The 57671-nt window shown below is 49.8% G+C and carries 49 protein-coding genes (2 of these 49 running past the window's edge); 27 read left to right on the top strand and 22 right to left on the bottom strand.

Translation table 11 applies throughout. The annotated features are described in order from the left end of the window. Window positions 1–21: the 3' end of a hypothetical protein gene (locus DESTI_RS19400; protein WP_157212212.1), read on the top strand. The gene continues 240 nt to the left of window position 1, outside the view; 21 of the gene's 261 nt are visible here — the last part of the coding sequence; its start codon lies beyond the left edge, outside the window; its stop codon occupies window positions 19–21. A 9-nt stretch (window positions 22–30) separates the two neighbouring features. Here the strand turns inward: DESTI_RS19400 and DESTI_RS19405 are convergent, their stop codons facing one another. Together DESTI_RS19405 and DESTI_RS19410 are read right to left on the bottom strand one after the other, a co-directional pair. Beyond that, window positions 31–525 carry a DUF4411 family protein gene (locus DESTI_RS19405; protein ID WP_014811673.1) on the bottom strand — a complete coding sequence of 165 codons (495 nt, stop codon included), beginning with the start codon at window positions 523–525 and terminating at the stop codon, window positions 31–33. A gap of 2 nt (window positions 526–527) precedes the next feature. Then, window positions 528–1679, bottom strand: a complete 1152-nt coding sequence (locus tag DESTI_RS19410) for a DUF8813 domain-containing protein (RefSeq protein ID WP_014811674.1) — start codon at window positions 1677–1679, stop codon at window positions 528–530. 187 nt (window positions 1680–1866) lie between these two features. Here DESTI_RS19410 and DESTI_RS31815 point away from each other — a divergent pair, with 187 nt between their 5' ends. The 4 genes from DESTI_RS31815 to DESTI_RS19430 all read left to right on the top strand — a co-directional run bounded on the left by DESTI_RS31815 (window position 1867) and on the right by DESTI_RS19430 (window position 5596). Continuing rightward, entirely contained in the window at window positions 1867–1992 is a 126-nt protein-coding gene (locus DESTI_RS31815) for a transposase (RefSeq protein WP_157212213.1), read from the top strand. Between the two features lie 419 nt (window positions 1993–2411). Beyond that, window positions 2412–3143, top strand: a complete 732-nt coding sequence (locus DESTI_RS29155; protein WP_014811675.1) for a methyltransferase domain-containing protein — start codon at window positions 2412–2414, stop codon at window positions 3141–3143. Window positions 3144–3562: 419 nt separating this feature from the next. Further along, window positions 3563–4585: a carbohydrate kinase family protein gene (locus DESTI_RS19425; protein ID WP_014811677.1), complete on the top strand. Its 1023-nt coding sequence runs from the start codon at window positions 3563–3565 to the stop codon at window positions 4583–4585. Window positions 4586–4597: 12 nt separating this feature from the next. Then, on the top strand, window positions 4598–5596 hold the full coding sequence (locus DESTI_RS19430; protein ID WP_014811678.1) for a hypothetical protein: 999 nt from the start codon (window positions 4598–4600) through the stop codon (window positions 5594–5596). A 9-nt stretch (window positions 5597–5605) separates the two neighbouring features. Here DESTI_RS19430 and DESTI_RS29160 read toward each other — a convergent pair whose 3' ends face one another. The 3 genes from DESTI_RS29160 to DESTI_RS19445 all read right to left on the bottom strand — a co-directional run bounded on the left by DESTI_RS29160 (window position 5606) and on the right by DESTI_RS19445 (window position 8507). Continuing rightward, window positions 5606–6853, bottom strand: coding sequence for a methyltransferase (locus DESTI_RS29160; RefSeq protein WP_014811679.1), 1248 nt, complete (start codon window positions 6851–6853; stop codon window positions 5606–5608). Window positions 6854–7044: 191 nt separating this feature from the next. Then, window positions 7045–7245, bottom strand: a complete 201-nt coding sequence (gene rpsU, locus DESTI_RS19440; RefSeq protein ID WP_014811680.1) for a 30S ribosomal protein S21 — start codon at window positions 7243–7245, stop codon at window positions 7045–7047. Window positions 7246–7865: 620 nt separating this feature from the next. Then, the gene (locus tag DESTI_RS19445) at window positions 7866–8507 is read right to left on the bottom strand and encodes a radical SAM protein (protein ID WP_014811681.1); all 642 of its coding nucleotides are present in this window, start codon (window positions 8505–8507) and stop codon (window positions 7866–7868) included. Between the two features lie 103 nt (window positions 8508–8610). On the opposite strand from DESTI_RS19445, the gene DESTI_RS19450 reads away from it, so the two are divergent. The 3 genes from DESTI_RS19450 to DESTI_RS19460 all read left to right on the top strand — a co-directional run bounded on the left by DESTI_RS19450 (window position 8611) and on the right by DESTI_RS19460 (window position 11751). Beyond that, on the top strand, window positions 8611–10542 hold the full coding sequence (locus tag DESTI_RS19450; protein WP_014811682.1) for an ASKHA domain-containing protein: 1932 nt from the start codon (window positions 8611–8613) through the stop codon (window positions 10540–10542). 230 nt (window positions 10543–10772) lie between these two features. Then, on the top strand, window positions 10773–10979 hold the full coding sequence (locus DESTI_RS19455; RefSeq protein ID WP_014811683.1) for a hypothetical protein: 207 nt from the start codon (window positions 10773–10775) through the stop codon (window positions 10977–10979). Window positions 10980–11415: 436 nt separating this feature from the next. Further along, a complete protein-coding gene (locus DESTI_RS19460) occupies window positions 11416–11751 on the top strand; it encodes a YkvA family protein (RefSeq protein ID WP_014811684.1) in 336 nt (111 codons plus the stop codon). A 13-nt stretch (window positions 11752–11764) separates the two neighbouring features. On the opposite strand, the gene DESTI_RS19465 is transcribed toward DESTI_RS19460, so the two are convergent. From DESTI_RS19465 to corA, 4 genes are all read right to left on the bottom strand, one after another. Continuing rightward, a complete protein-coding gene (locus DESTI_RS19465; protein ID WP_014811685.1) occupies window positions 11765–12637 on the bottom strand; it encodes a diacylglycerol/lipid kinase family protein in 873 nt (290 codons plus the stop codon). A gap of 86 nt (window positions 12638–12723) precedes the next feature. Then, window positions 12724–13170, bottom strand: a complete 447-nt coding sequence (locus tag DESTI_RS19470) for a PaaI family thioesterase (protein WP_014811686.1) — start codon at window positions 13168–13170, stop codon at window positions 12724–12726. Window positions 13171–13258: 88 nt separating this feature from the next. Continuing rightward, window positions 13259–14068 (bottom strand): MBL fold metallo-hydrolase, encoded by an 810-nt coding sequence (locus tag DESTI_RS19475; RefSeq protein ID WP_014811687.1) that lies wholly within the window; start codon window positions 14066–14068, stop codon window positions 13259–13261. A 303-nt stretch (window positions 14069–14371) separates the two neighbouring features. Further along, window positions 14372–15472 carry a magnesium/cobalt transporter CorA gene (corA, locus tag DESTI_RS19480; RefSeq protein ID WP_014811688.1) on the bottom strand — a complete coding sequence of 367 codons (1101 nt, stop codon included), beginning with the start codon at window positions 15470–15472 and terminating at the stop codon, window positions 14372–14374. A gap of 367 nt (window positions 15473–15839) precedes the next feature. Here corA and DESTI_RS19485 point away from each other — a divergent pair, with 367 nt between their 5' ends. From DESTI_RS19485 to DESTI_RS19495, 3 genes are read left to right on the top strand one after another with little or no spacing between them, the layout of a single operon-like run. Beyond that, window positions 15840–16466, top strand: coding sequence for a (2Fe-2S)-binding protein (locus DESTI_RS19485; protein WP_014811689.1), 627 nt, complete (start codon window positions 15840–15842; stop codon window positions 16464–16466). A 1-nt stretch (window position 16467) separates the two neighbouring features. Then, entirely contained in the window at window positions 16468–18795 is a 2328-nt protein-coding gene (locus DESTI_RS19490; protein WP_014811690.1) for a xanthine dehydrogenase family protein molybdopterin-binding subunit, read from the top strand. Window positions 18796–18798: 3 nt separating this feature from the next. After that, entirely contained in the window at window positions 18799–19779 is a 981-nt protein-coding gene (locus DESTI_RS19495) for an FAD binding domain-containing protein (protein WP_014811691.1), read from the top strand. A 462-nt stretch (window positions 19780–20241) separates the two neighbouring features. Here the strand turns inward: DESTI_RS19495 and DESTI_RS19500 are convergent, their stop codons facing one another. Next, a complete protein-coding gene (locus DESTI_RS19500; RefSeq protein WP_014811692.1) occupies window positions 20242–20922 on the bottom strand; it encodes a CBS and ACT domain-containing protein in 681 nt (226 codons plus the stop codon). Between the two features lie 84 nt (window positions 20923–21006). After that, window positions 21007–21438: a response regulator gene (locus DESTI_RS19505; protein ID WP_014811693.1), complete on the bottom strand. Its 432-nt coding sequence runs from the start codon at window positions 21436–21438 to the stop codon at window positions 21007–21009. 466 nt (window positions 21439–21904) lie between these two features. Between DESTI_RS19505 and DESTI_RS19510 the strand changes: the two genes are divergently transcribed. Beyond that, complete coding sequence (locus DESTI_RS19510) at window positions 21905–23038, top strand: hypothetical protein (protein ID WP_014811694.1); 1134 nt, start codon at window positions 21905–21907, stop codon at window positions 23036–23038. A gap of 192 nt (window positions 23039–23230) precedes the next feature. Here DESTI_RS19510 and DESTI_RS19515 read toward each other — a convergent pair whose 3' ends face one another. The 7 genes from DESTI_RS19515 to DESTI_RS19540 all read right to left on the bottom strand — a co-directional run bounded on the left by DESTI_RS19515 (window position 23231) and on the right by DESTI_RS19540 (window position 35620). Beyond that, entirely contained in the window at window positions 23231–24055 is an 825-nt protein-coding gene (locus tag DESTI_RS19515; protein ID WP_157212214.1) for an SPOR domain-containing protein, read from the bottom strand. Between the two features lie 38 nt (window positions 24056–24093). After that, window positions 24094–25764, bottom strand: a complete 1671-nt coding sequence (argS, locus tag DESTI_RS19520; protein WP_014811696.1) for an arginine--tRNA ligase — start codon at window positions 25762–25764, stop codon at window positions 24094–24096. A gap of 142 nt (window positions 25765–25906) precedes the next feature. Continuing rightward, window positions 25907–26065 carry a hypothetical protein gene (locus tag DESTI_RS31110; RefSeq protein WP_014811697.1) on the bottom strand — a complete coding sequence of 53 codons (159 nt, stop codon included), beginning with the start codon at window positions 26063–26065 and terminating at the stop codon, window positions 25907–25909. Between the two features lie 401 nt (window positions 26066–26466). Continuing rightward, complete coding sequence (locus tag DESTI_RS19525; RefSeq protein WP_014811698.1) at window positions 26467–31554, bottom strand: pilus assembly protein; 5088 nt, start codon at window positions 31552–31554, stop codon at window positions 26467–26469. Further along, on the bottom strand, window positions 31547–32002 hold the full coding sequence (locus DESTI_RS19530) for a hypothetical protein (protein WP_014811699.1): 456 nt from the start codon (window positions 32000–32002) through the stop codon (window positions 31547–31549). The genes DESTI_RS19525 and DESTI_RS19530 overlap by 8 nt, the downstream gene beginning before the upstream one ends. A gap of 772 nt (window positions 32003–32774) precedes the next feature. After that, window positions 32775–34448 (bottom strand): PAS domain S-box protein, encoded by a 1674-nt coding sequence (locus tag DESTI_RS29165; protein ID WP_014811700.1) that lies wholly within the window; start codon window positions 34446–34448, stop codon window positions 32775–32777. 377 nt (window positions 34449–34825) lie between these two features. Next, window positions 34826–35620, bottom strand: a complete 795-nt coding sequence (locus tag DESTI_RS19540) for an SH3 domain-containing protein (protein WP_014811701.1) — start codon at window positions 35618–35620, stop codon at window positions 34826–34828. A gap of 326 nt (window positions 35621–35946) precedes the next feature. Between DESTI_RS19540 and rpmH the strand changes: the two genes are divergently transcribed. The 6 genes from rpmH (at window position 35947) to mnmE (ending at window position 41207) form a co-directional block, all read left to right on the top strand. Next, window positions 35947–36081 carry a 50S ribosomal protein L34 gene (gene rpmH, locus DESTI_RS30180; protein WP_014811702.1) on the top strand — a complete coding sequence of 45 codons (135 nt, stop codon included), beginning with the start codon at window positions 35947–35949 and terminating at the stop codon, window positions 36079–36081. Beyond that, complete coding sequence (gene rnpA, locus DESTI_RS31820; RefSeq protein WP_014811703.1) at window positions 36023–36424, top strand: ribonuclease P protein component; 402 nt, start codon at window positions 36023–36025, stop codon at window positions 36422–36424. Before rpmH ends, rnpA begins: the two co-directional genes overlap by 59 nt. A 14-nt stretch (window positions 36425–36438) precedes the next feature. Then, the gene (yidD, locus tag DESTI_RS30185) at window positions 36439–36639 is read left to right on the top strand and encodes a membrane protein insertion efficiency factor YidD (RefSeq protein WP_157212215.1); all 201 of its coding nucleotides are present in this window, start codon (window positions 36439–36441) and stop codon (window positions 36637–36639) included. A gap of 81 nt (window positions 36640–36720) precedes the next feature. Continuing rightward, complete coding sequence (yidC, locus tag DESTI_RS19550; protein WP_014811705.1) at window positions 36721–38412, top strand: membrane protein insertase YidC; 1692 nt, start codon at window positions 36721–36723, stop codon at window positions 38410–38412. 13 nt (window positions 38413–38425) lie between these two features. Beyond that, a complete protein-coding gene (jag, locus tag DESTI_RS30890; RefSeq protein ID WP_014811706.1) occupies window positions 38426–39241 on the top strand; it encodes an RNA-binding cell elongation regulator Jag/EloR in 816 nt (271 codons plus the stop codon). A 604-nt stretch (window positions 39242–39845) separates the two neighbouring features. Next, a complete protein-coding gene (gene mnmE / locus DESTI_RS19560; protein WP_014811707.1) occupies window positions 39846–41207 on the top strand; it encodes a tRNA uridine-5-carboxymethylaminomethyl(34) synthesis GTPase MnmE in 1362 nt (453 codons plus the stop codon). A gap of 396 nt (window positions 41208–41603) precedes the next feature. Here the strand turns inward: mnmE and DESTI_RS19565 are convergent, their stop codons facing one another. Together DESTI_RS19565 and DESTI_RS19570 are read right to left on the bottom strand one after the other, a co-directional pair. Then, the gene (locus DESTI_RS19565; RefSeq protein ID WP_014811708.1) at window positions 41604–43649 is read right to left on the bottom strand and encodes an acetyl-CoA carboxylase biotin carboxylase subunit; all 2046 of its coding nucleotides are present in this window, start codon (window positions 43647–43649) and stop codon (window positions 41604–41606) included. Window positions 43650–43657: 8 nt separating this feature from the next. Next, entirely contained in the window at window positions 43658–45169 is a 1512-nt protein-coding gene (locus DESTI_RS19570) for an acyl-CoA carboxylase subunit beta (protein ID WP_041287358.1), read from the bottom strand. A 941-nt stretch (window positions 45170–46110) separates the two neighbouring features. On the opposite strand from DESTI_RS19570, the gene DESTI_RS19575 reads away from it, so the two are divergent. The 4 genes from DESTI_RS19575 (at window position 46111) to DESTI_RS19590 (ending at window position 49737) form a co-directional block, all read left to right on the top strand. Beyond that, complete coding sequence (locus DESTI_RS19575) at window positions 46111–47082, top strand: hypothetical protein (RefSeq protein ID WP_157212217.1); 972 nt, start codon at window positions 46111–46113, stop codon at window positions 47080–47082. A gap of 135 nt (window positions 47083–47217) precedes the next feature. Continuing rightward, entirely contained in the window at window positions 47218–48264 is a 1047-nt protein-coding gene (locus DESTI_RS19580) for an XRE family transcriptional regulator (RefSeq protein ID WP_014811711.1), read from the top strand. A gap of 9 nt (window positions 48265–48273) precedes the next feature. After that, window positions 48274–49404: a lytic transglycosylase domain-containing protein gene (locus DESTI_RS19585; RefSeq protein WP_014811712.1), complete on the top strand. Its 1131-nt coding sequence runs from the start codon at window positions 48274–48276 to the stop codon at window positions 49402–49404. Between the two features lie 12 nt (window positions 49405–49416). Continuing rightward, window positions 49417–49737: an SdpI family protein gene (locus DESTI_RS19590; RefSeq protein ID WP_237671500.1), complete on the top strand. Its 321-nt coding sequence runs from the start codon at window positions 49417–49419 to the stop codon at window positions 49735–49737. Between the two features lie 528 nt (window positions 49738–50265). Here the strand turns inward: DESTI_RS19590 and DESTI_RS19595 are convergent. Next, the gene (locus DESTI_RS19595; RefSeq protein WP_157212218.1) at window positions 50266–50811 is read right to left on the bottom strand and encodes an XRE family transcriptional regulator; all 546 of its coding nucleotides are present in this window, start codon (window positions 50809–50811) and stop codon (window positions 50266–50268) included. Window positions 50812–51031: 220 nt separating this feature from the next. Here DESTI_RS19595 and DESTI_RS19600 point away from each other — a divergent pair, with 220 nt between their 5' ends. Together DESTI_RS19600 and DESTI_RS19605 are read left to right on the top strand one after the other, a co-directional pair. Continuing rightward, complete coding sequence (locus tag DESTI_RS19600; RefSeq protein WP_014811715.1) at window positions 51032–52300, top strand: O-antigen ligase family protein; 1269 nt, start codon at window positions 51032–51034, stop codon at window positions 52298–52300. Further along, window positions 52300–53121, top strand: a complete 822-nt coding sequence (locus tag DESTI_RS19605; protein ID WP_014811716.1) for a nitroreductase family protein — start codon at window positions 52300–52302, stop codon at window positions 53119–53121. Before DESTI_RS19600 ends, DESTI_RS19605 begins: the two co-directional genes overlap by 1 nt. A 43-nt stretch (window positions 53122–53164) precedes the next feature. Here DESTI_RS19605 and DESTI_RS19610 read toward each other — a convergent pair whose 3' ends face one another. Then, entirely contained in the window at window positions 53165–55249 is a 2085-nt protein-coding gene (locus DESTI_RS19610; RefSeq protein WP_014811717.1) for an Eco57I restriction-modification methylase domain-containing protein, read from the bottom strand. A 281-nt stretch (window positions 55250–55530) separates the two neighbouring features. Between DESTI_RS19610 and DESTI_RS19615 the strand changes: the two genes are divergently transcribed. The 3 genes from DESTI_RS19615 to DESTI_RS19625 all read left to right on the top strand — a co-directional run. Beyond that, window positions 55531–56499 (top strand): formylglycine-generating enzyme family protein, encoded by a 969-nt coding sequence (locus tag DESTI_RS19615; protein WP_157212219.1) that lies wholly within the window; start codon window positions 55531–55533, stop codon window positions 56497–56499. A 228-nt stretch (window positions 56500–56727) separates the two neighbouring features. Then, window positions 56728–57609 (top strand): peptide chain release factor N(5)-glutamine methyltransferase, encoded by an 882-nt coding sequence (gene prmC / locus DESTI_RS19620; protein WP_014811719.1) that lies wholly within the window; start codon window positions 56728–56730, stop codon window positions 57607–57609. Next, window positions 57606–57671 carry the start of a hypothetical protein gene (locus DESTI_RS19625; RefSeq protein ID WP_014811720.1) on the top strand. It continues 549 nt past the right edge of the window, so the window shows 66 of its 615 coding nt (coding positions 1–66); it begins with the start codon at window positions 57606–57608; the stop codon falls past the right edge of the window. Before prmC ends, DESTI_RS19625 begins: the two co-directional genes overlap by 4 nt.

Here is a 57671-nt window from a genome sequence, read left to right on the forward strand (position 1 = left end):
TCCGCAGTCTTGCTTATGTGAAAATTCTTCCTAGAATCTGATATTCAGTTCTCGCAGCATCCCAAAGGTGTTGACAGACTTCACCCCGAACTTCTGACAAACGTTTGGGATGGGCACTCTGTTTTTTCTTTGCAGGTCCAACACTTCTTGCGTCACTATTGTGTGTCCATTGTGCTTAGCATAAGCTATTAGCCATCCATCGGCACCAGCGGCGAATTCTCTTTTGGCAAGATCATGGTACTGGTTCTCACTCTGGACCCAAGCCATAATGTCGCTATAGTTTCCGATTACCGAGGCATCGTCTGTTGATGAAAAAGCACTTGCGAAATCGTTCCTTACCCAGGCAGCTAAGTCATCATTGCCCCGCAACAATTCATCTTGAACGCGATCAATACTTTCAATTTGTCTATTATTGGCAAGACTAATGAGCATGTTCCAGAAAGCAGGGACCAAATCAAAAGCGTAGTAACGCCGAGCTGCTTCTATAAAGACGTTGGCGTCAAGCAAATATCTAGCCCCTTTCATAACTAAACCCCGATGAAGCCAAGAGACTCAGCGTAACGGTCAAAAGTTTTGCCATAAAGCCCGGTTAGATGATATGCTTCATCGTAAAGTAGTCTATCCGATTTCACAGCCAGTATCACATTCGTGGCAAATGTGCGACCTACGCGCATATTCTGAGTAGCATAGAAATCGCCTCCAGGCCGCCTGTCAGCTTTCTTTAGATACACACGTTTTCGATACCCCTCATAAAAACTCAGGAAGCTCTCTTTTGATATTAGGTCGAGATCGAGCGCCCGCCGTGCTACTACGATTTCGCTTGCCTTGAACAAACGAGCAAGATACCTAAATGGTTCGTCTTCATCTTTAGCCGTTTGCCACTCTCTGGCCATCAGTTCAGATGGCACCAAGAATTCTGCTGCTGCTTGATCGCACTTCTTTTCTATAGGATCATCTGCTACATGAATTTGTCTTAGATCAAAAGCTGCGCTGCTGCCAAAGCAAATATGAGCTAGTTCGTGAGCCAGAGTAAACATCTGGGCAGCCTTTACGTCTGCTCCATTAATGAAAGCCAATGGAGCGTATTCATCTACTAGGACGAATCCCCTAAATTCTGTAACGTCCAAAGGTCGATGTGTGTTGTTTCCAACAACCCCATTGACTATTACGATGATTCCTGCCCGCTCCATTGTCTCTTGCAGGAATTGCAGCGCTTCTGCCCATGTTTTCAAATCCGATGCCCAATTCTGGTCTACCCGAAGTATTTCTCTCATACATTGGACAACCGATTGGACAGGCTTATCTACTTTGACAGATTGCACGAATGACAGTGAATCATGGCCTTGCTGGATGAGATACTCCCTCATCCAAACCTGTCTTTTTTGCATTTCGTAAATTGTGTCAAGCAACTCGGGACTGATGCGTGTCGGGGGTGCTTTTTCAAAAGTCCTAAAATATGGGATAGGCAATTCTTCAGTTGGTGGTTTTTCGAGAAACAAATAACCGAATGGGGTTGCAGTCTGTTTTGCCAACTCTTCTAACTGCCGTAGCGTAGGCTGTTGTTGCCCGGTAAGCCATTGCATTAGTTTAGGAAATTTAGCTTCTAGTTCAGGTATAGATTTCCTAGAGCGCGACAAAGCCCACTTAAGAACGTTTAGGTTAGCTGCTACCTTTGTCATCGCCATCTCCACGGCACCTTTTGATTCTTCCCTGAGTCCTGTCTATCAGAATGCTTGTCCCTTTTTTTAGTTCCTTGATATCCCATCCGATCTGTACATCAACCGCTCCCCTTCCGTTCCTTTGATAGCCGCAATCATTCTCCCACCATCAGAAACTTTTCTCAATTTCCAGCGGAAAGCAAACTCATTGCTAGAATATGTGAACAGGGATCGAGAGCACGTCAATACGGCTGAGAGCTTCTTTGCTCTCTTGAAGCGTTGTCACTATGGGATCTTCCACAGCCTATCCAAACTGCACCTTTTTCGATACTAATCAGCAATATTTGGGTGAGTCAAGTATAATATTCCGAAACCTTTCACCATAGGGTTCCCAAAGCAGGTGACTTCCACGTATGGATTTGCCCCACGGCTTTCTGCCCGCCACTCGCCAATAAACTTGTAAGCGGACGAAATAGTCGTGGCGACTTTTTCGGGAGGTATGATCACCCTTCCAAATTCCGCATTCATCGAGCCTATTGGGTAGGGGAATACGAGGCACCTGTACATCGGGCTAAAATACCGAAGAGCATATTGGACCGCAACGTTTTCCCGCCGTAACAAGCTCTTAACATATTTCACGCTTTAGCCGGCTCTTTTCCTTGAGTTAACGGAGATCCCCTTCCCTCTTCCTTGCCTCTAGCTGCGCTGCATGTTAGGAATGTCTGATTCTCGTTCAGACTGGAAAGCAGGTTTATGGAAGCCCGTTTCAATCGGATCTGGCTGCGCCTCAATGCGGAGACCGTCGGACGCGACGATCACTGGTGGATTGCATTGCAAAACAGGGCATTCTTTGAGGATATGGCACCGGTGATTCGGAAATGGGTGCGAGGGAGAGTGCTCGATCTGGGAGCCGGGCGTCTCGCCTGGGAAAGCCTGATACGAGAACAAACTGATGACTGCTTGAGCGTGGATTTGACGCTCCATCATCCTGACCTCGATGCCCTGGTGGATGCCACTGCAGTGCTTCCATTTCGGGATGCCAGCTTCGATGTGGTTTTCTGTTGCTCGGTCCTGGAGCACGCTCCGGAACCCTGGAACGCGTTTTCGGAAATCTTTCGAGTGCTTAAACCCGGTGGCACTGCCATAATATCTTTGCCTTTCGTGCTACATTTGCATGACGCTCCTCTGGATTTTTACAGATTTACCAGGTTCGGCATTGAGCGGCTGGCTCTAGCTTCGGGATTTCGCGTCGAGGAAATCGTGGTGAACGGAGGTCTCTTCCATCTGTTCCTGAACGTGCCTTCTGTTGTAATGTCTGTCTCGTTAGAGGCCGTGGGGTTGCGATCTCTCATGCGGACATCGACGCGCGTGTGGTTGCAGGCCGCTCGTTTCTTCGATCGAGTCTTTCGGCTCCATGAACCATTCGCCTCCAATCACATAGCCGTGCTTCGGAAGGCGGACAATGTAGGCGAAAAATCCGGATGAAGCCCGTTACGGATTGAGAGTAAAACTTGTTCAGATATGGATTGTTCCTTTAAGCTCAGTTATTACCGCCAGTATGGCTGAGACGTGTCATCGGAGCCCCAGCGGGGCGATCCAAATGGTAGCCATGGGTGCAACCCATGGAAAGATTTATAGCAAAAGAGGAAAGCGAGGTCCCTGGCGGGGTCCACCATCAACTCAGATGGACCGATTGTGGACCCTTTCAGGGTCCAAGCCTCTATAATGTGGGCGCCTCTTCCCACGGGTTTGCACCCGTGGCTACTCATGGTTCGTCCCTCCAGGACGTCAGAGCTCTGAGGCCCAGTAGCGCCCAAACGAAAGGCCAGGAAATCACCTGAGCCAAGAGCATGATCCATTGCGTTCGCATGTCATTTCAGATGCAATAGAAGGAGAATCCATTCTTGAAGCTTGACGTAATCGGCTTCGGATCGCTGAATCTTGACGAAATATGGGAAGTGCCCAGGGAATTCTTACGAGTTCACGATCTCCCCCTCGGTGAGGAATACGTGCGCGACGTGAACTGGTTCGCACGGTTCTATCCCGAGTTGCGCAAACACGGAATCATGATGGACACGACACCTGGAGGTTCCGCTGCAAACACCATAGCGGCATTACGAAAACTGGGGTTTTCCACGGGATTCTATGGCTGTGCCGGTGAGTCCGATCTGACTGCGTTGAAGCTGGAAGACCTTGGAAGGCCGAAGGATCTGAGAATTCATACAGTTCCGGTTGCAGCGGGAAGATGCCTGGCTCTCATAGACGCTGAAGACTCCCTAAAAGACAGGGTGCTGCTTATTTTGCCGAACGCCAACGATATGGCAGGGTCCGAAGATCTGGACACGGCATACTTCCTGAATGCGTCATGGCTCCATTTAACGTCCTTTGTCGCACGAGATCCTCTGGATGCCCAGATGAATCTTGCTGCAAGCGTGCACGGGAACACCCAAATCAGCTTCGATCCCGGAGCGATCTACAGTTGCCTCGGCATGAGCACACTCGAGCCTCTTCTCAGAAGAACCGATGTACTCTTCTCAAGCGTAGAGGAATTGGAGCAACTGACTTCAGTGAACGGAGTTGAAAATGCCGTCGACACGCTTATGAAATTGGGGATTGAAATTATTGTCGTAAAAATGGGTGAAAAAGGACTGAAAGCTTTTTCACGAGATCGTGCAGTATCTCAGCCCCCAATTCCGGCACGTACGATCAAAGACCGGACAGGGGCAGGAGATGTCGCTGCTGCGGGTTTCTTGGCGGGGATGTTGCTGTCTCTCAATATTGAGGAATGTGCTGAATTGGCTGCGATTACAGCATCCAGGAGTATTGAAGGATTTGGCCGCAACGCGTATCCTGATCGATCCGTTCTCGAAACAATGTTGTCCCGGGGGCAAGCAGCCGGGAGCAAGCACGTACAGCAAGATGCTTAGTGGAGGAATGCAGTGGAGCCAGCCCGAAAAGTTTTCATAAGCGATTGCGAAGGTCCCATTACCAAAAACGACAATGCGGCCGAACTCTCTGATGCCTTCATTCCCAAAGGAGACCGGTTTTTCAGCAAAATCAGTTTGTACGACGATTATCTCGCGGAGATCGTGCACCGGCCGAACTATAAAGCGGGAGACACTCTCAGACTCATACTGCCGTTCTTCAAGGCTTTCGGCCTCGATAATCGCAGCATGGTGAAGTTTTCCCGAAGAAATATCCAGATCATTCCTCAAGCCGACGACATGCTCCGGGACATTTCTGAAAGGCTGCCCTCTTACATTATCAGTACCAGCTATTCGCAATATATTGTGGCAGTATGTGAAGTGCTGGGATTTCCGTTTCAAAACACCTATTCTACTGCAGTAAATCTCGATGATTATTCCATCACGGAAGGGGAAAAAAAGATCCTGAAAGATCTTCACGCGCGAATCCTTGCCCTTCCGGATTTCGTGATTCCAAAGGGAGCGCTTTCCCTTGCAGATTTTACCGATGAAGGTCAGCAAACCCTTGCAGAACTGGATGAAATCTTCTGGAGCATTTTGCCCGAGATGAAAGTTTACCGGCTCATAGATGAGGTTTGCCCGATTGGAGGCAGAGAAAAAGCGGCTGCAGTACGGAAAATTGTTGAATTAGAAGAAACCGACTTAGACCACGTCTTTTATGTAGGTGACAGCATCACCGATATCGACGCGTTTCGCACGGTCAGAGATGCAGGAGGATTCGCGCTTTCTTTCAATGGCAACGACTGGGCGGTTCGAGAAGCGACGTTTGCTGTGACTGCTCAGACTGCCCTGCCCATCGGGTGGCTCGCATCGGCATTCGCTAATCTTGGCATGGAAGGGCTGAGGGACCTCACCATGAGCCGAGTTACTCCTGAGAACAGGGAATCCATAACAGAGCTGAGTTGCAGGGTGAGAAAAACGGTGCGTACAGAGAAGATAGGCAGCCTTGGCTAGAGAGAGACTTCAAAGCACGTACGGTATGAACATCCAGGTGCGTTTCCGGTATTCCTCGTACTCCGGATAATGAGCCTGCAACAGTTGCTCTTCCTTAAATCCTTTGATCAGGTAGAGCAACGCACAACCGAACCAAAACGGCGCAGCATAGATGCTCCCGAACGCGAGCACGTATCCGCCCAAAGCTGTCACCACTGCAGTGTACATGGGATGCCGTACTCTCTTGTAAATCCCCGTGGTAATCAGTTTCCCGCTTCTTCGAGGAGCAGCAAAGACACGAAAATTCCTTCCCAACGCCTGATAGCTGAGAATCCCGATTCCCAATCCCAGTAAGCCGATAATACCGCCCGCAATCTGCAGGGCCACTATGGCATGTGAAGACGAGGGCGTGCTGTACAAAGGAGCAACAATGAGAGTCAGTACCGCGAAGGTGATATATCCGATAGATATTCCGCGGAAATCTTTCCCCCGCATGTTTGCTTCACGTTTCGACCTGGTCAGACTGAAAGGACCCTCTGCCTTGCGGCCTCGTTCGATAAGCGCCAGGTAGAGTATTCCCCAGTTCAGATTGTACACTGTCGTGAATCCCATACGACGCAGCATGATAGTGAAAGGCGGAGATCGATGACCGGACAAGCACGTCACGAGAACCGGCCGGTCTTTCGGTCGTGATGCGGCAGCTTCCATCAATCCCGCTCCCCAGGGATAATTCTCTGCGCATTGAATGCGATTCCATTTGAATTCCGGCTTGGTGCGTATGTCTACGACCCAGGTATCACTCGGGAGTGTGTTCAACCGCCAAGGAGGTAACGGCTTTGAGCCTGCAGCCATTGTCAGCAACTCGCCTCCCAGGACAAGACCGAGCAATAACAAGAACGTGTTTGAGTTCCCCGTGAGCCCATTATTGGCCAACTCTGCTCGGAGTCGTGCCATCATAAAACCGGTCTGCACCACATATACTACCAGGAGCACGATCCATACACACAGTCCCGGCAAACTTCCGGTATGTATGCACAACCCGAGGAGCCCAACAAGCAGCGCTGTCGTGAGCGGATGGAGAAGTTGCCCGCCGTGAACCTGTGCAAAAATGTGAGCATTGCGCGATAGAGACGGTATAAAGATGAAATATGAGGCGAGACCGATGACTGAAAAGAAAAAGAGGAATCCTGCAGGAATCAAAAACAGGAGAGATAGGATGAGTTGCCCCATTCCGGGGTCTTCAGAAAATCCGGTTGTCAGCCCGATGGTCAGGACCACAGCCGCTGCCGCAGCGTACGATACTATCGTAAGAATACGGCTGTCAGCTATTCGGTCCTGCCATCGGATAGAGTTGAGAGATGACGCAGAAATTGAGCCCGTCCTCCACTACCATTCTGAAGAACAACGGATACCGCGAATACGGTCGTTTTTCAACAATGACTCAAAAGAGCAACGGACCAATCAACAGATTATCTGGATTTCATCCGTCTCAATTTTTTCAAGAGTCTTTTGCGAGCGGCCATAGCTTTTCTCTTGCGCTTTACACTCGGTTTTTCATAGGCACGTCGCTTTTTTGTCTCGGTAAGAACTCCTGATTTTTGCACCTGTTTCTTAAAACGTCGCAATGCATTTTCAAACGGTTCGTCTTCTTTTACATAAACTCCCGGCATACAGATGAATCTCCTTTCGCGTACTTCTTTTTATAGAAATGGATCGGAGTACCTCGGCGCTGCCCATGATTTTTGGTTTCATGCGCGGAGCACCCGTAAGTACCCCAAAACTTGTCTACGATTTGTATTTATGTGTTTTTCGGAATTTTTCCGCACCTCACCCTTGGGTGAAATGGGAACACAAAGACCGGATTTTAACGATAGGAGGTATCAAATCCCTTCTACTGGACGTCTCGGACATGTCAGTCGCTAGATGAAACGCCCATCAGAATAAAGGGAGGATGGTCCGAGTCAAACTTACCCGGCTCCAACCCATCAAATAAATATACGTGACCAACAGGAATTCGTCAAGAAATTCTGAGACAAAAAACGATCGGAAGAAAAAATAAAAAAGAATTGTTCCGTGTCACCAAGCAGTAGGAAAGGAATACCATTTCGCAATTATGCATATAAGATGGCGCAGGCTGAGGTGTTCTGAGCGGAGTGATTAGACGGCTTTGCGTCGTCCGGAGCGAAGGATACCTCCAGCCTGCCAGATTATAAAAAGAAAAGCGAATCGGTATAAGGACTGGAAATCAAGCTACAGGAATACCCCGGGTGAATGCAGTTCCGGAAAACAATTATACGCCTCGTGTTTCATGGGGCCAAATGTACTTATGTATCTGTAGTTGAAACCTCACTGGCAGTTTGTCTTCCAGCAACCACGCGACCACATTACGGCTGGGAATTTCCCCGAAAACCGTTGAAATGAGCACTTTCACCTTTTTATTTCCGAAATTTTCCCGAATGATGCCTCTGGCCCATTCATAATCATGTCTGTCCGAGATAACGAACTTCACCTCGTCCGTAGGTTTTAATTTCCAGATATTTTCCCATCTGGTGTTGTGGCTTTCTCCGCTGGAAGGACATTTTATGTCCATGATTGTGACTACTTTTTCGGGCAGCACCGAGATATCTTGAGTTCCATTCGTCTCCACGAGCACCTGATGACCGCGTTCGATAAGTGCATTCGCTAATATCGGGGTCTCTTGCTGCAGTAACGGCTCGCCTCCGGTGATCTCGACCAGATTGGTGCCGTAATTTTGGATACGCTCCAAAATTGACTCGAGGGACATATTTTCACCTGCTGTTTGCGCGTAACTGGTGTCGCAATATCGGCATCGCAAATTACACCCTGCGAGTCTCACGAAAGCGCAGGGATATCCCACAAAGGAAGACTCTCCTTGTATGCTCCTGAACAGCTCGGAAACGTTTAAGATCATGGGTACCCCTTTTCAGGATTGAAAAACTCGTTCCCAGTGATAAGATATCATGTCTTAATCATTGAGGCCAGCGGGCCCTGTACCGAGATTGTTGGAGGCTACGTTGAAGACAGTACTAGTCCGATTCCTCCCGGACGATGTAACAATCGAAGCTGAAATAGGAAAACTGCTGCTTGACGTTGCTCTGGAGGCGGGTGTTTTCATTCCTGCGGGTTGCGGTGGATCGGGGACCTGCGGTCAGTGCAAAGTTCGTGTCGTGAACGGCTCGGTAGATGCGCAAAAGCTCGAAAAAGTCCACGCGGCCGCCCGAGCTGCCGGATACGTTTTGGCGTGTCAGTCTCGCATTACGGAAGAAGTCACGATCGATGTCCCGAAAGCGAAACTTGGAAGAAAGGTAATTCCTCGGGATGAAGCCGACCGGATGCGCCAGACTGCGACTCCTATGGAATCCCCGATCGTTCCTGAAATCAGGCCGATGACCCTGCGGGTATTCATGGAGCCTCCTTCCCCTTCTATAGACGACAACCTCAGCGACTACGAACGACTGACAAGGATACTCAAGGTCGATCACGATCTCCATCCTGTGAAATGCAGCCTGGACGTTTTGAGGGAAATGCCTCAGCAGTTGAGAAAAGACCAGTGGAAGATCACTGCGTGTTTCAAAATTGACGACTGCGGAGAGGGCTCGGCCGCAGCTCGCACATACTCCTTGAGCAGAATTGTCCCGGGGCATCTAAAGACTGGACCCATGGCAGTCGCTATCGATATTGGAACCACGTCTCTGTGGGGCGAGTTGATCGACCTGGATTCCGGAAAAGTATTGGCGAGGTCTTCCCGATACAATCCCCAAATCTCCATGGGAGATGACGTTATCAGCCGAATAGTTTTCGGACTCAAGAAGGACGGTCTTGAAAAGCTTCAACAGCACGTTTCAAGAGGACTCAACGAAATTGTAGCGGAACTCGTCGAGAAGAGCGGAACCTCCATTGACGAAATTGACTACATGGTTGCTGCCGGAAACACGGTAATGACCCACTTGTTCCTCGGTCTCTTTCCGAAATACCTTCGTGAAGCTCCGTATGTGCCGGCAGCTCAGAATATTGACACAGTCCCTGCTCAGGAGCTGGGATTAATGCTCAGTCGTCATGCATTTGTGAACGTAATTCCCGGTGTGGCTTCATATGTAGGGGGGGATATTGTCAGCGGAGTCCTGGCAAATGGTATGTGGGATTCCGAATTGATGACCCTGTTCATAGATATAGGGACAAATGGAGAAATCGTTGCCGGTAACAAAGATCTCCTCATGACGGCTTCCTGCTCCGCAGGGCCGGCTTTCGAAGGAGGCGGGCTGGAATACGGCATGCGAGCCGCTCCGGGCGCCATTGAAGGCGTGCTCATAGATCCTGAAACGTACGAACCCATGATCAAAACGATTGATGCAAAGCCTGCTGTAGGAATTTGCGGTTCAGGGATCATCAACATTATCTCTCAAATGCTCAAAATAGGAATTCTCAACCAGAACGGGAAATATGCCGATAATCTGGACACTCCGAGAATTCGGGTAGGAAGAAGCGGAAGAGAATATGTTGTCTGCCGTGCCGCTGAAAGCGGACTTGAAGAAGACATCATCCTCACTGAAGTGGATCTCGATAACATACTCAGGGCAAAAGGCGCGATGTTTTCAGGTTACACCTGCCTCCTTGACAAGATCGGCTTGACGGTGGACGCTCTGGATCGAGTCATCATTGCGGGGGCTTTCGGCAGTTTCATCAATCTCGATCATGCCATCACCATCGGGCTTTTGCCTGATATTCCCAGAGAAAAATTCTCATTTATCGGTAATTCATCGTTGAAGGGTGCTCGACTGGCGGCTCTGGACCGGAACCTTTTCGCGAAATCCCGGGAGATTGCCAGAGCAATGACGAATGTCGAGCTTTCTGAAGATCCTTCATACATGGACAATTTTATGGCTGCACTCTTTCTCCCTCACACGAGAGGCGAATTGTTTCCATCAGTACGCTTCTACAAAACGTGAGCTCCATCCTTCCCCGCGGAAGAGCCGATATCTATTCGCTTTCAAAGAAGTGAAGCTTGAGGGACCTTTTTGTAGAAAGGTTCCTCAAACTCCCATATGCGCTTACTCGTGTTTTTGGAAATCGGCATTCTCAGATTCTGCATTTGCTTCATGGATTACAGTGGTTACACTCATAAGTACGATAGATCGTAGAAGTCACCAGATTTGGCGAAAATGTTCTGGAGGTCACCATGGACGAGAGAGACTTGAATGTAAGGAAATTGGCCGAGGAAAATTTCGTAGAAGCTCCGGCCAATCTTGGAGACTGCGTATGTGACGACGAACGCAAATTACGTATGGCATTGTCAGAGCTGAGATTCCGTCCGGAAATATTCTCAACTGACCATATCGGCATAAAAGGCGCTTACTGTGCAACACATGATCGGTGCAAGCATTAATCTTCCATAAAAATAACGACACCAGGAGCTTCTTGACAAAGAAGACTCCTGGTTTTTTTTATTGGTGAATTGGGAAACACGGAGTTTGTTCATCAAAGCGATTATAGCAGATAAGGTGATTTCTGACCTTTTGAACACATTGTGCTTTAAATTGAACGGTAGGGGGCGGCGTCTCTGCCGGCCCGAGCCGGTTGATTTGCATTTGAAAAATGTGCCGGCGCGGAGGCACGGCACCTACCAATTGCCGAGAAGTGCTTTTCGCAATTGGACACTGTTTTATACACTTGCTATAGAACCTTCTCCATACTAGGTGTCGAAATACTGGAATTAAAGCCGGAAGTTGATCACAAAACAGAAAGGATTCTCACCCGTGACACCATTGCAGAAGAAGTGATGGCGTCTTTGTAGCGATCAGTGAACAAACAAGGACAAGCACATGAAAGTTCTCACCTTTATTTTCGCGAGGCTGATTCAGAAAGGTCGATACGCTCGGGCTTTGGCCCTGCTGCCGCTCCTGTGGAAGACGAGCCTGAGAGAACTGGGCTCCGGAATTCTCAGGGTGCTGCAATTCCTGGTTTCGGGAAGAGCCGGACTCAAAGAATTTGCCGCATTGTTTGCAGGAATTCTTTACATATTTCTTCCGACAGATTTCCTTCCCGATTTTATTCCGGGAGTCGGCTGGTTAGACGATGCTGCAATATTCACGCTTCTGACAGGGTATCTTTACAAAAAAGCGAACGACTTCAGAGAGAAGCAGAAATCGGCGGCATAGATTCCGGCTGAAATCAGCCGGAGGTGATCAACGGCACTACTGATGGTTCCAGTCGAACAGTAACGGGCGTGGTTCCATAATGATCCCCATCAGCTTCCACGGGAACGCAATTATCCGATTCGATGCGCACGCTTCGCGCCCTGAACCGCATAATGTCTGTATGATAGGAAGATGTTCGTGTTAAGCCGGCAAGGGCATAGGAGACAATACGGCTCACAGATCCTTCCCGAAAGACGCACACGTGAAAACAGCCTGAATTGAGGCGTGCGTCCTCTGCAAAGACCAGGAATCCACCATAAAGTCTTACTTTCAGGAGCATTACCGTTGCTCCGGTTACCTCAGTGTGTTCGTCAAGGATTACCTTCAGCCGCACGGGTTTGTGGTACGCAATCGTCTTTACAATAGGAATGACGTACCCGATGTATCCCAAGCCTCCATTGCGGTGTCTCTTCACTTCTTCGGTGACTGCTGCATCGAAACCTGCAGTCAAGAGCATCAGAAATCGTCGATCTCCTGCCAACCCCAGATCTGCCTTTAAAATTTTGCCTTTTTCCAGAGCATTGGCCAGCAATTCCATCTCCGATGGAAGCCCAAGGGACAGAGCAAGCTGATTGGCGGTCCCGACAGGGAAATGAAACAAGGGAACACGTGAAGGATCCGGAATCCCGTTCAGCACTTCGTTTACCGTACCATCTCCCCCTGCTATGACTAGTCTATCCAGAGAAGAATCGATAGTACGAGCACGTTCCGCTGCGCTTCCTGCTCCAGAAGTCAGAAAGATTTCTGTCCGGTGGCCTCTGCGTTCCAGTACCTGCGCAAATTCTTCAATGCGTGAAATCGCTTTCCCCGTTCCAGCTATGGGATTTCCAATAATGAGTACTCTCATGCGAACGGTTTCACTCTGCGATGAATTTCGGTTGCGGCTTGCATGACTGGGCAGCCCGCACTTAGATCAATCAAAATCTTCGCTAGTCAACCAGATTTGATCAGCTTATCGAATTTCCCCTTTTCCATAAGCAAATACGAACCTGTAGCACTGGTACATACGTTTCCATCCTGAACGATCTCTGCTTCGAGGAAAACTCGGCTGCCATTGCGGGACGCGATCCTGCATCGTGCTTCAATATCCTGATCGACATATACCGGTCTGAGGAACTTCACCTGAAGATCGATAGTTACTCCTACCTGTTGCATGAAGTGGATCGTGGCCCATCCCATGATTTCGTCAAAAATGCCGCTTTGTATGCCGCCGTGGAGAATATTTCCAAAACCCCGGAATTTGGATGATGCATGCCAGTTGAGAACAACTTCACGCGGCTCGGTTTCTGACTCGAAAAAATCCAGTTTAAGCCCGATGGGATTGTTCAGTCCGCAAAAAAAGCATTCACCTGTTCTATATGGATTCGGAATCGGTTTCATTCGTACTCCTGGTATTGGGATGATTTCTCTTGTCCGAAGTACATTTACAACGGAAGACATGCTTGTCAATTCCTGTCGGCAGCTCGGTTTATTTCGAGCTGTCCTCGATATACGATCTCACGAGGTTTTTTCCACTAAAGTTCCCCAATGTGTAATAGGCAATGGACATTTCCGGACCGAAAAGCTTTCTTCGTATGCGATGGCGACTCCAACCGCGACTGTGCAACTCTTTGATTTTCCGTCCTGTTTCTTCAAGGTAATGCACCTTTTTCAGGAGTTCTTCTCTGGGATTGTCCCGCGTCGTTCCACTGCCGGGGAACAGGAGAGTGGAATCCACAGAAGCGAGATTTCTTAAAGATTCAATGATTTGCCAGATATTGTAATCCGCTCGTAATGCCTTATCCTTGCCGCCGACATACGTGTCTCCGGAAAAGATCCATCCTCTATCCGGTTCATACAGAGTAATATGGTCCGGGCTGTGTCCGGGAGTATGGATAACGCGGAATTTGTGATGCTCTGTTTCCAGTTCTTCTCCGATGACAGTTGCTGTGGATGACTGCGGATAGCCCCACATGACTATCTGATACGGCCGAAGTCTCTTGGTAGATGGATCTGCAAGAATAGGAACTGCTTCGGAATGTGCGAGTATTTGTGCTCCGAACTTCGTTTGAACTGCTTTGTTCGCGCCAATATGATCTTCATGGGAATGGGTATTCACGATGAAGCGTACGTACCTGCTTCCGAGCGTGTTCATGAATTCCGAAACCGTGTGAGCGCAACCGGTGTCGATCAACAGTCCGTCCACAAAATATGCAGCAGTAAAATACAAACCACGTCCCATGAAGGTTCGGGCCATGCGAAATTTTGTCACCTCTCCGACTTGTTCCACGTAAATCATGATGTCTCCGTCTTATATGGCAGTTGACATAATTTCTGACTTTTGAACATCCTACCCTTTGTGAGGAACGGTAGGGGCCGGCGTCCCTGCCGGACCGAACTGGTTGATTTGTTTTGAAAAATGTGCCGGCACGGAGGCCGGCACCCACCAATTTTTAGGAAGCGCTTTTCGCAATCTGACAAAAATTCTGTCATCTGCTTCAATCCTATAACAAGATTCAAATGCGGTTTAGTACGATTTGACAATCTACAAGGAAAATCTGGGGAACCTTCTTCACAAGGATGATTCTTCAAATTACCTTTGTTAGATCCATTCGTTACGCCTGAACAGGTAGAGTAAGAGGCTGACTATGGTGAGGGCTACGACGATCACCATGGGATAGCCCCATTTCCAGCTCAGTTCGGGCATGTATTTGAAATTCATGCCGTACCATCCGGATAAAAAAGTCAGGGGAATGAAAATGGTGGAGATAATCGTCAACACCTTCATGATTTGATTTAATCGGTTACTGATACTGGATAAATAGATGTCCAACATCCCCGACACAATATCCCGGTAGGTCTCCATGGTTTCTATGACATGGATCGTGTGGTCGTACACATCCATCAAGTAAGGGATCGTTTCTTTTTGAACGAGAGGGGCATCCCCCTTTGAAAGCCTATTGAGTACTTCCCGCAGCGGCCACACGGACCGGCGTAATACGATCATATCCACCTTCAGTTTGTGAATTTCCCTCAGCATTTGCGGATCCGCCCTGGTCGCCAGATCTTCTTCCAGAACTTCAATGCCCTCGGCAAGTTTCTCCAGTACGGAAAAATAATCGTCCACCACAGCATCTATCAGAGCATATGCCAGGTAGTCCGGCCCTGAGGTTCTGAGACGGCCTACACTGGAACGGATTCGATTCCTGACCAGATCGAATGGATCTCCCGCGGTTTCTTGAAACGTTATGAGGCAGTGCTCTCCAAGGACAAGGCTGACGTGTTCCGAAACGATTTCAGAAGTAGTCTCGTCGAAAGTCAGAGTCTTGAATACGATAAATGTATAATCATCTGTGACCTCAATTTTCGGCCTTTGGGTGGTGTCCACGATATCTTCGAGCACAAGTGGATGAATATTCAACTGCTTGCCGATTGTTTCAACCGCGTGGATATTCTGTAATCCGTCTACATTTATCCATGTTATTAGATGATCTTTCGGGATTTGTCCTACCTTTTCGGGATCCAATACCGGGAATTCGGTCACGCCTGAACGATCGTATGTCATGGCCGTTATGTGCACCGGTCCTTCCCGTTCAGGACCAATATAAACCAGTGTACCGGGCGGGAGTCCGGACGTCCGAGACCGCTTGCGGCTCTTCGGTTTTCCCTGAGATTTTTCTGGCTTCGGACGGCGAGTTGTCATACATGTACTCCGTAATAATCCGAATTACATGACATTGTTTCAGGCTAACAGATGCTATGTTGCCATAACTCAACACGTACACCAAATACATTCATAATCGGTCAGGTATTGGAGCTTGCTTGACCGTTATCTGTTCCGCATGGTAACTTTTGAGGAATGGATTTTAGAGAATATTTGGCCACACTTAGTATTGCAGAGTCTATGTATAGAGTTGAGACATACGAATTCCATAGAATTTTTGTATAAAAAAGGAACGTCGATTTTGCAGAGTCAAACATCGATCCGGTGAAATTTAGATAAGTGAAGAGAATAATTCAACTAAATTCCTGATCCGACGGACCCTTCGATAGCTTGCTGGGAGGAAGACATGGACGACACGTTGGAGAAAAAGACATGCACGTGCAAAACTGGTCTTTCCCGACGGAGCTTTTTCACTTCGGTTGGAATGGGCGCAGTTGCATTGGCTGCGGCCAAGCCCGTACATTCTCAAGAAAAACCCCAGGTAATGGAACCGGATTCCACGGAGAAGATCCGACTTATAGTGAACGGGCGGGAGCATCGCATACTTGTGGAACCTCGATGGACACTGCTCTTCGTGCTCAGGGAAAAGCTCGGGTTGACAGGTACGAAGATGGGTTGTGAACGCGGGGAATGCGGGGCGTGCACGGTGCTCATCAATGACATTCCGCAATATTCATGCCTCAAGCTTGCAGTGGAAGCTGAAGGGTACGAGATTACCACCCTCGAAGGTCTGATGAACGGGGAGAATCTCGGGCCTGTTCAACAGGCTTTCCTGGAAAAGGACGCGTATCAGTGCGGATACTGCACTCCCGGCCAAATAATGGCTGTGGAAGGCCTATTGCGGCAGAATGCCAGTCCAACCATGGATCAAATCAAACGGGGCGTCAGTGGGAATCTGTGCAGATGCGGCGCGTATAAGAACATTTTCGATGCTGCCAATCTCGCTGCCAAACTCAAGGCCGGAGGGGGCTGATATGAAACCTACGGACGACAAGCCATACTTCCTGAAAGGGGTTCCAGTTCCTGAAACGCCTCTGCCCGGCGAAGATCCCAAACCCTGGAAACAGACTTCGGTAGTGGGAAAGCCTCTCCCGAGAACCGACGGATACGAACGAGTCAGCGGAGCTGCGGTATATCCCTCCGATGTGCTGTTGCCCGACATGTTGTACGGTGCGATTCTTCGCTGCCCCTATCCCAATGCTCGCGTAAAAAGCATCGACATTTCCGTTGCGGAAAGATTGCCCGGAGTGCGTGCCGTCATTACAGGATCGACTCCCGGTGCCGATCTCAAATGGTCCTACGGAGACGGGGTCAGTGCGAAACTTTTCGATCCACATTGTCGTTTCGAGGGCGAAGCCGTGGCCGCGGTTGCCGCCGAGACTCCTTACCAGGCGAGTGATGCGTTGCAGGCAATAGAAGTCAAGTACGACGTCCTCCCGTTTGTCGTCGATGAACGAAAAGCAGCAGAATCCGGTGCTCCAGCAGTACATCAAAAGGGAAATCGTGTTGCCGCCCCGACAAAATACGAACGCGGCGATGTGGAGAAGGGGTTTGCCGAAGCCGATGTTGTCCTGGAGGAAGAGTACAGGACCGAATGCGAATTGCATACGCCCCTGGAACTCCATGGGTGTGTTGCAAAATGGGACCATAATCAGCTTACCATCTGGGAGTCCACTCAAGGTGTGTACGCGGTTCAAAGCAAAGTTGCGGAGGTTCTCGGGCTCCCACTCGCCAAAGTTCGCGTGATCGGGCATTACGTGGGCGGGGGATTCGGTTCTAAGCTTCGGGCCGGCAAGTACACCGTGATAGCAGCATTGCTGGCAGCAAAAGCAGCGCGACCTGTGAAGCTGTTTTTGTCCAGAGAAGAAACCTTTGTCACGTGCGGAAACAGACCTCCGACTAATATGAAGCTCAAAGCCGGGGTGAAAAAAGACGGCACGCTCACTGCTTTACAACTGACGGTTACGGGCACTGGCGGAGCTTTCCCTGCCGGAGGAGTCAGTCTTGTAGATTGGCAGGTGCGGGATCTGTACACCTGTCCCAACGTTCGTACGGAAGCTACGGACTTTTACACCCATACAGGGCCTGCTCGACCGTTCCGTGCTCCGGGGCATCCTCAGGGATCCTGGGCATTGGAGCAAATGCTCGATGCATTGGCCGAGAAGATTGACATGGACCCTGTGGAGTTGCGGCTCAAGAATATCCCTCTGTTTAGTCAGGCACGGGACGGGAAGCCCAAGTATTCGTCTACAGGCCTCAAGGAGTGTCTCGAGACCGGAGCAAAGGCTTTTGGGTGGGCGGATGCCCGAAAGAACCGAAGCGCAAGTCAGCCCGGCCATTTGAGACGCGGAGTGGGAATGGCTGCCTGTCTCTGGTTTGTGGGAGGAGGAGGTCCGCCTTCTACCATCGTGCTGAAGCTGTTTGCAGATGGCAGTGCCAATCTCAACATGGGAGCCAGCGATATAGGTACCGGCACTAAAACCATTATGGCCATGGTAGTCTCCGAAGAATTGGGAGTCGATCCGAGCAAGATCTTCATAGAAAACGCGGACACCGGAACCACTCAATTTGCGACCCCCAGCGGTGGAAGTAAGACAATCCCCACGGAATCGCCCGCAGTGAGAGCAGCAGCGATAGAAGTCAAGAGGCAACTTCTCGCGATGGCTGCACAGGATTTGAAAGTCGATGCCTCACGACTCGCGATGAAAGAAGGATCGATTTATATTTCCAACGAACCCTCCCGCACTGTCAAAATTTCAGACGTCGCGGGTTTGAAAAAACGCGGGGTTATCGTTGGGGTAGGTTATCGGGGACCTAACCCTGCGAATCTGGTCGTGAATCCTTTTGGAGCACAATTCTGTGAAGTTCAAGTCGATGTGAGAACCGGCGAAATCGAAATCTTGCGATTCGTTGCAGCTCACGAGAGCGGGAGAGTAATGAATCGGCTCACCTTCGACAGTCAGGTCATTGGTGGTATCACCATGGGCATAGGACTGGCATCAACGGAATTTCGGGTACTCGACGCCAACGAAACCGGAAAACTCTGCAACAGGAACTGGCATGATTACAAGTTGCCTACATCACTGGACATTACGGAAAACATCACCAGCGTTCCTGTCGAGATCCTCGATAATGAGGCAAACTCTACCGGCGCAAAAGGACTCGGGGAACCGGTAACCATACCGACAGCCGCTGCCATTGCCAATGCAGTTTACAATGCCACGGGTATTCGAATTACGCACACACCTATCAACCCTGTTCAGCTCAGCCTTCTTTTTTCAGAAAAACCGGTCAAGGGGTGAACCATGCTCCCGAATTTTGCATACGTACGTCCAGTTTCTGTCGAAGGCGCAGTGGATCATCTGCATTCCGAGAATTCCCGGGTTCATGCAGGCGGGACCGATCTCCTGGGGTGTCTGAGGGACAATATCTTTCCGGCTGACAAGCTGGTGAGTCTCAGTGCACTCAGCGACCTGCGCGGAATCCGTCGTGCTGCAGATGGTGGACTCCGAATAGGAGCGATGAACACCATCACCGAAATTGCCACAAACGAGTCGATCCAAGATCGGTACCGGGCATTAGCGATGGGCGCATCGGAAGTTGCCAGCCCTCAACTGCGGAATCAGGGAACCATTGGAGGCAATATCTGCCAAAAACCGCGCTGCTGGTACTATCGCGGTGAGTTTCACTGCCTGAGAAAAGGGGGGACAATCTGTTACGCGTTTGGCGGAGAAAACCAATTCCACTGTATTTTCGGCTCAGACGATCGTTGTGCGATCGTACATCCGTCGGATACCGCACCGGCGCTTGTAGCCTTTAATGCCCAGGTGCGCATCGCCGGACCTAAAGGGGACAGGTTGGTTCCTGCAGAGCAATTCTTTGTGCGACCTGCTGAAAACGTCGAGAAAGAAACTATACTGCAGCCCGATGAACTCGTTACGGAGATAATGCTTCCTCCGATCCCTCAGGGCACACGTAGCTCATACAGAAAAGTGCGAACGAGACGCTCCTGGGATTTCGCACTCGCCGGAGTCGCGCTCGCCATTGTCTTCAAAGGGGATACGGTGGAGTCCGCTCGAGTCGTGCTCAGTGGGGCGGCTCCTGTCCCATGGCGCTCGATGGAGGTTGAGAAAGCGATAATCGGCAAGAAACTGGATGCCGCTGTCGTAAGCAGTGCTGCAGAAGCAGCCGTGAAGCAGGCGCAACCGCTCTCGAAAAACAGGTACAAAATTCCTCTTTTCAAGGCGGTAATTCAGCAGGAACTCGAGAAGATTGCGCAGGTTTGATTCACAGCGAACGTGGGATGGTGGTGAGCAGACCTAACCGAGACTGTCCCAAAATTCTCGAATGCACAACAAATCGTGCCACGATTCTCATCCGAGTAGGGGCAGACCTGTGTGTCTGCCCTCATTTGGGCGGACTCGCAGATCCGCCCCTACAATAAGGCCGGAAAGCTGATGAGAACATCGTGCCACGATCTGGAATGAATTTCGACTTTTGAGACAGTTTCGAACCGCATCGTTCGCGAACCGCCGTGAATAATGCGGTTCCTGCTTGTCTCCGCATCCTACTCCGGTCCGTGGCAAGCCTTAATTTGCGGTGTCGCTGACCTGGTTTCGGGTCAGTGCCCGTATAAGGAATCCTCCGGTTTGGACGGAGGGATCAGGAGAAGAACCGGGAATATCATCAGAACAAACTATAATGTCCTGCGGAGAACACTCAGGTAAAATGGTACGGAAAATTTTGTCCTATTCGTATATCTTCCTCGTGTTCTCGCGGTGATCGACCATGTAGAGCATTTTTGCCTTGGATTTCAGTTCAGCTTCCAGCTCGGCCACTTTCTCCCGCTCCACATCAAATGCTCTTATATAAACGTTCCTGAATCCTTGGGGCGCTTTCTCGTACGAACTGAGAATGCTGCAGAGACGCGCACCGTACTTTCGTATGATATCAGTGACAACCTTGATGGAACCGGGGTGGTCCTCCAGAAGAAATCCGAATTGAAAGCCCCGATGACTCAAACCGCTCAATGCTATGAGGGCTTTGAATAGATCGCTTTTTGTGATGAGTCCCCGTATCTCGCCTTTTTCATCTATCACGGGACATCCTGAGATTTTGTTCGTCATCAGGATTTCCGCAGCTTCTTCAACAGTCCAGTTTAAAGGAACCGTTATGGGGTAGCGGCTCATAATTGCGCCGACTTCAACCCTGGATACATGATAGATGATCTGCTGAATGTCGAGGCGAGCCATATCCGAAGGAGATGCACGTTTCAGATCCCTATCGGTAACGATTCCCACCAGCTTGCCTTCTTCCAAAACGGGAAACATGCTGACGTGGTCTTCCATCATCAGATTGATAGCATGCTGAAGAGAATCTGTGACTTCAAGCGTGACAACTTTCTTAGTCATCCAGTCTTTGACCAGCATGGTAACTTCTCCTTGGCAGGAACTTCTTTGGACTATACTCCAAAAATTGCCCTACTAAACGAAAATTGTAGTGCCAGGCTAGAATTATCTGGTCTCCTCGAAATACTGCTGCTCCAATACCGGAGAGAGGCAGCCGGGAGGACGTCTTCTGCGAGCGGCTGCTTGGAGAACTTTCGTAACAAGCTCTTCGAAATCGCAGGGTTTTATGAGATAAGCGAATGCACCCAGATTAGTAACTTCAAGTGCTGCTTCGAAAGAGGGATGAGCGGTCAAGACTATAACCTGCGTTTGAGGCGAGATCTTCTTTATCTCTTTCAACACCTGTATTCCATCGAGTCCGGGCATTCGCACGTCCAGAATCACCACATCGAAATCCCGTGTTTCGGTTATTTCTGTAATGGCTTCCTCTCCTGATTTTGCAAGAGAAACGTCGATTCCTCTTCTCGAGAGACGCTTTTGCATAACGGAAAGAAATGCCTGCTCATCGTCCACAACGAGTAGCTTTGAATAACCCATGTAGATAATCCAATCCGTTATTGACACTTCACCCCGGAAACAGAATAAGCAAAGCATGTGCCAATGTTCATGATTTGGCAGCCCCTCAAAAAACCATGACTTTACGTTAGCTTATCTCGGCTTCATGTCAGGAGCTAATGTTTCTCTATGGTTCTTCGTCTGATAGTCTATTGTCGTTAACCCATACCGAAAATGGGCAAACGTACGCATTCGTCTAACACCAATTTGCATTCAAAATCCCCCCATTCCACCCCTTTGATAAAGTGGGGTTATAGGGGATTCTCGTCTAGCTTTGAACGCAAATCGGTATAAAATCCGCATTTCCGCATGTCATCGGTTGCTTTACAGGATGTAAAGGTTGCCGACAGTGTTCCGACTCAATGCGTTCGGGCCGAATCGTTTTGTGGTAAACTCTTCTGCACTGAATGAACGTTCAACTGTAAATCACATATAATCAGGAGCTTACATGTCGGGAATAGAGGTTCGCAAAGTGTCCGACAAAACTGATATGGATCAATTCATCAATCTTCCCTGGAGATTGTATGCCGGCGACACTGTCTGGGCACCGCCCCTCAAGAAGCAGGTCCGGCGGCTTTTGGACACCGCGATCCATCCATTTTGGCAGTTTTCGGAGCGTGAGCTGTTTGTGGCATTTCGAGGTGATAGGCCGGTAGGGCGAATCGCAGCAATCGTTGACTCCAATTACAATCGTTTTCACGAGGAAAAAATGGGGGCCTGGGGTTTTTTCGAATGCGAAAACGATGTGGAGGCTGCAAGCGCATTGTTCCGGGCCGTTGAAAGCTGGACATCCGAGAAGGGTATGACATTCGTACGAGGGCCTTTGAATCCTTCCACAAACTATGAAGTGGGGCTGCTCATAGAAGGATTCGAAACCACCCCTTCCATCATGATGCCGTACAATCCGCCTTACTATTTGCCCTTGATTGAATCATGCGGGTATCAAAAAGAAAAAGATCTCGTGGCAATACTGGTGGTTCCATCTGACAGAGCACGGGATCGAGTGGAGAGGCTCGCTGCCCGAGTAATGCGGAATCAAAATCTCAGAGTCCGTACAGCGGAGAAGAAGAATTTCAACTCAGAAATGGAAATTGTCAAAGAAATCTACAACGAGGCATGGAGCCGAAATTGGGGTTTCGTTCCCATGACTGAAGATGAAATGACCTTTATGGGCAAGGAACTTCTGAGTGTCATGGACCCGGATTTCATATTCTTTATTTACTATGAAGACCGACCGGCCGGCGTGTGCTTCATCTTGCCGGATATAACTCCTCTTCTGAAGCGGCTGAACGGAAAGATCGGCCTGAGCGGACTCCTGAAAATCCTGTTTTACAAACGTGAAATCACAGGATTGCGGGGTCTGGTCCTGGGATTCAAGAAGCAATATCAGAGACTCGGGCTACCACTGGTTGCCTTCAATCATATCAATCATGTTGCCAGAGCAAAAGGATACCAGTACCTGGAGCTAGGTTGGAATCTCGAAGACAATCACGACATCAATAAATTCGAAATAGAGGTCGGCGGAAGAATTCACCGGAAGTATCGAATGTTCAGGAAAGACCTTCCCACTCCGTCACGGTAAAAGTGATTAGAGCAAGTGAATAAGACAGCGTCCAATTGCGAAAAGCACTTCTCGGCAATTGGTAGGTGCCGTGCCTCCGTGCCGGCACATTTTTCTAATTACATATCAACGAGTTCGGGCCGGCAGAGACGCCAGCCCCTACCGGTCATTTAAGGCACAATGTGTTCAAAAGGTTAGATTATGTCATCGGTTCTAGTTACGGACCATTAACCGGAGTGCGCTGATTCCTTCTTTGGCTTTGAGATGCTTTACCAGATCGTCTGCCTGTTTTTCCGATGGGAAATTACCCAGGTATAAGCGGTAGATTATTCCCGTATTCGGTCTTGCCACCGGCCTGAGGATAACCTCATAGCCTCGAGTCTTCCACTTGTTTGCCCATTCCTGAGCAATTGATGGATGTGTGAACGCTCCAACTTGCACGGTGTACCGGCCTGGTGTCGAAACCAGCGGTAGCAGAGGCCGAAGATCCTCCGAACTGTTCAGCTTGGCTTGGGCCTTGTTTTTGGGATCTTCCCTTTTCTGAGGCATAACAGCGGAATCTCCGGTCTTGTGTCCTTGGAGTTCGGTCTCCTGGATTGTCGGAGAATCTTGAGCTGCCTTCTGTTCGTCCTGGGCCGTGAGCTGCTGATAAAAGGTGACCTCAGGAGGTTTGTGAGGGCCGTTGTTTGCCACAATTCCTTCTCCCGGCACACATCCTTGAATCGCACCGTGCTCATCCACCTGGAGAGATTCTTTGGGTTGAAAAGCTTTTCCGGAAATCGAGGGATCCGAAATCAAACGGTAATTGATGATTGCCAAAACTACGAGAGCCAAACCTGAAGCCAGAACCGCGACAGCAAGCCACCCGTTCTTGGGGCCTGAACGTTCATCCGAACGATGGATTTGAGCAGTGATGCCGGAACGTCTGAACTTCAGTTTGAACGAAGACCACCACCCGGAAAAGGAGATCTTTTTCCGGGCAGGTTTGGGATTGGCCAGCTTGATAGCCGCATTCCGCGCGGCCGCACTTATTTTCACCGACCCGGATCTTCGAGAAAATATTCTTGATAACAGTTTCACATGCGCTCCGGAGCAGTCACGCCAAGGATATCGAGCCCATTGGCAACCACCTGGCGAACCGCTTCCGCAAGGAACAGTCTTGCTTTCTTGAGATCCGAATCTTCGGTCAAGACTCGATTATCGTGATAGTAAGCGTGAAACATGTCTGCCAGTTCCATCAAATAGAACGTCACCCGGTGAGGTTCCAAAGCTTCTGCGGCTTCTCGCAACATATCCGGGAAGTCAGCCAGATGCTTCATCAACCTCTGTTCTTCAGGCAGTGCAAGCACGCTCAGATCCGGATCGGTCATATCCGTATCGATATTACGCTCCTGGCCGATTCTAAAGATGCTCGCGATACGTGCATGCATGTACTGCACGTAGTAAACCGGATTCTCCCGGGACTGCTTTTTTGCAAGATCGAGATCGAAATCCAGATGACTGTCAGAGCGTTTGGTCAGAAAGAAGAATCGCGCTGCGTCCGGCCCGACTTCATCCAGTACGTCACGTAACGTGATGAATTCGCCCGATCGGGTAGACATGGAGATCTTCTGCCCCTCTCTCACCAGATTCACAAACTGGACGAGCATAACCTTCAGTGAGTCCGGCGAATAACCGAGGGCTTCAACTGCAGCGCGTACCCGAGGCACGTATCCATGATGATCCGAGCCCCAGATGTCCACAAGCAACCCGTAGCCGCGTTGCAGTTTGTTCAGGTGATACGCTGCATCAGCCGCAAAATATGTCGGCTCGCCTGTGGCTCGTACCAGGACCCTGTCCTTCTCGTCCTGCTGCTCGTTCATGGCGAACCACACTGCTCCATCGTGCTCTTCTGCTTTGCCCTTTTCCTGGAGCTCACGAACGGTGGCAGTCACCATTCCGCTTTCGTGAAGTGTTCGTTCACTGAAATAGCCGTCGTATTCCACTCCGAAATAACGCAGGTCTTCTTGAATTCCGTCCAGAATGCGGCTGCAGGCATAACGGGAAGCTTTTTCCACTGCTTCATCTTCGGGCAATTCCAGTAATTCTGCCCCAAGCTGAGTGCCTTTCAGTTCTTTGGCCAATTCCAGAATATAATCTCCGCGATAATGATTCTCGGGAAATTCGATCTGTTCCCCCATCATTTGTTTGTACCGTACGTACAAAGACCGTCCGAGAATCCTCATCTGATTCCCGGCATCGTTCACATAGTATTCAGTGTGCAGATTGTATCCGTTCTTCCTGAGAAGTCGCGCCAGCGTATCACCCACTGCAGCGCCTCTGCCGTGACCCACATGTAAAGGACCGGTAGGGTTTGCACTGACGAATTCAAGGAGGACGCGTGGAGAATCAGGCTTCTCGGAAGCGCCGTAAACCTCCTTCTCCTCATGAATTGTTGCGAGTACTTTGTGCCACACTTCCGTAGCAAGGAAAAAATTGATGAACCCCGGTCCGGCGATTTCAGCTTTGGCCAACACGGAAGGGTCCATGTTCAGGTTTTGCACAACGATTTCCGCGAGCTGCCGAGGTTTGAGCTTCGCGGGTCCGGAAAGAACGAGCGCTATATTGGTAGCGTAATCACCAAAACGAGGATCTTTGGATCGTGAAACTTCTACAAGCACGGATTCAGGTTCCCGAATGTCCACCTGCCCTTCTGTGACGGCCTTTTTCAGAGCATCCAGGACCAGACTTCTTACCACTTCTTTCATAAAACGTTTACCTCTGGGGGGCTGTCAGCTTGAGAGCGATTCTGCAAACGGGGGAGAAATTGCACGTGCCCTTTTTACCCCCCTTTTATAAAGGGGGGTTGGGGGGATTTTTCCCATGAATAACTGATGGATACGCTCTCGCTTATTTTTCCTCTTCTTTTCGATCGGGCGGAACCTCAGGCAAGGTCACATCCCTGGTATATTCCGGACATCGCGTAGATGTTGCTCCATCCATGGAGAACTTTTTATTACAGGTTTGTCTCCAGGCGCATAGGACGCAAATGGTTCGTCCGTCTTCCATGGTGCCTCCATAAGCTGCAGAATGCATTAGCATTTCTGGTGCTTATAATCAAGTGCTTTCATATTGGTTGAGAAATGATTTCCGAGATTTGAGTTGTCTGCGTGAGATCACCTGTTGTCCCATCATAGGAATTATATCAAATGTGAGAATTTTTGTCCGATTGAGAAAAGCGCTTCTCGAAAATCGGCAGGCGCCGTGCCTCCGTGCCGGCACCCACCAATACTCTTTTTTCTGAGTCAGACATTAGCTTTGGCACTTACTATTTACTATAGAAGATCAGAAAAACGTACTTCCCGTCCTTGGCCCCATGGTGGGAACAAAGGCAAAAAAAAGGGGAGACACTCTGAGAGTGCTCCCCAGTCGAAAGGAATAGGAGAGTTCGGGTCAGATGACCGGTCTGGTTACCTCGAGCGCCAGCCTCTGAACTGGAGCGGTTTCTTATCACCCAGATCTATTTTGGTTCTTTTCAATGTGCCGTCACTCATCTGTACGATAACGTTCTCACCTCTGGAATCGATAACTGCCCTACTGGGGACACCCGGAGTAGGAGCTCCAGAAACGTACCCTGCCGGATTACTCGTACCTCCGGGCCCAGGTACGATCATCGTATCCTCCGTATCGAACGGATTGCTCTGCATTACTTCACACATGTAGTTGAAGGCGTAGAGTATACCCTGTCCGCCGGTACCGCACATGTCGAAAGGTGGAGTATACGTCGTAACGAATACGATTCCTCCTGCTATCAACGGTTTTCCAAGGACTCGTTCCCCCGGTTTATCGGAAGCAGGCAACCACTGCGTCTCGGTTATGGGGAAAATGCATCCATTATCGCCACTTTCGCATGGATGTCTGAAATCGTAAATACATTTGTAACACGATGTAGCACAGTCAGACTGACAGCAATCCGCATCTGTAGCATTCTTCATCCAGTTGCATGACGTGTTGAATGAGTCGATGCTATTTGGCAGTCCGCACTTGGGAGTAAATTTAACTCTGAAATTTGTCGAGTGCGTGGAGTCGTACACCATGTAAGAGCTTCCCGGATCGATTATAGGCAAACCATAGGTTAGTCCTCCGATTTCTTTCACGACGGGATCGCGTAGGTTATACAAAGCCATTCTCGTCGTATCCGCTTTATCGTCATCGGAACCTACGAGATCGTCATACTTGCCCGTACCGAAAATGACTCTCAAAGCCGGCATAGTACTGGATCCATCATATTCTTCGAAGCTCGCAGCAGGCGACACGGTGATCGGCTGCAAACCGGATCGGAAATAGTTTGTGTCCCGATCGTCTCTTGAAATCGGTTTTGTGGGCCAGACTTCCACTTCCACACCGAAATTGGAGTTCGCAGTTGCGGCATTCGGGAAAAACTCGTCGAGATTGAACTTCAATCCGTAGAAATATCCATTCATGTCTCCGACGTATACCCGGTCAATGTAGCCGTCATCTCCTATGGCATCGTTCTCCTGGTCCCAGACGTCCAGACAGAGAGGATCGGACATTGCGTAGGGAATCGTGTTTGTGCCGGCCGTTTTCACCGGAAACGTAGTCAAATTTTTGTTGTGGACAATGGGCCACACATATTCAAAAAGATTCTGTCCTGTTTCTATGTCCATCATCAGAAGGAACGGCCAGAAAAGCGCTAACTTGAATCGGGTATCTATAGCTGGATTCGTATCGAAAGTCTTGTCATAGATGTGAATTCCTCCACCCATGAAGACTACCGATCTCTTGTTGTTATCGGGATCGGAGGCCGTACTGAATTGAACAAAGCTGTTCGGCTGGCCGCCTCCCACCAAGGGATTAGGATCGCCAACGTAGAATTTGACCGAAGTCGGTATTTTCAGTCTACCAAGGTAAGGCTGAGACCATGTCATGGGAAGCAACTTGATGCTGTCGTATGCGTCACGGAATGGCACGTAGCATTTGTAGTCACCAAGAGTGGTACATTTCGAGGCACACCCTGCTTCGCAGTCTGGTTCGCAGACATTATCCCGGGTGTTTGCGCAATCGCTCTTACAAGCCTTTCGTTGCTTGCTGGTCGGAAGCGAGTTACATGGTACGATGCAAGTATTATATTCTTGCTCACATGTGTCCTGGCAATCACTCCTACACTGGTTCACACAGTTGGGATCTGTTGTACTGCTAGCTGCTTCCACGACCACACGATTCTTGAGAATTGAATATTCCCAAAGCACTTTGGGTCCCTTGGTCGAATCGGTTGGATCGGGTATAGGATTGGTAATATCTATGCCGAAATAGACGTCACCACCACCCCGCTCGCCGCCTACAATGACCGTTCGCCAGCATCGACCTTTGGCATCCGCTTCCGCTCCGCAGTACGGAGATTTGATGTATACCTCCCAGGATCGAGAAGAGAGGTCTACCATCGATCTATGTTTACAGCCGGTGGAGCCGTACGTCTCGTTTGCGAGGACTTTCAATTCTGTTAACAAATTGCTCGGGATATATGCCCAGAGCTCTTTTCCGATATCCGGGTCTTCACTACGGTCCACACGCCAATCGATTCCATCCGGGGTTGTGGACATAAGGAATGCATGGAGCATTCCATCATTTCCTCCCACGTATACAACTTTGGGCCGCGTTTTTTGATCGTCCCTATACTGAAGGAATTGCTTCACATTGGGATCGTGACGTGAGACATCTCCGAGCCTGGGAGGTCCGACTATTACCGGTGTAGAATAGACGATGTCACCGAGCTTCCAGACTTCAGTGCCGCCAACCCCAGGTGTCAGCGGATCGCGGTCGCGCAAACCCGTCAGATCCTCTCCTCGAACCCAGTTGATCAAATTGTCGCGATCCGTGTCAGTTGAAACGCCTAATTCCGTGCGACTGATGTAATCTTTATGAAAGAGTTTCTGGGTCTTCGTTGTCGGATCCCAGGTAAAGATGACTCTCTGTGATGGAGTCACGTGAATATTCTTCTCCAGAAAATAGCCGGAATCCCAGCAATGGCGTCCCGTACCCAAATCGGTACAGAGATCTTCATTGTCTCCAAAACGTTCAAAATCGTACACCGTTTCGCCATTGTCGTCGAACGGATAATAAGCCTCGAGGTGACCTCTCCACAAGAAAGTGTCGATGGTGTCCTGACTTACAACATTTGGGTCTTTCTTTAACGAATTCTCAACTACCCCTCGGACAATGATATCTGAAGATCGGACCTCCTGTGACACCGTCGCCACTGCACTTGCGGCTGAGGTTCGGGACGTAACTGCTGCCATGACTGCCAGGAGCGCTTCCTCAAGTTTTTTCCCGTCACTCGCTTCATAGTAATTGTCCGGAGTTCCTTTCTGGTCTCCAATTGCATCTCTGTCCCAGACCCTATCCCATTCCTTACAGCAATCATTATATGTTCCATTAGGATTGCATGAGGATCGAGGCCAGGTCATGCTCAAGCTGTTGGGAAAACCGCTTTCGGGGTAGGGAAAATTGGCGGATCCACAGTTCTCATCGGTGAATCCCCCGTACATAGCCACGGCTTTCATTGAATTTGTGCCCGCCACTGACTGGCTAAATGCGAAAATGGAATACACATCACAATTTTGCTTGCCAGGCAGGTCGGGAAAATTGCTGTCCGGCCGCAAATCCTGCACGTGTATAGCCTGAGCTCCCTTTATAGGATCTTGACCGGCATTCCATTCACCATCCGAGAGAAGCAAAACGAAACTCTTTCGACACGGAACAGCCCGCGCCGTCCCCGACGCGTCTGCTCCATAAAAAGGATCCTTGAGCGTTGCTTTGCCGAGGAATAATGAATTGTCCGCATTGTCGCTATTGCTATGTTGATTGTAATAGTCGTATGCCTCCAGCATTGCTTCACCGGTAGGAGTACCGGAGTAAGGGAAACATTTTGTGAAATCAAGACCGTCCGAGGACCAGTTGTCCACACCTTCAAGAGCATTGATAAGCTTGCTCATCTCGGTATTTTCGCATCCAATGAGCTGCTTTCCTTCGGTTTGTTTGGAAGTTCCGTTGTAATACATAAAGCCGAATCGCACGTACGACCAGGAACGCTGAATGACTCCTTTTCGGGTATCTTTTACGTTGCCTTCCGGTTCGAGCCTGACCCGGACTCTGGCCCAGGGAATGGCGCCTATCTTACTCTCCATAATCCCGTTGTTTGTAAATCCGCTCACTTGATAAGGTGTTATGTGAACGTTGGAGTACAGTGTATATGGTTTCTGGTAATCGACACCTAAACCGTCAGTTGCGTACGTAGCTCGAACGTAGTATGTTCCGGCATCAAGATAAGTCGATATGGTTGCCGGACTGCTATTATCATCGTACGCGACACGATTCGTATTGTTATTCCCCTGATGAGCAATCGGCTGGGTATAGATGGCTATATAATCGTTTCCCGGCCACGTTCCGTTCAAGTTCATTTCCACTTTTGTTCGTTTGGTCAGAGTGAATGTCCATTCTTCAAAATACTTATTATAGTAGACGGGACTGGTTGTGCTTAGCCTGCCGGAGTATTTTCCGCTTACAGATATGACAACATCGCGATGATGATTTTCCTCATCATAGTAATATGAACCTCTATCGTAGTCATCGGGATAAGCGGGATTGTTGGGATATGCAGTGGTGGCCTCTATGCTCGTCGGTCTGACGTAAAATTCGGCTTGCAGGCTATGTGTGGCCGCTGCATCAGTATCTTTGAGTAGACGCCTGGAACCCTGGGATCGAAGATAACAGTAATTGTCTCCGCTCGGGCATATTGCCTTGCCGCCAATGAGTGCTTTAAGCGCAGCGTCTATTCGAGTGGTTGAAACGAAGTTCAGGACGTTCCCACTTACTCCCGGAATGGTGCCCGAGGCATCCGGGACAAGCGATCCGTAGACTCTCTTGATCGCGTATCCTGCCGCTTTGTCAGCCTTACCATTCCAGGGCTTCGCAATCTTGAACCGATCTCCACTCACACTCGTTACGGGAAAGGCATTTCCGTTGAGGGTTTTATGGCTGGTCAGATCGTAAAGAGCCACTAAGTCGCCTACCTGGAAATTATGCCCCGCAGCCGTGAATTCAATGGAGGTGCCACCACCGCCATCCTGGGATTCGGCACTAAAAACGTACTGATTGACAGGTTGCGGCGATGCCACGCGAAAATATTCGGTGCTGTTGGAAGCATTTGTTTCGTATACGTAATACCTGTCGGATTCAAACGTTCCATAATACGAATACGTGGGATCGTATGTCTTGTATACGTTCGTGTCATGGCAGTCGGCGACGTCAGAACCATAATAGTTGCCGAAGTGATCGTCAAAATATGCCGGGAACTGCATGCTTCCGGAATAGTCCATGACGATAAGGACATTAGGCCTCGTAGCGCTGCCTATGACAGGAGGCATGTTGCACGGCTGATAGACACCGCCCCACGAACTGACCTGAATACATGCCAGCAGGATGCAAACGGCTGACAGTACAAACAATGCTTTTCCGGTGAAGTTGGCAGCTTTACGCATTTTTATTCTCCTTCGCGGGAAGTACGAGAATGATCACTTCATTTCCCTTGCGACAGATATAAATCTTAGAAAATTGCTGTATTTCGCTCAGAAGCAGATCTTTATTTTCAGAATTCTTTATTGCCAGTTGCTTTCCATTCAGATCGAGTACATCGGGTTCTTTTTTTAGAGTGAAGAGAGAGAGGGAATTTGACTCAATCTTGATTACCTGAACCGGTCCCACTATGCCGTACCCCTTTTTCGACAGAAGTGCCAGTGTGGTCATGAATAGTGGCGGTACCTTAGAAATCTCTGGAGGTTTCGGAGGCGTACGTTCGCCAGGGCCGGGTTCACTATCCAGCAGCGGACTCGCTGCCCCTGAGAAAGTCACCAAGAACCAAAGAGCAAGAAAAATAGTGAGCCAGACCCTCACAAACGTGGAGATTCGCAGCGCCTTTATTCCCTTCATTGTTTCCTCCTGTCGAAATCGCTCGGCGCGAAGTATTTCTGCAAAAAATCGGATTGGCGGGTACCGTCCGGGATAACCGCGTGTGACCCCACACATCACTCCAAAAAATCTTCCGGTAAGCTGTAGTTTCGCTGAGAACGCGTAGTTGGATCGAATACTTTCACAGAACAGCCCCTCAGATACCGTCTGCAGGCATCCCATATCGTTGTCCATGCAAGGCGGCATACATTCCTTCCAGTCGATCCTGACGGGTCGGCACGCGCTTACTGCAGCAAAATATATGCCATCAATAACGAGAGACTCGTATTAGCGGCTCTACATACAGATTTTCTCAATAACTGACGATAGGATGGGGGAGTTCCCCAAAAATAGCCTATTAAATTTCTTGCATAGCCCCAAAGTAATTACCTGTAATCACGTGAATAATTTTTATGTCTATAAATTGGTCGTATGTCCAGACAGTTTACACTTCTCCGGTCACCGGAATCCAAGTCACTGATCTCCGATGGAGCGATTGCTAAAAATTCTGACGTTTATCCCACGCTCGAATACAAGATATTAGTGGAGACCGGCGTCCCTGCCGGTCTATTCTATCGATATCATTGATCACATTGAAGATGTGCCGGCACGGAGGCCGGCACCCACCAATATGCCTATCCTCAATCGGACATTAATTTTGACAATTCCCACAATCATCAGGCACAGAACAAACTTCGATCTACAACGCACGAGCGCGACCCATGCACAAAATGGAGGTTTCTCTATTTGTCGTTTACAAATTCAACTTGAGGAACGAGGCCAAATTCTGTCTTGAATTTCCGAGAGAAAGCTTTTTTCTGATGTTCTTGCGATGAACAAGGACTGTCTGTGGCGATATGGACATAACTTTGGCTATTTGTTTGGAGGACAGCCCCGAACGAATCATCTCGCAGATGCGAATTTCCCTGGGAGTCAGCACATGACCGTCCTTTACCATGTTGAAACCAAAAGAGGAGAACATATTTGTGAGGTTGAATTCCAAAGATTTTATGAGGAAATGTACCGTGTCCGGAACATTTTGTGATTTCAACTGATCCAGTATCGGGCTTATGGTCAAATTCAGATTGTGGGAGATTTTCTTCTCCACTTCCCGCTTCTGTTCCTCGATTCCCTCAATAATAATCTTCAGGGCTTCATTCGTCTTCTCAAGACTTTCCGAATAACGTTTCAGTTCGGCCCTTGAATTTTCCAGGTCTATCGTTCTTTCCTCAACTTTGGCGGCAAGGGAAGAGGAATACTCGGCCAATGCCTCGTGACTGGCTCTCAGAGAGAGTTCGGTAGCTTTTATCGCTGTTATGTCTTGAACAGTGGTGATTATGCCGATTACTTCACCTGTCTCACTTTTCAGAACATTATTGTGCATCAGACAAGGAAATAGCGTGCCGTCCTTCCGTCGATTCCAGCATTCGCCTCCAGTGCACTCTTTTGTGGTCAACTCATTCAGCATTTCAGCAATATTGGGAAATTCATCGGGCGAGTTCAGTGACTCCAGGCTCCTGTTCATGAGTTCTTCACACGTATACCCATGCACTTCGGCAAAAGCTTTGTTCGCGAAGACAATCGTGTGATCCAACTTCAGGAAAGCTATCCCTTCCGAACTCTGCTGAACCATTTCGGAAAGCAATCGCAAATGCTTCTCATTCCGGAGTCGCTCGGAAATATCGCGAAAAACGACAACCAAACCGATTATGCGGTTTTCCATATTCCGGATAGGAGCCACCCTGACCTCCAGGGGAATCGTGCTGCCATTCCGGGCATTGAGAGTAACATTCTCCAGGCACACAGCCGAACTTCGCTTCTGAAACGATTCCAGGGAAAGATCGTCCATCGATTCCTTTGTAGTCCCGCCCGCCAGGGACAGAACAGTCCCAAGTGCTCTTCCCGTGGCCTCGCAACATGTCCATCCAGTCAGAGATTCGGCGACAGCGTTCATAAATCTGATGGAGCCCTTCTGGTCGGTCGCGATAAGAGCATCAGCTATACTGCTGAGCGTCACTGAAAGCCATTCTTCGCTCTCCATCAACTTGCGTTGATAATCATATTTGCAGAGCGCCATTTCTATGGTGGAATTGAGTTCCACATCGCGGAATGGTTTCGTGAGATATCCGAAGGGTTCTGTGATTTTTGCGCGCTCGAGTATTGTGTTGTCCGCGTACGCCGTCAGATATACTATGGGGATTCTTAGAGTGGAGTTGATCTGGTGTGCGGCTTCTATGCCGTCCATGGAGCCCTGCAATACGACGTCCATGAGAACGAGGTCCGGCCTCAACAATTGCGCCATGGCTACAGCATCTTCCCCGGTAGCTGCAATTGCGCACACTTCATAACCGAAATCCTGCAGGCTCATCTGAATGTCTTCAGCAATTATGCCTTCATCTTCGACGAGCAAAATACGAGCCCTTTGCATTGAAGCGCCCCCTCATCTTGTCAGATGAATCATCAAAATTTTACGACAATGAGTATGAACAATACAAGACGCAATACAAGAAGTAAGTCGTCAGTCCGAGATTCCTTTGTGGATGTGCACAGTACTATGAAGAATGTATTGAAGCATAGTCATTCACATTGTGGGATAATTTCATCCGCTTGTTTCGGAATTATCCCTTAGCACCAGGAATTGCTTAAATCCTTGAAATTGGTCGGTACGAATGAGGTAATTTTCTCGAGTTATTCAGGGGATTTTCAAATCGATTGGTCCGGTTGGTTTTTCTGAATCTTTCGGTAAGATTCTGACAGATCTTGTACGGGACCTTACTCAAGGAAGGTCCCGTATTGTTCAAAAGGCTACATATTTCCTTCGAGCTTAAGGTAGCGGACGTCAACCCAGCCGGCTTTGCCTCCGGGAGTAACGATCCTGAACCAGACCTGTTCGTTTGAGGCGCGTTTTTCCGTGACTTTGACTTCCTGTCCTACGGAAAGCTGATCTATGATCGGCGAATCTGCTTGAGGCTGTTTTCGAACGCGAAGACTATCCGTAGTTGCACGTCCTGTTCGCGACAAGCGCATGGAATAGACCTTGGTGTCTTCAGTCTTCTCAGGAGCCGGCTCGAGCGGTTTTGGTGCTGAGTATGCTCTTGCTTCGTTGGCAAATCGGTCTTTTGGGGCCAGCGCGGCAGAGGGTCCCCTCATGCTCATCAATGGGTCTTTTTCCGCATTTGCCGAGGCCATCTTCGTAGTTCCGCTGGCCTCCATGTATTTTATGAGCGCGTACTGGTCCGCAGTCTGGGCACGCAGGGATTTGAAATTGGACTCGACTTCGTGGCGAAGCTTCGCGACCGATCTTCTCAGATCTTCCAGGGCTTGCGCTTCCTGCTCATGCTTCAGCAACAGTCCCGACAGAGAAGCAAATTGGTCGTGGACAGATGCAGACACGCGCACAAAATGGATCTGGACCAATGCAACGGCTACGATCAATCCAATGAAGATCCAAGAGAAGTAACGGAACGGAAAAAGCACCTGCTCGTTGTCTTCCAGGAGAAATGAGGCGGTGAATTTTTTTCGTACCCAGTAATACCAGAGGAGCAAAAAGGCTGCTACCACGGCTATCTGTAATGTGATGATGAGGTATTCGACGATCATGGGGACCTCCGGTGAGGTAGTTACGGAGCAAATAGCATTGGTTCCAACTAAATGCAAGCCATATATAAAGTAAATTCTTTAAAAGATATTATTAATCGCAATAAAAAAAGAGAATAGCCTCATTAATTTCTCCCCCGTGCCTGGAATTCTCCTTTCCGGTGACAATCGGCGGTATTGCTCGAGGGTCATCCTGATGATAAAAGAGTAGTTCTTTCCATTGAGAAGGACGGAATAGATGTGTCAGCTCGAAAAGGGACTTGACAGAACAACACGGATCTGCTCAAATGATCGTTTTAGAGCATTTACTAGAAGTCTGAGGAATTACCGTGAAAAGAACATATCAACCGAGCAATCTCTCGCGCAAAAGAACTCACGGTTTCCGCATTCGGATGAGGACAAAAGGTGGTAGACTCGTCCTCCAGCGGAGAAGGGCAAAAGGACGCAAGCGCCTGTCGGTCTGAGGCACGCACTTTCAGGCTGACCAGAGAGGACAGGATTCGGCGACCCTCCGAGTACAGGAGGATCATAAAAGAAGGTGTCCGCTACCGAACCCCGCATTTTTTCATCCGGATGCTTGAGAATCCGCAGGGCCTGCAAAGGCTGGGGATCGCAGTCGGCAGGAAAGTTGGCAAGGCTTGCGCGCGAAATCGGATCAAAAGGAGGCTCCGAGAGTACTTCAGACTGAATCGGGACAAAATTCCCCCCGGGACAGATGTGGTATTCAACCCTTTGGTAGGAGCTTCCGTCTTGGATACAAAGCAGCTTTTCGAAGAGTTGGACCGTTTTTTCGGAACCAATTGCTGAATTCCGGGAAATATGTGGCTGGTGGATTAATCCGTTGCTACCAGATCTTCATTTCTCCTGTATTCCCTTCTGCTTGCCGCTTTTATCCCACCTGTTCCGAGTACGCCCGAGAAGCCGTGCTGACGCATGGTGTTGTCAAAGGAACTTGGCTAGCCGTTAAGAGACTGGCTCGCTGTAGGCCTTTCGGGCCAGGTGGATTCGACCCGGTCCCCTGAGCACACACGCCCGGCTTTCTGCGCCCCTCGTACTACGACCTGTAAACTCAAAAAAGCATCCCCTTACTTGGGGAGAGAAGAATGGATCGAAATTTCCTCTTAGCTATCGTACTGTCGATCGTCATTATTGTGGCTTTTCAGTTCTATCATCAATCTGTCGCGCCGCCCCCGCCCAAAAAACCTCCGGTGACCACAGAAGCCGAAAAAGAACCTCTCCCCGTTCCTCAGGCCCTCAAGGCACCGGAAAAAGCGCCGGAAGCGGTAATGGAACCCAAGAAGACCCAGCCGCAAGCCGAAATAAAGGTTCCGGAAGTTCCGGAGACGAGGACCAGGATAGAGACCCCGAATTTCGAGGCGCTACTCACCTCCAAGGGCGGCAAGATAGTATCTTTCAAGCTTAAGAATTATACAGTTTCCGTCCAGGGAACAGAGCTGGTCGACCTGTTCGATGCGGGAGGCAAGGATACTTCGGGACCGTCTATCATGTTTACCCGGAGAGACGAAACCTTTAGTGATTCTGCCCTGAGTTATCAGACTGACGCACAGCCGACTGTCAAATTACGCGACGGACAAGGCAAGACGTCCATAAGCTATCGAGCTACTACCGAAACAGGTCTCACGATCACCAAGACCTACACGTTCGATTCCGACACCTATGAAGTTGGTTTTTCCGTACTTCTGGCAAATGGTTCCAATGAAGATCGTAACTATCTCATTACCTTTCCGCTGCAAAAATACTATCCTCCTGAGGAAAATGAGAGATTCGCATGGAACAGTGCCGAAATTCTTATCAACGGATCGTTAAAGGATTATTATTTTAAGGACATCAAAGGTGATGAGGAACTTTCGGGCCAGGTCGAATGGTCAGGATTGGGAGACGCATATTTCTTCAAGTCTCTGGTATTCAAGAATAAACCCGCCAATAAAGTAACCCTGTTCAAGCCGGTGGATTCGGTGGCAGAGATTTGGGCTCGATTTGGCGCGGTGGATATTCCTGCGGGTCAATCTGTCAACACTGCACTGGCATTATACTTGGGACCGAAGCAACAGCAAGCTTTGACTGCAGCAGGCGACAACCTGTCGAAGGCTCTTTTCTATAGTAATTACAAAATACTGGACATTATGGCCGAGTACCTCATCGCGTTCTTGAGGCTCAGTCATTCGGGCTTTACGATTGCCGGCATCCGAATACCCGGCACCGGAAACTACGGCATTGATATCATCATCTTGACCATAATCATAAAGATCCTGTTTATACCTCTCACCCATAAGAGCATGAAATCTATGAAGAGGATGCAGGATATTCAGCCCCAGATTCAAAAGCTTAGAGATAAATACAAAGATGACAAGGCGGCAATAAACAAAGCCACCATGGAACTGTTCCGCGAGCAGAAGGTCAATCCGCTCGGTGGATGTTGGCCCATGTTTCTGCAACTGCCCGTTTTTATAGCACTGTACCAGGCCTTATCATACGCCATCGAACTTCGGCATGCCCATTTTACGTGCATCCCGTCTATTTACTTATGCATAAACGATCTGTCTGCGCCCGATCCTTACTATGTGACACCGATACTCATGGGCGGAACCATGGTGCTTCAGCAGTGGATGACTCCTTCAGGCGGAGATCCAACGCAAAAGAAGATGATGCTGCTCATGCCCGTGGTCTTCACCTATTTGTTTCTCAGTTTTCCTTCGGGCCTGGTCCTCTACTGGTTGGTAAGCAATGTGCTTTCGATTGCTCAGCAGATTATTACCAATAAAATGGCCGATTGAGGGGGGAAATCTGATGTCCGATTATTACGAGTTCACTGGAAAGACTGTCAAAGAAGCTATAGCCCGGGCTTGTGAAGAATTGAAAATTGAAGAGGCCCTTCTCGATATCGAAGTACTTGAAGAAAGCACAAGGGGCTTCCTTGGACTGGTTGGACAACGGGATGCCAAGATACGAGTCCGCAGGCGTGACATACTGAAAGAAGTGCTGGATGCCGTTCCTCAACCCGCTCCGGAACCTGAAGAACCCGCGGAACCTGGAGAAGAGGTGTTCGAAGAGGCCGGCGAGCCTGAAAGCGAATTCCTGGAACCTGAAACCGAAACCGAAGCTGTAATTACTGAGGCGGATTCGGCTGCACTCGAAGAAGCTCGGACCATTCTTGAGGAAATACTGAAAAGGATCCCCGTTGAAACGGAGATAGACGCATCCATCGTAAACGGAGCCGTGTACCTGGACATCAAGGGAGATGGTTCGGGACTTCTCATCGGCAAGAAAGGCCAGACTCTGGATGCCTTACAATTTCTGGTCAACAAGATCATTAATAAGAACAGCCCAGCCGGTGAGAAGATCGAGGTTGTAGTCGATACCGAGAATTATCGGATGCGGAAAACCGAAAATCTCAGGGAAATGGCTATCAAGATGAGTCAAAAAGCCAAGAAGACCCTGAAACCGGTTTCCTTCAACCCCATGCCTCCCCACGAACGGCGCATCATTCATCTTATTCTCGCTGAAGACAAAGAAGTCTATACCAAGAGTTATGGAGAAGGTGCTCTTCGAAGAATTATTGTCTATCCCAGAAGAGGCATGTCCAGCAAACGGAGAAGACGCTAACCATCGGTTTTCCCTGGACCCTGGACACTTGATAGTACGAACGCGTTTGTCTCCATGCGTTCTCACTGAGCGCGTCCGGAGCGATAAGATTTGGGGAATTTTTCTTGTAAGAAGTGTCTCCCGGTTTGCCCATATGGACCAGCTTTGTCGTATCTTCGTCCCTACGGGACGAAAGGAAATAGCCCGGTAATTTATTGCCGGGATTCCTGTGGATCAGCCGTCCCTCTGGGACTCAAAATCCCTGTAATTGCTCAAGCAACCGGCGATGAATCGCCGGCCTATTATCAGTTGTTCCTCTGGAACAAATGACCAAGAGACTCTGGGTTAGCGCATATGCCGAGTTTGCCTTCTTGATTCTGAATCGGTTCAATACCTATTCGCTTTTATGAACCCAATTTTGGCCGGCACGGAGGCACGGCCACTACCGGCTGGTTGGTAGGGGTGCCGGCGTCTATGCGGACCTCTAGGATTTATTGAATTTATTGGCGAAAGGGTTTAATACAATTTAGCATTCACAAGAGTAATACTGGGGGATCCTGTTTGTGAAAATATCCTCCAACTCCTATATTTGATTGAGAAATCCTATAAGAGACCTCTCCTGTACATGACCATGCCAACACCAGACACCATTGTTGCCATTTCCACACCCCGGGGATACTCGGGAATCGGCGTGGTACGTATGAGCGGTCCCGACTCTCTTCCTATTCTGACACAGATTTTCATGCCGACCGCAGCCGACGGGTTCAATGACCGAACAGCCGTCCACGGGAAGCTTGTCGACAGAGACGGCCGGATACTCGATGACGGGATTGCCGTCTTTATGAGAGGTCCTGGCTCGTACACGGGGGAAGACGTGGTGGAGATCAGTCTTCATGGCAGTCCCGTGATATTGGATGCTGCAGTCGGGCTGATCCTCGCTTCCGGCGCTCGTATGGCGCAAAGAGGTGAATTCACGCGCCGGGCTTTTCTCAATGGCAAATTGGATTTGCTGCAAGCTGAAGCGGTGGTGGATCTCATAGAATCCAAGACCGAAGGCGCAGCACGAGAGGCCCGATTGCGCCTGGACAAAGGCATGTCGTCGCGCATCGCAAACATTGCTTCCACTCTGAAGGATATCCTGGCAGAGCTTGAAGCTCACATGGATTTTGACGAAGATGACGAAAATCCTGCTCCGGATCCTGAGTCGCGACTTGCCGCTTTAATATCGGAGTTCACCGCTCTGCAGCGTTCCGTGGATTCCAGCCGTATGCACCGCGACGGAATACGTGTGGTGATCGCAGGAAAACCCAATGTGGGCAAATCGACATTGTTTAACACGCTTATGGGCTCGAACCGCGTCATCGTCACGCCCTACCCCGGGACGACCCGTGATCCTGTGGATGATTTTCTGGTGTTGAATGGAATGGGGTTCCTCCTGTGCGATACGGCAGGAATGAGACAAGAGCCTGACCCAATCGAACGAGAAGGCATATTCAGGACACAGCAACGCATCGATAACGCCGACATTGCCATCGTTGTACTGGATGGTTCCGCTCCTCTTGATCAGGAAGACGAAAAAGTTCTTTGCACCTGTCGCGAAAAAGCGTCGATTACCGTTCTCAATAAAGCCGATCTCGGTCTCGTCATCGATCCCGGCCATCCGCTTCTTCAGAGCACTGCGATTCCCATAAGTGCAAAGACGGGCTTCGGAATCCAAGACCTGGAGGAACAGCTTCGAATGACGGGCAGCGCACGTTTCTCGTCTGATGCGGGTAGTCTCCTGAGTTCCTGGTGTGTTCAGCCGCTTGCTTCCGCGGAGCAGCACGTGAAAGCTGTCCTGGATGGGCTTCATACGAGGAGCATGGCTCCGGAAATTATTGCTCTGGAACTCAAGAAAGCACTTGAGTACCTGGAAGAAATTACCGGAGAAAGGGCAGATGACGGGATTCTCGACCGTATTTTTGAGAGATTCTGTATAGGCAAGTAATTGGTTATTTGCAGATTCGTCTAATTATAGTAAGCGCCAAAACTAATGTCTGATTCAGAAAAAAGAGTGTTGGTAGGTGCCGTGCCTCCGTGCCGGCACGTGTTCAATATGATCAATGATATCGATAAAATGGATCGGTAAGGAGAGATTGTCTCAAGATTCTCCAATGCATAACAATCGTGCCACGATTCTCCTTCTTTGGTAGGGGCAGACCTATGCGTCTGCCCTTATTTGGGCGGACACGCAGGTCCGCCCCTACAATACGGCCGAGAATATAATGAGAACTTCGTGCCACGATCCGGGGACAAATTTCGACTCTTGGAACAAGCTCCGAGACCTACTCTACAGTGGCATCGCTCTCAACAACAAGATTGCACCTCTTTGGCCTTGTTCGCTCTAACGGGCTTCTTCGGATCTTCCCGCAGGAGAAGCCGGAGTGCCAAACAGAATCAGGACTTCATCCGTATCCACCGTTTGCCCCGGAGAGACCAAGATACGCTCAACTGTTCCTTCACACGGGGAGGCAACACTGCTTTCCATTTTCATGGATTCCAGCCGGATAAGCTCCTGGCCTTTACGCACGTAGTCTCCCTCATTGACATTCACTGCCGTAACGAGGCCGGGCATGGGGCATTTGAGCTCGTTTTCCGTAATCTCTTCTCGGTTCCTCAACATGTAGGGAGCAAGCTTCCATTCAGCAGGGGTATAGATTTCAAAAAGTCGCACGATACCGCAGAAAAATGCCTTGATGTGATTTTCGTCGTACTGAAGCCTGAACATGTGCGAGGAGCCATCGATCCTCAGGACAAGGCGACGGCGATAATACTCAAATTCCGGCGTGATCACGTCGTATTCGTGACCGTCCACGGTGACATTCCAGTTGTGGGTTTGCGGGTCGCCTCCAAGTCTGACCGGAAAGACATGGTCCCCTACGTTTACGACATAATCATGTGATTCTTTGAGAGCCGGTATTCCGCCGACCAGCGGTCTCATGTGCTTCAAAGATTCCTTCATAAGGCTTTGACGAAAATGGTACACCAGGACGGAAGCAATGGTCATGTAGCGAAGGTGCTCCAGATTCGGCTCACGGTCGAACTCCGATCCGGAAAAATGCTCATCGATAAAACGCGTAGACAAATTCCCGTTAACAAAAGCAGGATGATTGATTACCGCATTTACGAAATCCACGTTGGTTGTGATTCCCTCGATATGGTACCCGTTCAGAGCTTTCACCAGAGTTGTCCTGGCTTCTTCTCGGTTTGTGCCCCACGCGGCCACTTTTGCGAGCAGCGAGTCATAGTAAATGGTGATGGCACTCCCCGCCTGGATGCCGCTGTCTACACGGATATTCTCACCACTGGGCAATGCGTACCGAGTGACCATACCCGTTGTGGGGACAAAACCCTTGGACGGGTCCTCGGCGCATACTCGAGCTTCAATAGCCCATCCTTTGAACGCTACCTGCTTCTGTTGCATCGGTAACGGCTCGCCTGCCGCAATACGAATCTGCAGCTCGACAAGATCCAGATTCGTCACCATCTCTGTGATCGGATGCTCCACCTGGAGTCGCGCATTCATCTCCAAAAAGTAGAACGCACCATCCGGGCCAAGGATGAACTCCACTGTTCCGGCATTGGAGTAACCGGCCTCTCTTGCGAGGTTGCATGCTACCTCAGTCATTTTGCTCCGGAGAGTCGCATCAACCGCAAGAGAAGGAGTCTCCTCGATAATCTTCTGGTAACGCCGCTGAATGGAGCATTCTCTCTCTCCGAGATGAATCACATTGCCATGCATGTCGGCTATAATCTGAATTTCTATATGGCGTGGATTTTCGATATATCGCTCCATAAAAATTCTGTCGTCAGCAAATGCCTTTCTGGTCTCGTCGCGAGCCGCACTCAATGCAGAAGCCAGTTCGTCTTTTGTCATGACAATCCGCATACCGCGGCCACCGCCTCCGGCAGCGGGTTTCAGCAGTATCGGCCACCCGATGGCATCCGCAAGAGCGTACGCTTCTTCAATACCCAGAATCGGCTGGTGATGGCCCGGAACAACAGGCACCCCTCCCCTCGCTGCCAATGCCTTGGATTCCATCTTATCGCCCAGGAGTCTCATGGCAGAGGCAGGCGGTCCGATAAAGGCTAAACCGGCATTGGTAATCATCTCCGCAAAGTGCGCGTTCTCGGACAGAAAACCGTACCCCGGATGAATGGCTTCGCATCCGCGGTTCAAGGCAGTCTCTACGATGCGCTCCGCATTGAGATAGGAATCGGCCGGTCGGGAACCGTCGATGCAAATCGCATCGTCTGCTTCCTGAACGTGCCGGGAGCGAACATCAATCTCCGAAAAAATGGTTACTGCTTTGATGCCCATTTTTTGGCAAGTCTTCATGATTCTCACGGCAATTTCGCCGCGGTTTGCTATAAGAACGCTACCGAACATCGAATTCCTCACAATGGTATGTTTCCGTGTTTTCTTGTCGGCCTTGTAGATTCTTTTCCTTCCAGAAATTGCAGACTCCGGATCAGTCTTTTCCGAGTCTCGCTCGGGAAGATCACATCGTCAATGTATCCACGCTTGGCAGCCAAAAATGGGTTGGCAAAAGTGGTACGGTAGACCTCTTCTTTTTCCAGGAGTGCTGCTGCAGGGTCAGACGCTGTCTCGATCTCTTTACGATAAATCACTTCCGCAGCCCCGCGTGGTCCCAGGACCGCAATTTCGGCAGTCGGCCACGCGTAGTTGACATCGGACCCAATGTGTTTGGAATTCATGACAATGTATGCTCCACCGTACGCCTTGCGAACAATCACGGTAATTCTGGGGACTGTAGCCTCGATAAAAGCATACAGGAGCTTGGCGCCATGTCGTATAATGCCGCCGTGTTCTTGTTCCGGGCCGGGCATAAATCCCGGAACGTCAACGAGACATATGAGCGGAATGTTGAACGCATCGCAAAATCTCACAAACCTTGCACCCTTTACCGAGGCATTGTTGTCCAACACTCCAGCCAGAACCGCAGGTTGATTGGCCACCAGCCCGATGGTCTCCCCGCCGAGCCTACCGAATCCGACAATCAGATTGCGCGCAAAATGCGCGTGAACTTCCAGAAATTCGGCTCCATCCAAAATACTGTTGATAAGAATTCTCATGTCATACGGTTGATTCGGGCTCGTGGGCACCAGATAATCAAGCGCAGGGTCGGTTCTATCGAGTGGATCTCTGAGATCCAATATGGGAGGCTTTAGCCGATTGTTCGAAGGCAGATAGTTAATGAGCCTGCGCACTTCCCGGAGGCACAGGATGTCGTTCGGAACAATGAAATGGGCAACTCCGCTCTTAGTCGCGTGAGAATGTGCACCGCCCAGCTCTTCGAAACTGATGTCTTTATGAATGACGGTCTTCACCACATTGGGGCCCGTGACGAACATGAAAGATGACTTGTCCACCATGAAAGTGAAATCCGTCATGGAAGGGCTGTAAACCGCTCCTCCTGCACAAGGTCCCATGATGCACGAGATCTGTGGAACAACGCCGCTCGCCATGACATTCCGGTTGAAGATCTGACCGTACGCGGCGAGAGCATCTACGCCTTCCTGAATTCTCGCTCCTCCGGAATCGTTGAGCCCGATGAACGGTGCCCCGACTCGTACCGCCTGGTCCATGATTTTACAGATCTTCTCGGAATGAGCTTCTCCAAGCGAGCCGCCGACCACGGTAAAATCCTGGCTGTACAGGAAGACTTCTCGACCGTCTATCATGCCGTGACCGGTGATAACTCCGTCACCCAGGTATTCCCTCTCCCGGCCCAGATGCCCTCCCCTGCCTAACTTCAGCATATCGAATTCTTCGAACGATCCCTCATCCAGGAGGAGTTCCACGCGCTCCCTGGCCGTAAGCTTTCCCCGCGCCCGTTGGTCCATTAGCTTTTGGGAGCCACCTGCCATTCTGGCGGCGTCCCGCATATTCTGCAAAGTGGAGAGAGTGGTCTGAGGAAGCCACACCTCAGACTTACACGTGCCGTGCTCAAGGGAACTCTTCCCTGATTGCGACCCACTTGAGGGTTCGTTCTTCTTGTCCGTCATAATACCTCCATCGAACAGCTCCGATCTCCAAATGCAAATCTCCCGATAGAGTTATCAGTGAGTTATCAGTTTCACAGAGAATCTAGGAGCTGTACTGAATTCCTCCGGGATCTTGCAGGAGTTATTCTCGTTGTTGTTATAAACTTGTGGGCCATGGATTTCCACTATTCGCCCGCGGTTACCGAGCAACACAAGAATTCTTGTCGACGATCACCATTCATTACGTATTTAAAATTACTTCAGTTACTCACAGAGGTGAGACGCCGGGGACATGTCATTGCGAGGAGCGCAGCGATCCCGCGTCTCGCGGGACAATCGCCTGGGATTCAAACGCCTAATTTCAGGCGATTGCTTCGCTTCGCTCGCAATGACAGGCATTCAGACGCTCTGTCATCAACGATGCGGTTCGCTTCGCTCACCAGCATCCTACGTACTCAAACAAGGTACCTCTCAAACCACCGCCCGGGACTGAAGTCTTAGAGTACATATTTCATTTTTCTTCACGAACAGGGTGCGAATAAATGCTGTCTCCATAATAAAGGGAATGGCCCGTAAGCAGGGCTTCATAAATGAACTTTTACTTTAATATTTAGTAACAACATACGAAATTTTATTGACTTTTCTTCCGGTTTGATATACGCATCAGAAACATCATGCGAAGTCCCGGGGTATACCGGGTCTGTCGAGCAGCAGGGAAATTCCGGTGCGTTCCGGGAAAGGACCATCCCATTATTGAAGAATACTGCCGAATGTTTCGCGATAAGGGGAAACACTCCGGTTCTACACCGTCTGGAGGTACGCTTATGCTAGCAAGGGGCACAATGAGAACTCCCTGTGCTTTCTTTGTCGTGGCCATTTTACTTATGGTCGCAATCCAGGCCGAAGCCGTGGATGGAAAGTACAGATATCCTCTGAAAGTCAGGGTCTCCGAACAGGATTCCGGGAGATTTTCAGGCGTGGCATCTGCCCGAGCCCACTCGGGAAATATCGGTGCGACAGCACGCGATTCAGCCGACTGGGAAGTTGCCGCGGGCCAGGCACGCCGGGAAATACTTTGCCCGAAACGCGGGTTCAACTTCGCCATAGGCATGCGACCGTACTTTGCGACACTCACCGGTGCGACTAAGGTGTCGAGCAGAGGTGGCGAAGGGGGATTTTTAAGTCTGATCGGACACTTGAGAATTCCTCCGGAAGCTACACTCTGGGAATTTTATGGAGCAGTTCGAGCGTATGACAAGGTGACAGTTCGTCTCGATTACCTTCCCTGGCATTGGGGCGGCCCCGGACACACGCCAATCGAAGCTAATTTTGGCGGACTTCTCCTCAAGACGGGTGATTACATTCAGTCCGATATCAATATTGCGTCCCTGGTGCTGGGTGCAGATTATGACGTATCGTTCAGCCGTGACCTGATATTCGGACCCAATGCCGATCTGCACCTCATCAAGTACTCGCAGACGGTAAGCAGAATTCCCGGCGGAGAGGGCGTGGACTTCTCACAGACGATTCTGCAACCGGCTATCGGAGCACATCTCAAATACGAACCGACCAACACCGGTTATTTTTCATGGTTCAAGCCGTTCCTCGAAGGTCGTTTTAGCTGGATGAGTTTCACGGGACTTGGACTCTCCACATGGGACCTGGGAGCGGGTGTTGCTCCACCAGTCAGCCGAAACGTAGATGCCGGCATGAAACTCGGATACAAACAGTGGCGCATGGAAGGCAGCCGAGGCAGACTTTCTGCAGATCTGGGTGTCGAAGGTCTCTACATGGATTTCAACCTTCAATTCTGATTTTCTCACCCCCTTGCTCCTTATCGATGCCCGCGGGATACTCCTGCGGGCATACTTTATTACTGCTTGACACGGCAGCACGATATATTTACAATTTCGGTTAACTATCTTTTGCGATAATTCCTTTCTGACGCCATGAAAACCTTCGGAAAATATGCCAAAGAACGAATACGACAGCTCGGCAAGAGCCAAAAGGACTTAGCCGAGAAACTTGGCGTATCCCGAGCCTACATATCTCAAATTTTATCTGGGAAAAAGAATCCTCCGGATCTCGGGAAACCGAAGAATCGGTCTCAACTTCTCATATGGTCGGAATTCTTTGCCGTACCCGAAGACCACGTCTTGGGATTGGTTCGTTTTGAGCTGCATCGCGTGCCTCCTAAGCCATCCCCCAGGTATCCCGGTTTGAGACGCCTTTTACTTGAGAGGTTAAGATTTCCCGACAAGGTGCTTGTTGACGAAATCCAGGCTTTGGAATTGCATCCAGCCGAAAATCAGGCACTCCATCAAATGGTGAGAATGTTCTTTATCCTCCAGGAAAATCAGGAAGCCGGTTCCGCGTATGGGCCTGCCCGATTCAAGGATTTCTGTTTTCGGGCAAAATCCAACAGGGATTTCGTAGAATCGGAGTTGCTGACTTTTTTCCGTGATACTCCGTTCACCTGGATCTGGGACAGAGAGGCCAACGACGTTACGTTCTATTCGGAAGCGGATTACATGCAATCGGCCGTGTCCCGGTTACAGGAGCTCTTTTCGGACAGCCCGAACATGCAACTGAGCCGGACTATTCCGGTGGTGGGTCACGTGAGTGCGGGCGAAGGATTTGAGTTCACCGACGGAGGATATGCTCCGGGCGAAGGGTTTGAGCAGGTGGAACTCCCACCGGGTATAAATCCTTGTCTTGCCCCGACATTGTACTGTGTCAGGGTGAGAGGGGATTCGCTCCGGGAATATTTTGGCGACGGGACTCTCTTGTTCATCAAACCTCAGTCCTGGGAGCAGATAAAAGACGGTGACCTCGTCATATTTAAAGACAAGAACGGGAACAAGGCTTTCGTCAAAAAGGTGGAGTTTTCAGGAGACAATCTGATTCTGAAATCCATGAATCCCCTGTACAAACACATGGTTCTTGCTCGGTCGGACATTGTTTTGCTCGAGAGGGTCATGTCAATCCTGTTGTGAGGAAGAAACGTGATACAGTCTTTTTCGAGAGTGTTCTTGACCGCTTGCCTGGCCGTTTTCCTTTTTTGTTCCGCAATTACACAGGCCAGCGCGTGCCCCAGTGCGCACATGGCCTCTATTGAAGATGGGTTTCGATACGGATTTCCTCCTCAGATAACAAAAGGGTTCAATTTTGCCGGACAGCATGTCTCACTGGATAGACATGACATTCGTTATCGAATTCTCAAGGAATTGAACTATCTCCTGCAGGATCGCCGTTCGAGAGTCCTCTTGTGGCTGCAGAAAGCCGACGAATTGAAGCCCGTCATCTCACCCATTTTGCGGAAGTACGAGGTTCCTTCGGAATTTATCTTTCTCGCGGCTATCGAAAGCAGTTACAACGGACGCGCTATGTCTTCTGCAGGCGCTTACGGGTTTTGGCAATTCATAAAGTCCACAGCGATGTGCGGTCCTTCCGGCTGCGATCAGTATGATTGGAAGATGCACATTAACCACTGGAAAGACGATCGCGGGGATCTTGTTATCTCCACGAATTCCGCAGCCAAGTACCTTGCCTGGATGTATCGGGTAAAGAAGGTCACTTTAGGAGATAAGCCCGAGCAGGAGGGATTCCGTGACTGGTTTCTCACTGCCGCCGCTTACAATGCCGGTCCCGGAAGAGTAACTCAAAGGCTGAATGGTTTCGGCTCCGTGTCGTACTGGGACATTCCGCTCCCCATTGAAACGGAACGGTATGTTCCCCGATGGATAGCGGTGGGCCTGATTCACAAGTACCGTGATTACTACGGCGTGCAGATTCCGAATTCTCGCACGATTGCATTCGATACGATTGATAAGATACGCCTGCAAAAAGATCTGCCATTTGCCTCAATGGCAAAACTGCTGAACTCCACTCCACGAGGTGTGTGGACCCTGAACAGCCACATTCCCCCGGAAAAAGCTGTTTTCCCGGCGCGGTCCGGAAAGACTCTCATCGAGCATTGCATTCATGTTCCCAAAGGTTCACGTCAGAAATTTCTCGCTCAACTGGCTGCTCACGGATACACCAAGAATGTGAAGGAACCGCCCGCTCCAAAGGCAAAAAGCCAACCGACCAAGAATGCCTTTAAACCGGGAGTAGCGAAGTTGGGGAAGGAATGACCTTTGGAATCCGTGAACGTCAAGACTGCCGTCACTCTCATTTGCCTGGGGTTCATCCTTGTTGCCGTAAGCCTCCCTCTCTACCTGGGCAAAATAAAGATGAACTACTTGTACGGATTTCGCATTCGGAAGGCTTTTGAATCTGAGAAGAATTGGTACCTGATCAATCAGTACGGGGCAAAGGCAATGATGGCCTGGTCTGTGGTTCTCGTGATTGTCGGGATCGCTTGCCTCTACATCGAATCCCAATGGGTGCTCGTAGTTGCCAACATTTGTTTCTTGTCAATATTGATACCGATCATGCAGACTGTGTGGTACGCCAAGAAAATCTGAATAATTCGAGTGAGTGATTTATCTATGGTAACGCGCAGTTAGACTGATTGCCAAAAATTCTGACGGTTATATCTCACGGTCCAATTCAAGATGTCAGTGAGGACCGGCGTCCCGAAGCTATCTCAAGACTCATGAATGACAAAACATCGTGCCACTATTTGGAATGAACGACTTTTATAGCGGTTATCGAAAGTCTTGACGGAATCCAATGCCTGCAATTGGAAGAATCAGTAGCGCCGGCGTCTCTGCCGGCGATAACTGTAGGATTTATTTGGTGAATTGGTCACCGGCACGGAGGCCGGCGCTACCAATTGCTGGGAGCTGTTCTTCACAATCCGTGATTACTTTCGAGAATCGGTATAAGACAGTCTCTCCCTGCCAATCCATCGTATTGATATTATTTATTATATTGAGAATGTGCGGCTCGGAAGCCGGCACCCACCAGTACTCTTATCCTCAATCGGACATTATTTCAGCAATTGCTGTATCTATTGCGATTTCACAAACAACGGCCTCAATTCGGTCCGGCTAGTCTTTCACATACACAATCAGCAGAGAAGCCGTCTGCGAAGATCTGTTGGCAAGATGTGCGGCAGCTTCGGGCGACAGATACAGGCTGTCTCCTTGTTTTAAGAAATACGTGTTCTTGCCGGTTCCGGCTTCCAGCTCACCCATGAGGCAATGGAGAAACCGATCGTTCTTGTCGGACTCCACAGAGATTTCGGAACCTGACTGAAGCTCCAGAATTTTCGCATCGATTTTCCGGAGCCAAACGTCCTGCGTGAGCATTTGCACGCGAACGCCCGGCATGATCTCCACAGACTCGATTTTGTCACGCGGACAGAAGATGGCTTCTCCATAGAGAACTTCATCCAGAAACGCGCCTGCTTTCATCCCGAATGCTTCTGCAATTTTGACCAGAGTGCCGAGCGTGGGAGACGATTTCCCCAATTCCATCGAGCTGAGATTTGACGGAGCAATACCTGTCGCTCGTGATAAATCGTTCAACGAAAGCTTCTTCCGTTGGCGGAAAGCTCTGATTTTTGCGCCCACGTCTTTGTCGGCGGATCCCATAGGAATACTCTTGTCATACCGGTTATGGACAAGCAGAATATCAGCGATTTCGAGTAACTTCATCTTTTTTGTACTATGATTTTCATTCGTTCTTCAAAGCCTATGCATTCGGATCGTTCGGTCGCTTTTTCACCTTAGGGCACGTCGCTTCGAAATCTCTGTGATATAGTTGTTCAAGAATTGATTCATTCAATTGTCGAAAGCAGACTTGGGAAGATCAGTGCAGTTAACGGACATACAGGTGAGCAGTGGCGGGATTCGGAATCTTTTCTCCACGTTAATAAACGTGGGACCTCTCGAAAAGACAGCTATTGCGCTATTTATCGCGACCTCGTTTCAAGCCGCATTTCTTACGCCCTATGTCATTGTCGTGCATGGAGAGCGGGCAAACCTCTTCACCGGATTACTCTGCGCGATCAGCCTGATTGCCGCGCTCATTGCTAGAGACAAGAATGGCAAGTTCTTCACGAATGCCGAGATTGCCGTTGCAGCGATACTGACAATTCTCGCTGCGGTGAGCGGATTGCTGAGCATCACTCCGCAAGCGTCGTTGTTTCGCGGATTTGTGGTCGTCTCATCAGGACTAGGGGGATTCGTGTGTGCACGGATACTTCTGAGAACCACCGACAGAAAATTCCTGTTCGCGTGGTTTTGCACAATCCTCGTGTGTGGGATCTTGCTCGTGAGTCTCATCGGACGCGTTTTTCTCGCTGACAACGTTTTTCAATTGCTCGACGCAAATCCCCATCCGCTCGCAAATCGGTTGTTCATTTTGTTCTTCGGACCTCTAGCGTTGCTGTTGGCAGGTCAGCCCGGTTCGGTTGCGATATTTCTCACTCTCTTGCTTGGCGCATACGTGTTCTTCTATTTAAGCCATTTAAGGTCCGGTTATGTCATTCCTATTCTGCTGGCAACGGGAGCATTCGTCTTCGGAAAGATGAAGCTGCGACATTTTGTCTGGCTGCTCGTCCCCTTGATCGTTGTGGGCATATTCTTTGTGAGGGGCCTGGACAAGGCAAAATTCGATCCGAAAGACGAACCGACATACTATCGCGCTGAAAACTACCCATTCTCATGGCATATTGCCTCTCAGCACCCCTGGTTCGGCATCGGTTTGCGAGCTCCGCGTGATGCGTATCTTGAAAATTACTCTCTGAAATATCCGTATGTCGATAAGGAACGGTTTTCCGACTCGGTCCGGCGAGTTGTCAATTCCGAGAACATTTTTCTAACGTTCATGGCTGAGCTGGGTTTCCCTTTCGTTGTTCTTTACTGTCTCGGTATCGGCTACTTACTGCTGCAGCTCGTGAAACAGGCCCGACTCCCCGTTCCCGCAGGTTCTCTCAATCCTTTGGCGCTGCTCCTGCCAATCGGAGCCGGTCTATTGCATTTTCTCGTGCTTGACGGTCTGCTTCATCCTCAGATAAGCTGGTTCTTTCATGTGCTCCTTGGGATGATTCCCACTGAGAAAATATCGAGGTCCAAATAATGACTCTGAACGTGAATACCGAATTATGTAAGCGCGACGGTTTTTGTGTTGCGGTGTGTCCTCTCGGACTGATCCACATGCAATCCAAAGACGCGTTTCCCTCCCATGAAGAACGAGAAGAGGAGTTGTGCATAAAATGCGGCCATTGTGTCGCAATATGCCCGGAAGGGGCCTTGTCCGTGGGAGACATCACCCCAGATCGCTGTATGCCGATTCAAAAGGAAAAAATTCTCGATCCGGAACACGTCGAACATTTTCTCCGGTTCAGGCGTTCCATTCGCAATTATTCACGAGAAAAGGTCCCCCAAGAGATTCTGTCCGAGCTTATCAGAGTGGCATCGCATGCTCCCTCGGGCCATAACACTCAGCCCGTCCGCTGGTTGGTCATCAGCAGCGAAGAAGAGATGAAGCATCTTGCAGCTCTGGTTGTCGATTGGATGCGAACCATCATCCGAGAATTCCCCGATCTTGCGGATTTGATGCATTTGGACCGAGTAGTGGCGGCATGGGAATCAGGCCGGGACCGTATCTTGCGATCTGCTCCGCATCTGATCGTCGCCCATGCCCCTGAATCCGAGCGTACTGCTCAAAGTGCGTGTACTATTGCTTTAACCTACCTTGAGCTTGCAGCCACTGGATTCGGTTTAGGTGCTTGTTGGGCGGGTTACTTCAATGCTGCAGCCGGCATGTATCCGCCTCTCAAGACAAGATTGAATTTGCCTGAAGGTCATCAATCTTTTGGCGCAATGATGATCGGTTATCCGACCTACTCGTACCGTCGTCTTCCACCCAGAAATACGCCTGTAATCGAATGGCGGTGACCGATATCGGTCGTTGATGGCATCGTAATTGAGCAATTGCCTGTTACGTCAGTAGATCTCCAAATTTCTGTGCGTCGTACAGCAAGAGCACAAAAGCATCCAGCACATTCCAGGCTTCGGAAGGATTCTCCGGGGAAGCGGCTTGAAGGTCCTTTACTATCGTTTGTATGGCACCGCCGAGCAGCAGTGGGATTGCGGAATTCTCATGTAAGCGAATCTTTGCATCAATGACCTCAACTATTTCCATCAACGAGAATTCCCTGTCAAACAGATCTTTGCGGACTGCGTCAACGAATTCCTGAACTCTCGGATCGGCAACCGCAGTGAAATCGATCATGGGAACAGGCAGCGATTCCAGTTCCCGTGCTGAAATATAGTTGTTCGTGCTGGTAAGCTTGAATCGCCAGTTCAGAAGCCGTGAGTTGAGGACCCCCAAGAGATAGTCCAGCGGGACACAGCGGGTCACAATGGAATTGGTCATGTCGCCGAGAAACACCCCTTTTGGAGCCAACGCGGCCTTCAATCTCCGTGCTGAGTCCATATTCACCACGCGTCCGACAACGATCCGCTGCGCATCCCACGGTGTACCTCGGGTTCTGCGCGAAGCAGCACCGCCGTTCATGAGCTTTTCCGCAAGCTCCGGCTCGACCCAGTCAAGACGGTCACCGCTGGGGGCTGGGTGCTCGATTGCCAGTGGAAGAACGTGTTCGCCTCGAATGAGCGGATAATCAGTGCGGTGCGCTGTTATGAATTTCCGGTGGACCGACACGTTCACTTCGCCCTGGGATATGGAGACTCTTGATGGGGCGCGATCGTTTCCTCCAAGCGGAGGGAACAAGGAAATTTTCTCCAGCAATGTCAATTCTCGAGAGGCTCTGACAAGAGGCACTCTGCACCCGCAATCCCCGATAGTTTTGCGGGAAATGGAAACACGAGATGTTTCCGGAATCGGGCCGATCCCATCCCAAAAAGCGGGTTTGAGCGATTCTGTTCGCCCTCCTTTACGCGTAATAAGAATCAGGAGCGCTTGCGTGACATTTGAGAAGACCCGCGCTTTTTCGGGAATCACCACTGCATGAAGAACCGTGGTTCGGTTGAAGACCATGTTTCTAAGCGCTTCTGCAGTTGAGTCGGCCAGGAGAGTTGCCGGAACGATATACCCAAGGATTCCGCCTTCTCTGAGCAGTTGCAGTCCGCGCTCCATCATGAGTCTGTATGTGTTGATTTTGCCGGAGCACGTCTCATACGTTTTGCGAAAGAACGCTTGATCGAGACTGCGAGAAGCGATTCCGGATTCTTTCACCGAGACTATTTCATACGGCGGATTCCCAATTACCGCATCGAAGCCGTTTCCGGGCGGTGAAAACACTTCGGGAAATTCAGCCGGCCAATGGAAAGCATCGGGCAAGTTTAAGAATTCCGTGCCGTTCTCTGGAATCTCCCGCAGCGAACCTTGCCGTCTCTTTTCATGTGAGTCGAGTCGTCCGATGAGCGTATTTCCTACACGAATATTAGGAGTAATACCCGAATTTGGCTGTCCGATACTCCTGTAGAGAACAGCTCGTGCGATTTTCACTGCGACGGGGTCCAGATCCACTCCGAAGAGGCAGTTCCGGACAATATGAGTTCGAATTTCTTCCGTGCAAGCTGAGCAAGTTCCGTCATTGCGTTGAATGCGCGACGCGAGGGCATTCAGCGCTTCATCAAGGAATGCCCCGGTTCCGACAGCCGGATCGCAGAGGCGAACGTTGATCAGGTCAGATCCGTTGGATTCCAGGTGGTCCAAAGTGCGCTCTACGATAAACTTCACGATACGTTCCGGTGTGTAAAAGAGTCCCTGATTTCTTCTGCTCTTAATACACTGAACCAATGCACCGGATGTGCGGGACGGACGGAATCCCCTCCAGTATTCGTACAATTTTCCAAGATCTTCCGGACGGATTGGTCCTTTGAGTTCATCGGGAATTTCCGAATCGTTCAGAACCTCCTCTGGATTTTCACGCAGGAGAACGTCCACAAGGGACTCCACAGCTCGAGAATACACCTCGTCAGGCGCTAAATCCCCGGACGATGCGTATTCATCCAAATAACGCTTTAGTAATCCTAAATATTTATCAGCACCCGACAAAACCGCTCCTTACCATTGGTTTGGGCATTATGCATATTTGCAGTCATTCTACCAAGCGATTCTCTTGACGAGAGGCTTCTGTGACTCCATTATAATTTGGAATTCTATTCGGCTGCCCGTTGTGGCAGCGACGCTGCGGAAAGGTATGCCTCAGCGCGTTGAGAGCAGTCTGAGTGCATTACAGATCTTGTTTGCACGCCGTTGCAGGCATTGTCTCAACCGGGAACGAAGGACAGAGCTTCCTGACGGTAGTATCAAAAAGGCGGAATGCGAAACCGGAAATGCGATTTCGGACTATATCCCTCGTTGTAATATCCGCGATGTTCTTACTTTTCAGTTCGTACGAAATTCAGAGTGGAGAACTAACAGCGGCTCAGCCTCCTCAGTTCGATCCTCTTGATTGTCCTTTGCTTCCGTCATGTCCGGGGGACTCATTGGTGCCCCTTCCTCCTTTTCCAGGTTCCCAACCGCAACCTGAAGGAAAGGGGATTCCTCCGTCTCCCTCCAGGAATGCCAATTTCAGGGAAGGCATGGGTAAGTACTGGGGCATGCTGTTTATACCGGGAGGCCAATTCGACATGGGCAGTCTCGAACAGGAGGGCAGACCGGACGAGCGCCCTTTGCAGAAAGTCCTTGTGAAAGACTTTTATGTTTCCAAGCATCAGGTGACGGCAAGAGAATTCTGCGAGTTCCTGAATCAAGTGGGAGAAATTGCCAAGGACGGCTCTCCACGAGTGAAGGTCACGTGCCCGGATTGTCCTGTTGTGAAAAAGGGCAAGCATTTCGAACCAAAAGAAGGCTATGCCGATCACCCCATGGTATGCGTTTCCTGGCATGCTGCGACAGAATATGCTCAATGGGCCGGTGGCAGATTGCCTACTTCGGCCGAATGGGAGAAAGCGGCTCTTATGACCTGCGCTTCTCCTCCCCAGGATAGTCTGGTCATGCTTTCTCGAGAAGGTGCCACCCCGGTCTACCGCTCACAGCTAGGCATCCAGGGGATGAAAGGCATGATGGGTAATGTATGGGAATGGTGCTCGGATTGGTACGCACGCGACTTTTACGCTCAATCTCCCGGACCGAATCCGACGGGTCCGTCTCTTGGGCGAGATAAAGTTATACGCGGTGGCTCCTGGGCTTCTCCCGAATGCTCCAAACGCATACAAAATCGCCACAAAGCTGTGCCGCGAGGATTTTATCGGACTGTGGGATTCCGTATTGTCAAAGATGTCGATTCATCTGCAAAATAGTGAGCATACTGTGACTGTCTCAAATAGGTGTTCGAAGCATTTCCGGTGGCTTTTGTAAGGAACGATAGAGCCCGACGTCACTGTCGGATCGAACTAGTCGATTTGTTATGAAAAATGTGCCGGCACGGAGGCACGGCACCCACCGATTTTCGAGAAGCGCTTTTCGCAATCGGACAGATTGACATTTGCTATAGCATGCCCCAGAAGGAATAATCCGGATTCGTGAACATGGAACAGCAGCAGAGGATATCTCAAAAGTGGACCATCAAGGATATACTTGAATGGACTACGGCCTTCTTCAAAAAGAGAGGAATCCGAACCGCGCGACTTGACGCAGAAGTGCTGCTTGCGTTCTGCCTATCCGTGGACCGGCTGTTCCTGTATCTCAATTTCGAGCGGCCTTTGTCACCCTCCGAGCGAATGAACTATCGCGAGCTTGTCAGACGAAGAGCCATGCGTGAGCCGGTCTCGCTGATTATCGGGAAAAAGGAATTCTGGTCACGAACCTTCAAGGCTGTCTCCGGAGTGCTCATTCCACGACCGGATACGGAGATTCTTGTTGAGGCGACTCTTAGGGCGCTTGCTACCATCGAATCGCCCCGGCTCCTTGAAATCGGTACGGGTTCGGGAGCCATATCCATAGTCGTGGCGCTTGAAAATCCGGCAGCACGTATTGTCGCCACGGATATAGACCCGCTTGCCCTGGACACGGCACAAGAGAATGCTGCTCTGCACGGAGTTGCCTCTGCTATAACGTTCGTGCTGGGGGATCTCTATGCACCATTCAAAGAAGGAGAACGGTTTCACCTAATCTGCTCGAATCCTCCGTATATTCCTACCGAAGTCATTGCAACGCTGGAGCCGGAAATCGATTACGAACCTCTTCTCGCTCTTGACGGCGGCCCGGACGGTTTGAACGTGATTCGGAGAATTGCCGATGGAGCGCCGGACTTTCTACTTCCCGGCGGGTCTCTTCTTATGGAAATCGGACCGGACCAGGAGATGCAGGCGCGAACCATTCTCGAGCAGACCAGCTCGTTCGTCGATATTCGTATCACCCAGGATTTGGCCGGAAGACCGCGGGTAGTAACAGGAAGGCTTTCCCCATGAGGTACGTAATAGCGGGATTCGGGAAATTCGGTCGCCTTGCCTATGATCGCATCGGATCGGCT

It is taken from the genome of Desulfomonile tiedjei DSM 6799 (assembly GCF_000266945.1).
Taxonomy (GTDB): domain Bacteria; phylum Desulfobacterota; class Desulfomonilia; order Desulfomonilales; family Desulfomonilaceae; genus Desulfomonile; species Desulfomonile tiedjei.

Coding starts and splice junctions, on each gene's coding strand:
- DESTI_RS19505 (WP_014811693.1), bottom strand. CDS start 21,438: ATGGGTTATTCAAAGCTACTCGTTGTGGACGATGAGCAGGCATTTCTT.
- DESTI_RS19605 (WP_014811716.1), top strand. CDS start 52,300: ATGACTCTGAACGTGAATACCGAATTATGTAAGCGCGACGGTTTTTGT.
- DESTI_RS29165 (WP_014811700.1), bottom strand. CDS start 34,448: ATGCAAAGGGCTCGTATTTTGCTCGTCGAAGATGAAGGCATAATTGCT.
- yidC (WP_014811705.1), top strand. CDS start 36,721: ATGGATCGAAATTTCCTCTTAGCTATCGTACTGTCGATCGTCATTATT.
- mnmE (WP_014811707.1), top strand. CDS start 39,846: ATGACCATGCCAACACCAGACACCATTGTTGCCATTTCCACACCCCGG.
- DESTI_RS19595 (WP_157212218.1), bottom strand. CDS start 50,811: ATGGGATCCGCCGACAAAGACGTGGGCGCAAAAATCAGAGCTTTCCGC.
- DESTI_RS19490 (WP_014811690.1), top strand. CDS start 16,468: ATGAAACCTACGGACGACAAGCCATACTTCCTGAAAGGGGTTCCAGTT.
- DESTI_RS19475 (WP_014811687.1), bottom strand. CDS start 14,068: ATGATTTACGTGGAACAAGTCGGAGAGGTGACAAAATTTCGCATGGCC.
- DESTI_RS31110 (WP_014811697.1), bottom strand. CDS start 26,065: ATGGAAGACGGACGAACCATTTGCGTCCTATGCGCCTGGAGACAAACC.
- DESTI_RS19410 (WP_014811674.1), bottom strand. CDS start 1,679: ATGACAAAGGTAGCAGCTAACCTAAACGTTCTTAAGTGGGCTTTGTCG.
- DESTI_RS19405 (WP_014811673.1), bottom strand. CDS start 525: ATGAAAGGGGCTAGATATTTGCTTGACGCCAACGTCTTTATAGAAGCA.
- rpsU (WP_014811680.1), bottom strand. CDS start 7,245: ATGCCGGGAGTTTATGTAAAAGAAGACGAACCGTTTGAAAATGCATTG.
- corA (WP_014811688.1), bottom strand. CDS start 15,472: ATGACAACTCGCCGTCCGAAGCCAGAAAAATCTCAGGGAAAACCGAAG.
- DESTI_RS19575 (WP_157212217.1), top strand. CDS start 46,111: ATGAGAACTCCCTGTGCTTTCTTTGTCGTGGCCATTTTACTTATGGTC.
- argS (WP_014811696.1), bottom strand. CDS start 25,764: ATGAAAGAAGTGGTAAGAAGTCTGGTCCTGGATGCTCTGAAAAAGGCC.
- DESTI_RS19540 (WP_014811701.1), bottom strand. CDS start 35,620: ATGATCGTCGAATACCTCATCATCACATTACAGATAGCCGTGGTAGCA.
- DESTI_RS19445 (WP_014811681.1), bottom strand. CDS start 8,507: ATGATCTTAAACGTTTCCGAGCTGTTCAGGAGCATACAAGGAGAGTCT.
- DESTI_RS19580 (WP_014811711.1), top strand. CDS start 47,218: ATGAAAACCTTCGGAAAATATGCCAAAGAACGAATACGACAGCTCGGC.
- DESTI_RS29155 (WP_014811675.1), top strand. CDS start 2,412: ATGGAAGCCCGTTTCAATCGGATCTGGCTGCGCCTCAATGCGGAGACC.
- DESTI_RS19615 (WP_157212219.1), top strand. CDS start 55,531: ATGCGATTTCGGACTATATCCCTCGTTGTAATATCCGCGATGTTCTTA.
- DESTI_RS19485 (WP_014811689.1), top strand. CDS start 15,840: ATGGACGACACGTTGGAGAAAAAGACATGCACGTGCAAAACTGGTCTT.
- DESTI_RS19570 (WP_041287358.1), bottom strand. CDS start 45,169: ATGCGGGACGCCGCCAGAATGGCAGGTGGCTCCCAAAAGCTAATGGAC.
- DESTI_RS19465 (WP_014811685.1), bottom strand. CDS start 12,637: ATGAGAGTACTCATTATTGGAAATCCCATAGCTGGAACGGGGAAAGCG.
- prmC (WP_014811719.1), top strand. CDS start 56,728: ATGGAACAGCAGCAGAGGATATCTCAAAAGTGGACCATCAAGGATATA.
- DESTI_RS19565 (WP_014811708.1), bottom strand. CDS start 43,649: ATGTTCGGTAGCGTTCTTATAGCAAACCGCGGCGAAATTGCCGTGAGA.
- DESTI_RS19500 (WP_014811692.1), bottom strand. CDS start 20,922: ATGCTGGTCAAAGACTGGATGACTAAGAAAGTTGTCACGCTTGAAGTC.
- DESTI_RS19470 (WP_014811686.1), bottom strand. CDS start 13,170: ATGAAACCGATTCCGAATCCATATAGAACAGGTGAATGCTTTTTTTGC.
- DESTI_RS19510 (WP_014811694.1), top strand. CDS start 21,905: ATGTCGGGAATAGAGGTTCGCAAAGTGTCCGACAAAACTGATATGGAT.
- DESTI_RS19495 (WP_014811691.1), top strand. CDS start 18,799: ATGCTCCCGAATTTTGCATACGTACGTCCAGTTTCTGTCGAAGGCGCA.
- jag (WP_014811706.1), top strand. CDS start 38,426: ATGTCCGATTATTACGAGTTCACTGGAAAGACTGTCAAAGAAGCTATA.
- DESTI_RS19455 (WP_014811683.1), top strand. CDS start 10,773: ATGGACGAGAGAGACTTGAATGTAAGGAAATTGGCCGAGGAAAATTTC.
- DESTI_RS19460 (WP_014811684.1), top strand. CDS start 11,416: ATGAAAGTTCTCACCTTTATTTTCGCGAGGCTGATTCAGAAAGGTCGA.
- DESTI_RS19530 (WP_014811699.1), bottom strand. CDS start 32,002: ATGAAGGGAATAAAGGCGCTGCGAATCTCCACGTTTGTGAGGGTCTGG.
- DESTI_RS19525 (WP_014811698.1), bottom strand. CDS start 31,554: ATGCGTAAAGCTGCCAACTTCACCGGAAAAGCATTGTTTGTACTGTCA.